This is a genomic window from Herbidospora sp. NBRC 101105 (genome assembly GCF_030269205.1).
GTDB classification, from domain to species: Bacteria; Actinomycetota; Actinomycetes; order Streptosporangiales; family Streptosporangiaceae; genus Herbidospora; species Herbidospora solisilvae.
Window position 1 is genome coordinate 55,192 of record NZ_BSSX01000004.1, and the last position, 57,671, is coordinate 112,862.

The window sequence follows — 57,671 nt, forward strand, 5'->3', positions numbered from 1 at the left end:
GGCCTGCCAGGGGGTGATGCCGACGATCCGGGCGTTGGCGAGCGCCTCGCGGATGCGCTCCAACGCCCAGTTGGAGCCGGGGGCGTTCACCTCGGCGCCGGTGCCGACGGAGACGGCCATCATGAGCGCCTCGGGCACCCCGCGCCCGCCGGCCAGATTCATGGCGACCAGGTCGAGGAACGCCCCGACGGCGTGCCGGAAGTCGCGGCGGCGAACGGCCGCGTCCTTGCCGATCTGGACGTCGGGCAGGAAGAAGAAGATCACGCTGACCAGCAGCGCCGACCAGAGCGGAATCTGGAACGACACCCCCCACCCCATGACCGCCAGCCATCCGACCAGCAGCGGGAAGGCGAGCAGCCCCGAGACGGCGAGCAGCACCTTGGTCGCGAGGAACCCCTCGAACGACTTGCCGAGCAGCGTGAGATCGGCCCGGATCGACCGCGCCTCCCACCCTCGGGCGGCATAGAACCTGGCGAGCCGCTGCCCGAGGGCCTGCCGCAACGCGCTGACCTCCTCGTCGGGCGCGACGAGCGGCGTCTTGGGCGCGTCCTCCCCGGTCCGCGCGACGTCGAGCGCCGCGAGACGCGTCGCCAGCCCGGGCCGTGGCGGGAACAGGGCCCGCAGAAGCAGCAGAATCCCCAGCCCGAGCACGCCCCCGGCGAAAGCGATGGCGATCACGCGATCACCTCCAGAGGAACGGCGCGGCCCTGATGCCACAGAGAGACGGCACGGCCCTGATGTCGCGGAGGAGCGGCGGGACCGCGATGCCACAGAGGAACGGCACGACCCTGATGCCGCGGAGGAACGGCAAGACCGCGATGCCGCAGAGAGACAGCGCGGCCCTGATGCCACAGAGGAACGGCACCACCCCGATACCGCAAAGAGACGGCGCCACCCCGATACCGCAGAGGGACGGCGCGGCCCTGATGCCGCAGAGCCACGCCAGGCCCCTGCACGAAGGACGCTCGCGGTCTGACACGGGAGGACCGCCGGGCCGCGTCATGCCGGATCGGTCTGGCAGCAGTCCGATCGCACCAGCAGGTGACCGGGCGCTTCCGCGCCCGAAATTTCGGCATATCCAGCCGGCTTTCGGCTCCCCACCTCGCCCACCCGGCAGCCCGTTCACGCCCGAGATCTCGGCCTATCGCCGTGCGACGGAGCCGGGGGAAAGAGCACGGGCCGATCGGCCCCGCGCATGCCTGGCTGCTCATGAGGTCACCGCCTCCGCCGGTTCCGGACGCCGGTAAGGGGCCAGGATTCGGCCCGGCTTGTCGAAGCGGGCCAGCCGGCGCATCCAGGCGAAGCCCGCCCCGAACAGCGCCGCCACGACCACGAGCACGGCCTGGCCCAGCAAGGAGTCGTATTCGGCCACGTAGTCGCGGTTGGCGATGACCAGGAACGCCGCGAAGGCCAGGGCCGTGCCGACCACGATCTGCACGCTTCTCCTCGTCGAGCGGCGTTCGGCCTCCACGCGGCGGCGCATGTCGAGTTCCTCGCGGGCCGACACGGCCAGGGCCGAGAGCACGTCGCGCAGGCCCGGCCCGCGCAGGCGGGAGTTGAGGATCAGCGCCGCCACCACGAGGTCGGCCGAGGGGTCGTCGAGTTCGTCGGCGAACATCCGGAGGGCGTCGCCGAGGGGCATGCGGGCGCGCAGGCGGTCGACCAGGGCGCGCAGGTGGGGCTGGAGCATGGGGGCGGCGGCCCGGATCGAGGCGGGGATGGCCTGTTCGAGGCCGGCCGCGCCCGCGATGGTGTCGCGCAGCGACTCGGCCCAGGCGGCGAGGCCTTCGAGGCGCTTCATCGCGGCCCGTTCCTCGGCCGCGCCGCCCGTGAAGCCCTTCCAGGCGATCACCAGGAGCACCGCGCCGACGGCGACGACCGGCCAGCCGGTCACCACCAGGGTCAGGCCGCCCGCGATGGCGGCGACGGCCCCCCGGGTGGTCAGGGACTGCAACCACCGGAGCCGCTCCGCGCCGGTGTCGGGTGAGGCCGGGCGCGGGCGCAGGCCGTACAGGGAGAGGAAGAGCAGGAAGAGGCCACCGCCGGCGGCGGCGCCGGCCAGGATCACGAGCGGATCGAACGGGATCATGACCAGCCACCCCCGGCCGACGGCACGTAGCCGTGGTGGACGAGTTCGTCGATGCAGGCGATGGGGGCGTGCGCCACCGCCACCCCGGCCTCGGAGGCGGTGAAGATCTCCGACGACAGGACCCGGCCGTCGCAGCCCGCGACCTCGCGGACGGAGGAGACGAAACGCTTCAGCGCCCCGCCCCGGTGGTAGTCGTTGCGCTTCTCGATGAACACCACGAAGTCGATCGCCCCGGCGATGAGCATGTGGGAGGCCTCGATCGGCAGCCGCTCCTCGGCCTGCAGGGCGTAGGTCGCGATGCGGTTGAAGACCTCCATCGACGAGTTCGCGTGGATCGTCGACAACGAGCCGTCGTTGCCCTGGGTCATCGCGTTGAGCATGGTCACGATCTCGTCGCCCAGGACCTCGCCGACGATCACCCGAGACGGGTTCATGCGCAGCGAGCGGCGCACCAGCTCGGCCATGGTGATCTCGCCCTGGCCCTCGGAGTTGGGCAGCCGCTGCTCGAAGGCGACCACGTTGGGGTGGAGCTCGGGGAACTGGTCGAGGCCCAGCTCAAGGGCGCGTTCGACGGTGATCAGGCGTTCGTGGACGGGGATCTCGTTGGCGATCGCGCGCAGCAGGGTCGTCTTCCCGGCGTTGGTCGACCCGGCGATCATGATGTTCTTGCGCGCCTGCACCGCCGCCGACAGGAAGCGGGCCAGGTCGGGCGTCAGCGTGCCGTTGCCGACCAGGTCGGTCAGGAACACCTTGCCCAGCCGGGCCCGGCGGATCGAGATCGCGGGCCGCACGGCGACGTCCATGACGGCCGACAACCGCGACCCGTCGGGAAGGCGCAGGTCGAGCTGGGGGTTGGCGGTGTCGAACGGGCGCGACGACAGGCCCGAGTAGGCCGCGAGGATCTGGATGAGCTCGATCAGCTCCTCGTCGGACTCGGCCACCGGCTCGTGGCTGACCTCCTGGCCGTCGGCGTAGCTGACGAAGACCCGGTCGCAGCCGTTGATGTCGATGTTCTCGACCTCGGGGTCGTCGAGGAGCGGCTGGAGGCGGCCGACGCCGAACAGGGCGGCGTGGATGCCGGCCGCGAGGGCCTCCTCCTCCTCGACCGTCGGCGGGGTGCGGCCCACGCCGATCTCGCCGCGCGCGAACTCTTCGAGGACCTGGGCGATCAGGGCGCGGGCGAACTGGCGTTCGTCCTCGCCGCTCATCGGCGGGATGCCGCCGGCCTGGTCGAGCCGCCGCTGGTGGGCCAGCCGGTCGCCGACCTCCTGGCGGAACCGTTTGACGAGCGTGTGGTCGATCACGGCGCCACCTTCTTCTGGAGGTGGCCGGCCAGCCGTCCGGCGAGCTCGCGGGCGGTCCGGATGAGCGGGCTGCGCTCCAGCCGGCCGCCCCATTCTCCGCGCAGCAGCTCGGCGCCCTTGGGGTCGTAGGCGATGCCGCCGACGAACGAGACGTCCCAGCCCGTGACGATGCGCCGCACCTCGTCGAGCGAGGGCCGGTAGTTGCGCGGGTCGGCGACCACGACCACGCCCACCCGCCGCTTCAGCAGGGTCAGCCGCTCCCGTAAGTGGGCGACGTGGTCGAGGCTGGCCCGGGTGAACAGGATGATCTGGTCGGCCTCGTCGACCAGCTCGTTCAGTGCGGGCTGTACGCCGAGACGCCCGCAGTCGGCCAGCACGTCGGCGTGGTCGAGCGCGGCGAACGAGCGCCCGAGCGGCCCCCAGAGCCAGGTCAGCCCGGCCGCCTGCTCGCCGTTGGTCAGCCCGGCCAGCACGTCGAGGCCGCCGACGAGCCGCTGGGTGTGTTCGTACACCTGGTCGGGGTGGAGGCCCCGACGGGCCACCGCGCCGAGGCTGAGCAGCCCGCGGGCCGGGTTGAGCACCCCGCCGTCGGCCGCCGGCAGCCGGTAGGCCAGGTCTCCCCCGGACGGGTCGCACTCGGCCAGCAGCACCGGGCGCGGCCACACGGCCCCCAGGGCGGTCGCCGCGGTGGTGACCCCGGGCGCCCCCTTGTCGGCGGCGAGCACGATCAGCGCCATCGGCTACCTGGCCCCCGGGAGCACCGCCAGGGCGATCTCCCCGGTCGAGGCGAACGCCGCGACCTGCGGCGAGAGCGACGCGTCGACGATCACGGTGACCAGCCCGGAGGCGCCCCGCTCCGACGACCCGACGCTGTGCACCCGCGCGGAGGGCACCAGCACCTTCTGCGGAACGGCTCCCGCCCGCGCGTTGCCCGGGACGTAGATGACCTGCACGACGTCGCCGGCGGTCAGGCCCGACGGATACTGCCCGGCCTTGAGCGAGAGCCCGACCCTGGCCCGGTTGGGGCCGACCTCCTCGCTGTCGTCGGTGACCATCGTCTCGGTCAGCAGCGTGCCGGGCAGCAGGGTCACGGCGGCGAAGGTCTTGGTCACCTGGTCGCGGTGCCGCCAGGGCACGTACGCGATCCCGGTGTCGGCGATCTGCACCTCGCGCAGCGCGGCGGCCGGGATCTGCTGCCCCGCGCCGATCTGCTCGGCGACGCCGACGGCCGAGACGCGGTCGCCGCTGCGCATGACGAGGAGGGTGCTGGTGAGGGCGCCGCCGACGATGAGGAGCACGGCGACGGCCGCGAGCGCGGGTTTGCGCTCCCGTGGTGGCACCGGCAGCTTGCGCGAGGCCGGTCCGGAAAGGGTGGGCCGATCGACGGGGGAGCCGTTGACGGGGCGGGGGACGTCCCGGACGGGCTTCTCGCTGGTCCTCATGGGCAGGGAACTCCCAGATCAAAAGCAATTTAGGATTCGCGACGAAATATCACGCCATTATGGACATCGCCGAACCCGCAGGTTCCGAAAAATGGCGAGCCATGCTTATCGGTTATAGGTCACGCCGTCAAAGAGAACGGCATCATCGCCCGTTTTCCCAGGTAGACAGGGCGAGAAGTCCCAGCGGTCACAGAAGCCACAATTACCCCAGCCTCTTTCGTATAACACTGGAGCCGGACACAACCGCAAGGGATATGGAATTTCGGTATAAGTCGCCCGAACATCCCGGACACCTGTGGACAACCCCACCCGTTTTCCACAGAAACGCGAGGTGAACGGGGCGGAAGAACCCGGCAAAAGGCCCACCTGGCAGCAGGGTGACCGCACGGGCGCTTCCGGAATACGGCCACGTTATCCACAGGGTTACCCACAGGGTCGCGCCCTTGTCCACACACCAACCGATTCGGTCATACCCCGCCGTGGTGACGCGCCGTCTCTGTACGGTGACCCCGCCACCGATCCCCTTGGAGTACCGCCGATGCGGATCACCCTCACCGTCGTCGGCGGCGCCGGTCACCGTGACGTGATCGTCGACGGCGACGAGTCGACCACGGCCACCGGCCTGGCCGCCGCCCTCGACACCCGCACCCTGGGCAACGTCGTCCGGCTCCCCCGGGCGCGGGCGCCCTACGGCATCGACCGGGAGGCGGTCCACGACGCGGCCGCCCACGACGGCGTGCTCTGGCTCGACGGCCGTCCGCTGCCCGCCGACGCGCGCGTGTTCGGCCTGCTGCGCGACGGCGACCGGGTGGCGCTCGACCCCGCCGGGGCGGCCGCCACCGTGGTCGAGGAGCCCGGCGGCACGGCCGAACTGAGGGTCGCCGGTGGCCCGGGAGCCGGGTCGGTCCACCGCCTGGGGCTCGGCGCACACGTGATCGGCCGCGATCCGGCGTGCGCCGTGGCGGTGGCCGACCCTCTGCTCCCGCCCGAGGCGGCGGTGGTCCGGCTGGGCCCGGCCGCGATCACGGTCGAGCCGGTCGGCACGGTGCCGCTGCGGCTGGCCGGGGAGCCGGTGACCGGGCCGGTCGACTGGCCCGAGAACGCCGTGCTGGGGATCGGCCATTCGGTCTTCACGGTCGGCCGCGTCGAACCCCCCGACGCCCACCTCGACGCGCTGCCCGACGGCGGGCTGGCGTACAACCGGCCGCCCCGGCTGGTGCCGCCCGAGCGGGTGGCCAAGATCGAGGTGCCGCAGGAGCCGCGGCGGCCCGAGGGCGCCCGGCTGCAACTGCTGGCGGCGTTCCTGCCCGCGGCGTTCGGGCTGGTCATGGCGTGGGCGTTCCAGAACTGGTACTTCCTGCTGATCGCGTTCATGACCCCGATGATCATGATCGGCCAGTGGGCGAGCGATCGGCGGCACGGCCGCAAGCAGCACCGCCAGGCCGTGAAAGACCACAAGGCGGCCATGGAGGCCTTCGACCGGGCGGTCGAGAAGGCCCGCGCGGCCGACGAGGCGGCCCGGCGGGCGGCCGCCCCCGACCCGGCCGAGCTGCTGCTGACCGCGACCGGCCCGAGGCGGCGGCTCTGGGAACGGCGCACCCACGACGCCGACGCGCTGCGGCTGCGGGTGGGCCTGGCCGACCTGCCCGCCGAGATCACCTTCGACCCGCCCGCCCCCGAGCTGGTGCCGCCGGCCCGCGACGTCCCGGTGGCGCTGGCGATGCGCCGCCTGGGCGTGGCCGGGGTGACCGGCCCCCGGCCGGGCGCCCTCGCGGTCGCGCGCTGGCTGGTGGCCCAGGCGGCCACCCTGCACAGCCCCCGTGACCTGGCGATCGTCGTGTTGTCGGCCAACCCCGACGGTGCGTCGCAGTGGGGCTGGGTGCGCTGGTTGCCCCACTGCGTCACCCACGCGACCGGCAGCCTGGCCTCCATCGGCGGCGACCCCGAGTCGGCCGCCCGGCGGGTGGCCGAACTGGCCGCCCTGATCACCGAGCGGCAGGGCGACGAGGGCGGCCCGCTGCTGAAGCCGGGCCGGTTGACGGGCGGCCCGTCGAGCTGGAACGACCTGGGCCGGGGCGCCCCCAAACAGGCCGAGCCGTCGTTCGGCACCTACGACGAGCGGCCCTACGACGTGCTGGTCGTGCTCGACGGCGCCCAGGCGATGCGGGCGCTGCCCGGCATGCCGCAGGTGCTGCGCCAGGGCCCGCCCGCCGGGGTCTACACGATCGCGCTGGACGAGGCCCAGTCGCTCCTGCCGGAGGAGTGCGCGACGGTCGTGGCCTGCGAGGACGACGGCACGATCCGGCTGCGCGGCGGCGGTCTCGACGCCCTGGGCACGATCCGGCCCGACCAGGTCTCCCCCGCGTGGGCCGACCGGCTGGCCCGCTCGCTGGCGCCCCTGCGCGACGTGAGCCGCGACGACCCGTCGGCCGCGCTGCCCGACTCGGCCCGGCTGCTCGACCTGATCGACGTACCCGACAACCCCGGCCGGTCGACCCGGGCGGTCCTGGGCGTGGGCCCCGACGGGCCGTTCTCGGTCGACCTGCGCCGTGACGGCCCCCACGCGCTGATCGCCGGCACCACCGGCGCGGGCAAGTCGGAGCTCCTGCAAACGCTGATCAGTTCCCTGGCGGCGGTGAACCGGCCCGACGAGATGACCTTCGTGCTGGTCGACTACAAGGGCGGCGCGGCGTTCAAGGAGTGCGTGCGGCTGCCCCACACAGTCGGCATGGTCAGCGACCTCGACGCCCACCTCACCCAGCGTGCCCTCGCCTCGCTGGCCGCCGAGATCCGCCGCCGGGAGCGGCTGCTGCTCGAGGCCGGGGCCAAGGACATCGACGACTACCTCGACGAGCGCGGCACGACCTGGATCATGGGCGCCACCGGCGTCCGGCAGGCCACCGCCCCGGGCATCTTCGGGCGGGCCGCCGTCCGGACGACGGGCGTCCGGGAGCCGATGCCGCGCCTGGTGCTGATCATCGACGAGTTCGCCGCCCTGGTCGCCGAGTTGCCCGAGTTCGTCGAGGGCCTGGTCGACATCGCCCGCCGGGGCCGCTCGCTCGGCATCCACCTGATCCTCGCCACCCAGCGCCCCGCCGGCGTGGTGACCGCCGACATCCAGGCCAACACGTCGCTCCGGATCGCGCTTCGGGTCACCGACGCCCGCGAGTCGGCCGACGTCATCGACGGGCCGGAGGCCGCCCACATCCCCAAGTCCACCCCCGGGCGTTGTTACGTCCGGTCGGGCGCGGGGCCGGCGGTGGCCGTCCAGGCCGCTCGCATCGGGGGGCGGGCGCCCGGCGGGGGCGGGTCGCCCGGGCAGGTACGGGTGACCGACCTGCCCTGGGAGGCTCTTGGGCGTCCGCCGGCGAGCACCCTCGTATCCGAGCTGGCAGGGACGACCGACCTGGCCCGCCTGGTCGACCGGGTGATCGAGGTGTCGCGCGGGGTGCCCAAGCAGCCGAGCCCCTGGTTGCCCCCGCTGACCGACCAGGTCGCCCTGCCCGAGGTCGACGGCGAGACGATCGCGTTCGGCGTGACCGACCTGCCGTGGGCGCAGCAACGGCGTCCCCTGGTGCTGGGCCCCGGCCATCTGCTGATCGCCGGCACCGCCCGCAGCGGCCGGTCGACGGCCCTGCGGACCATCGCCGGATCGCTGGCCCGCCAGGTCACCGCCGACGACCTCCACCTGCACGCCGTCGACTGCGGCTCGGGCGCGCTGCTGCCGCTGGTGGCCCTGCCCCACTGCGGCGCGGTCGTCACGCGCGACCAGCTCGACCGGGTCGAACGGCTGCTGGCGCGGCTGCGCGCCGAGATCGCGCGGCGGCAGCAGCTCCTCGCGGAGGCGGGGTTCGCGTCGCTGGCCGAGGCGCGGGCGGCGGGCCTGAAGGAACCGTGGCTGCTGCTGATGATCGACCGGTGGGAGGGCTTCGTCGCGGCCTTCGAGAACTACGACTACGGGCGGCTGGTCGACGGGGTGATGCAGATCCTCCGCGAGGGCCCCGCCGTGGGCCTGCGGGCGGTGGTGACCTCCGACCGGTCGGGCCTGATCGGCCAGATCTCGACGGTGTTCGACGACCGGCTGGTGCTGCGGCTGGCCGACCCGGCCGACTACGGCCTGGCCGGTCTCCCGGCGAAGAACGTGCCGTCGTCGATGCCCAACGGGCGGGCGTTGTCGATGAGCGAGCACGGCATCGTGGAGAGCCAGATCGCCCTGCTGGCCGACGATCCCTCGGGCCCCGCGCAGGTGGCGGCCCTCCAGTCGCTCGCCCGCACGGCCGCCCCGGCGACGGTCAACCGGCCGCTGCGGGTCGACGCGCTGCCCGCCCGCATCACCGCCGACCAGGCGCTCGGTCTCGTACGCGGCTTCCGGCCGCCCTCACGCCTGTGGGCCCTCCTGGGGGCGGGCGGCGACGCGCTGGCCCCGATGGGCGTCGACCTGCTGGGCCAGGGCCCGGCGGCGGTGATCGCCGGGCCGTCGCGGTCGGGGCGTTCCTCGACGTTGCTGACGGCGGCGCAGTCGCTGCTCGACCGCGACGTGCCGGTGCTGGTGATCGCGCCGCGCCGCAGCCCGCTGCGGGAGCTGCGGGGCGTGCTGGCCGTCCTCGACGGCAACGCGCGCAGCGTGCGGGAGGACGACCAGGCGGCGGCCGGCGGAGGCTTCGGAGGGCTGCCCGGGGCGCACGACCCGATGAAGCTCCTGGAGGGCCAGGAGAACTACGTGGTGATCGTGGACGACGCCGAGCTCATCTCCCCCGACTCGGCGCTCGGCACCGCCCTCGACGAGATCCTGCGGAAGGCCAGAGACGGCGACCACGGCCTGCTGATCGCGGGCACCACGGGCGACCTGGCCACGGCCTACCGGGGTTTCGTGGCCGAGGCGCGCAAGGCCCGCACGGGCCTGCTCCTGTCGGTCCAGAGCCCGGCGGACGGCGACCTGTTCAACGTCCGCCTCCCGAGAGGCGCGACGGGCGGCGGGCCGGTCGGGCGGGGCCTGCTGATCGTGTCGGGCACCGCCACGCCCATCCAGACCGCGGTGCCCTGAGGGGGGAGGCGTGGTTCCCGGCGTGGGGGAACCACGCCCACGGGTCAGCGGGTGGCGGACTCGATGTTGCCTCGGTAGGTGTTGATCGTCCGGGACGCCTCGTTCAGCTCCTCCGACATGCGCTGGAAGGCCGCGCGGTAGTTCTGCCAGGCGTCGCGGAACCGTTCGGCTCCGGGGCCGGTCCAGACCGAGCCGACCTTGGCGGCCTCGCGGTCGAGGGTGGCCATCGTCGCGCGGACCTGGTCGGCCTGCTGGGTGAACTGGGCGGCCATGGTCTGCATCTCCGCCGGGTCGCCGCCGAGCAAGCTCTGACTCATCTTTTTTCCCTTCACGGACACCGATATGGCGCCCTCACCGTAGACGCCGGACCGGTCCTGAGCACCGGTTATGCGCAGTCGCTATAAGCCGGGGCTGTTTTCGGGAGGTCAACGGTGAAAAACCGCCGCAAACCCGGGTCGGCAGTTGGCCGCCCGACGAGGATCCATACACTCCAGTCTCAGGTCGAGGGATAGGAGCTCCCGGTGCAGAAGGTGCTGATCGCCAATCGGGGCGAGATCGCCGTTCGGATCGCCCGCGCGTGCGCGGACGCGGGTCTGGCGAGCGTCGCCGTGTACGCCGACCAGGATCTCGACGCCCTGCACGTCCGGGTCGCCGACGAGGCGCACGCCCTGGGCGGCCAGAGCCCGGCCGAGACCTACCTCGACATCGAGAAGCTGCTGGCCGTGGCCCGCGTGACGGGGGCCGACGCGGTCCACCCCGGTTACGGGTTCCTCGCCGAGAACGCGGGCTTCGCCCAGGCCGTGATCGACGCGGGCCTGACCTGGATCGGCCCGCCCCCCTCGGCGATCATGGCGCTGGGCGACAAGGTGCAGGCCCGGCACATCGCCCAGCGGGTCGGCGCGCCCCTCGTGGCGGGCACCCCCGAACCCGTCTCCGGGGTGGAGGAGGTCGTCGCGTTCGCCGCCGAGAACGGGCTGCCGATCGCGATCAAGGCGGCCTTCGGCGGCGGCGGGCGCGGCCTCAAGGTGGCCCGCACGACGGAGGAGATCCCCGACCTGTACGAGTCCGCGGTGCGCGAGGCCGTCACCGCGTTCGGCCGGGGCGAGTGCTTCGTTGAGCGCTACCTCGACCGTCCCCGCCACGTCGAGACCCAGTGCCTGGCCGACACCCACGGCAACGTGGTCGTCGTCTCGACCCGCGACTGCTCGCTCCAGCGCCGCCACCAGAAGCTCGTCGAGGAGGCTCCGGCTCCGTTCCTGACGGAGGAGCAGATGGTCATCCTGTACGACAGCTCCAAGGCCATCCTCCGCGAGGCCGGCTACGTGGGGGCCGGCACCTGCGAGTTCCTCGTGGGCCAGGACGGCACGATCTCCTTCCTGGAGGTCAACACCCGCCTCCAGGTGGAGCACCCGGTGACCGAGGAGGTGTCCGGCATCGACCTGGTGCGGGAGATGTTCCGCATCGCCGACGGGGAGACCCTCGGCTACGGCGACCCGAAGCTGCGCGGGCACTCCTTCGAGTTCCGGATCAACGCCGAGGACGCCGGGCGCGGCTTCCTGCCCGCCCCCGGCACACTGACCGCGCTGCGCACCCCCTCGGGCCCCGGGGTCCGGCTCGACTCGGGTTACGAGGCCGGGATGACGGTCCCCCAGTCGTTCGACTCGCTGGTCGCGAAGCTGATCGTGACCGGGGCCACGCGTACGCAGGCGCTGGAGAGGGCCCGCCGGGCCCTCGCGGAGTTCGAGGTCGACGGCATGCCCACGGTCATCCCGTTCCACCGGAGGATCGTCTCCGACCCGGCGTTCGTCTCCGAGCCGTTCTCGGTGCACACCCGCTGGATCGAGACCGAGTTCGTGAACGACATCGCGCCCTACGACGGGCCCCAGGAGACGGCCGAACCGGCCGCCCGCGAGCGGATCACGGTGGAGGTCGGGGGCAAGCGGCTGGAGGTGGTCCTGCCGTCGGGGTTCTCCGGCGGGGGGACGGCGAAGAACGTACAGAAGGCTCCGAAGCGTTCGGGTGGTGCGGCCAAGAAGGCGGCGGCGTCCGGTGACTCGCTGGTCAGCCCCATGCAGGGCACGATCGTCAAGGTCGTGGCCGGAGACGGCGAGTCGGTGGCCCCCGGCGACACGATCGTGGTCCTGGAGGCCATGAAGATGGAGCAACCCCTCACCGCCCACAAGGCGGGCGTGATCACCGGCCTGGCGGCCGGGGTGGGCCAGACCGTCACGGCCGGATCGGTGATCTGCGAGATCAAGGACGCCTAGCGGGATCCCCTGTGCAGAGGGCTCATCCGCGCGCGTGGCGTGGTTCGCGGGCGGATACGGTGGAGTGCAGAGGAACCATCGCGCAACGCCGTTCGTCCTCATGGGCGAAGGAGGGCCGAATCGTGACAAAATCCCACCCACTAGGCCGCCTTGGGGCCGCCGTCGCGGCCCTGTTCATCGGCTTGTCCGCCTTTCTCCTGATGGGCTCCCCGGCGGGCGCCGCCGCCGCGCCTCCCGACGCGGCGACCGTGGTCGGTGCGTGGAAGCAGAGCCCGCTGTTCACGGTGAGCGGGTCCCCCCTCACGAACGCGCAGCAGTCGGAGATCACCCAGACGCTCGACGACTCGAAGTTCCCGGTCTACGCCGTCGCGCTGCCCGAGGGCACCGTGACCCGCGCGAACGTCGCCCAGTTCATCCCGGGCCTGCTCACCGAGCTCGACAAGAACGGCCGTTCCGCGGCGACCGTGGCGGTCATCGACGGCACGAGCCTGTTCGCCGGAAGCAGCGCCTTCCCCCAGAACGCGGCCGGCAAGATCGCCAACGAGTCGGCCTACGCCCACGTCGGCGACCCGGTGGCCGTGATGAAGGAGTTCACGAACCGGGTCGACATGCAGCTCTCGGGCAACCCCCGGGGAGCCCAGGGCCCCGGTGACACGATCAGCGGCAACACGGGCGTCTGGATCGGCCTCGGCGTCATCGCCGTGGTCGGCGGCGGCGGCATCTGGCTGATCTCCCGCCGGAACAAGCGCCGGCGCGAGGAGAAGGAGGCCGCCGAGCTCAAGGCCGTCAAGCAGACGGTCGAAGAAGACGTCACCAAGTTCGGCGAGGAGATCACCGCGCTCGACCTCGACGCGAAGATGCTCCCGGCGGCCGGCACCGACCACGACTGGCAGCACGCCCTCGACTCCTACGAGAAGGCGAAGGTCCAGCTCACCCAGGTGCGGCGGGCCGACGAACTGCGCGACGTCACCGCCACCCTCGAAGACGGCCGCTACGCGCTGGCCGTGGTGAAGGCCAAGGTCAACCAGCTCCCGCTGCCCGAGCGGCTGCCCCCGTGCTTCTTCAACCCCCAGCACGGCCCCTCGGTCCGCAACGTGCGCTGGGCCCCGCCCGGCGGCGCGCTCCGCGACGTCCCGGCCTGCGCCATGGACGCCAACGCGATCGAGCGCGGCTTCGACCCGCAGATGCGCGAAGTGGTCCTGCCCAACGGCCAGCGGGCGCCCTATTGGGCGGCCGGCCCGGCCTACCAGCCCTACGCCAACGGCTACTACGGCGGCTTCGACGGCCTGCTGACCGGCATGCTGGTCGGCACGATGCTCGGCAGCGCCTTCGGCGGCTTCGGCTACGGCGGATACGGCTACGACGCGGGCTACGCCGACGGCGTGGCGGCCGACGGCGGAGGCGACTTCGGCGGCGGTGGCGACTTCGGCGGCGGCGGCGACTGGGGCGGCTCCGATTTCGGCGGCGGCGACTTCGGCGGCGGCGACTGGTAGACCCACGGGTAGACCCACTGGGCCCCGCGAACCCACGAGGTTCCGCGGGGCCCTTTCATGTGTTCAAGGTGACTGCAAGCGGGGCGAAAGGGCGCGTGAGAAACTCGGAGCATCCCCTCAGGAGGCTGTTTCCCGTGCGTGCCCTCGTCGCGTTATCTTTCGCTCTGTCCCTGGTCCTCGTCCCGGCCACCGCCGCGAACGCCGCGGCGGCGCCCTGCAAGAAGGGCTCCGGCCCCAACCTTCGCGGCGCCGACTTCACCAACGGCCGCCAGCTCCCGAGCGACCTCCGCTGCGCCGACCTGACCGGCGCCAAGCTCGACGAGGTCGACTTCACCCAGAAGGACCTGACGGGCGCGGTCCTGCGCAACGCCTCCATGAAGGAGGCCGACTTCACCCAGGCCCATCTCGAGTACGCCGACCTCCGCGGCGCCGACCTGACCTCCGCCGACCTGGGGCAGCTCCGGGCCAAGCAGGCCGACCTGCGGGGCGCCACCCTCGTCGACGCCGAGGCCGGCCAGGCCGAGTTCCCCCACGCCGACCTCTCCGGCGCGGTCATGACCAGGGCCAACCTGACCCAGGTCACGCTGACCAACGCCAAGCTCGTCGGCGCCGACCTCAACGAGGCCGAACTCGGCCAGGTCAAGGGCCGGACGGCCGACTTCACCCGGGCGAAGATGAAGGAGGCCGAGTTCGGCCAGGCCCAGCTCCAGCACGCGGTCTTCAAGGAGACCGACCTGACCGAGGCCCAGTTCACCCAGGCCGAGCTCCAGGGCGCCGACTTCACCGGCGCGGTGGTCGAGAAGACGAGCTTCATCCAGGCCGACGACCTGAACCTCGTAGGCGCCCGGGGCAATCCGGCCGATCTGCCGACGGGCGTGTCGTTCGACCCTCCGGCGGAGGAGCCGGAGTTCGGCGACGAGCCGTCCTCCAAGCCGACCAGCCGCCAGCTGCCCGCGCGTGTCCTGGGCATGTCGCCCGCCCTGCTGATCGCCCTGGCCGGCGGCCTGGGCCTGAGCCTGACCCTGATCGTCTGGGGCCTGAGCCACCAGCGCACCCGCCGCAACGACGCCAACTTCACCATGGCCCGCCGCGTGGCCGAAGAGGACGTGACCCGCTTCGGCGAGGAGATCGACACCCTCGACTTCGACATGAAGGTCAATGCGGTCAGCGGCCCCAGCCACGACTGGCGAGCGGCCCTCGACGCCTACGAGGCGGCCAAGCAGGCCCTCTACCTGGCCCGCACGCCCGAGGAACTGCACGCGGCCGCCGCGGCGGTGCACCACGGAAGGCAGGCGCTGCACCGGGTGCGCGCGGTGCTCCCCCGCTGACCGGCTCGCGCCGGGCCCCGGACAGGGCGCGACCGGGCGGCCTAGATGTTCGCCGTCAACGGCGACATCAGCCGGCGGGCCGCCTCGGTGATCGACCCCGACAACGACGGGTAGACCGCGAACGTGTGGGCGAGCTGGTCGACCGTCAGGCGGTGCTGGACGGCCACCGACAGCGCCAGGATCAGCTCCGAGGCGCGCGGGGCCACGACGACCGCGCCGAGGATGATGCCGGTGTTGGGCCGGCAGAACATCTTGATGAACCCGTCGTGGAAGCCCTGCATCTTCGCCCGCGCGTTGGTCGCCAGCGGCAGCTTCACGACCTTGGCGTCGACTTCCTTGTTCTCGACCTGCTTCTGGGTCACCCCGACCGCCGCGATCTCGGGGTCGGTGAAGATGTTGGAGGCCACGGTCGCGAGCCGGATCGGCTGGACGGCCTCGCCCAGTGCGTGCCACACCGCGATGCGCCCCTGCATCGCGGCCACCGACGCGAGCATGAGGACGCCGGTGCAGTCGCCCGCGGCGTAGACGCCGGGGGCTGAGGTGCGGGAGACCTTGTCGACCTCGATGAAGCCGTTGCGGTCGAGCCGGACGCCGTTCTCCTCCAGGCCGATCCCGGAGGTGTTGGGCACCATGCCGACCGTCATCAGGCAGTGGGTGCCCTCGGCGGTGCGGCCGTCTTCGAGCGTCACCACGACACCGTCGGCGGTGCGCTTGACCGAGGAGGCGCGGGAGCGGCCCATCACGTTCATGCCGCGCCGCCGGTAGACCTCTTCGAGGACCTCGGCCGCGTCGGCGTCTTCGTTGGGCATCATGCGGTCGCGGGAGGAGACCAGGGTCACCTCGGAGCCCAGGGACATGTAGGCGCCGGCGAACTCGGCGCCGGTCACGCCCGACCCGACGACGATCAGCTTCTCGGGCAGCTCGTCGATGTCGTACATCTGCCGCCAGGTGAGGATGCGCTCCCCGTCGGGCTCGGCCCCGGGCAGCACCCGGGGGGTGGCGCCGGTGGCGACGATGACCACGTCGGCGCGGATGGTGCGGTCGCCGGCCCGGACGGTGCCGGGCTCGACCAGGCGGCCGCGGCCCCGGACGACCTCGACGTTCTCGGCGGCCAGGCGGGCCGCGATGTCGGCCGACTGGGCGCGGGCCAGTTCCTTGACACGCCGGTTCACGACCGGCATGTCGGCCACCGCGCCGCCGACGTCGCCGTCGGGGCCGCCGGTGAAGTGGACGCCCAGCGAGGTGCCGTCGACGAGGGCCTGTTTGCGGACCGAGGTCGCGATCATGGTCTTGGACGGGACGCAGTCGGTCAGCACGCACGCGCCGCCGGGCCCCTCTTCCTCGACCACGGTGACCCGGGCCCCGAGTTGGGCGGCGACCAGGGCCGCCTCGTATCCGCCGGGGCCGCCACCGATGATCACGATCCTTGTCACATGTCCCATTCTCCCGCACCCGAAGAGGTGTAACGGCACGACTACGTGGAACCGCCACGGCCGGTCCAGCGGGCGATCTTGGTTTAGGCTGATGCGGTGCCTGTATACGCCGCCTATGGCAGCAACATGGACCCGAAGCAGATGGCCGAGCGGGCGCCCCACTCGCCGATGAGGGGAACAGGCTGGCTGACCGGCTGGCGGCTGACCTTCGGCGGGGAGGACGTCGGCTGGGAGGGCCCGCTGGCGACCGTGGTCGAAGACGAGGGCTCGCAGGTGTTCGTCGTCCTCTACGACGTCCCCGAGTGGGACGAGCCGTCGCTCGACCGCTGGACCGGCCTCGACCTGGGCCTCTACACGAAGATCCGGCTGCGGGTGGCCACGCTCGACGGCGACGTGCTGGCCTGGTTCTACGTGGTCGACTCTTATGAGGGCGGGCTTCCCTCGGCGCGTTATCTCGGCATCATCGCCGACGCCGCCGAGAAGGCGGGCGCACCCGACGACTACGTCCACGAACTGCGCGCCCGTCCCTGTAAGTCCCTCGGTGACTGACTTGTACGCTCAGGAGCGTGAGTAACGCATTTTCCCTGGCCGCCGACGCGGCGTCCGCGCTGCGCGCGAAAACGGGAGTCGACGCGTTCGACGTGGCTCTCGTCATGGGCTCCGGCTGGGTGCCGGCGGCCGACGCCATCGGTGAGCCGTTCGCCGAGTTCCCCTCGACCGACCTGCCCGGTTTCGCGCCCCCGGCCGTCGAGGGCCACGCGGGCCGGATCCGGGCCGTCAAGGCGCCCAACGGGCAGAACGTCCTGATCTTCCTCGGCCGCACTCACCTCTACGAAGGGCTGGGCGTCGAGCCGGTCGTCCACGGGATCCGGACCGCCTGCGCGGCCGGGGTGCGGGTGGTCGTGCTGACCAACGCCGCCGGCGGGCTGCGGCCCGAGACCCAGAACGTGGGCGACCCGGTGCTGATCAGCGACCACATCAACATGACCGGGGCCAACCCGCTGACCGGCGCGACCTTCCTCGACCTCACCGAGGTCTACTCCAAGCGGCTGCGCGCGCTGGCGAAGGAGGCCGACCCGTCGCTGGCCGAGGGCGTGTACGTCGCCTTCCGCGGCCCGACTTATGAGACTCCGGCCGAGATTCGCATGCTCCGCACCCTCGGTGGGGATCTGATCGGCATGTCGACTGTGCTGGAGGCCATCGCGGCCCGGCAGTGCGGCGCCGAGGTGCTGGCGCTGTCGCTGGTCACCAACCCGGGCGCCGGGCTGGTCGGGGAGCCGCTGAACCACGAAGAGGTCCTCGAGGTCGGCCGGACCACCGCGCGGCGGATGGGCGGCCTGCTGAGCCAGGTCGTCGGCAAGCTCTGAGTTCGGGGACGGCGATGAACGATCTGACGACACGCGCGCGGGAGTGGCTCGGCCAGGACCCCGACCCGGCGACCCGGGCGGAACTGAAGTCGCTGCTGGATTCGGGCGACCACGACGGGCTGGCCGACCGGTTCGGCGCGAAGCTGGAGTTCGGCACGGCCGGCCTGCGGGGCGAGCTGGGCGCGGGCCCCAACCGGATGAACCGGGTGACCGTGATGCGCGCGGCGGCCGGGCTGGCCGCCGTGCTGGGCCCGGGGCGTCACGTGGTCGTCGGGTACGACGCGCGGCACAACTCCGACGTGTTCGCGCGCGACACCGCCGCCGTCCTCACCGGCGCGGGCCTCACCGTGAGCGTGATGGGCGGGCTGTTCCCCACTCCGGTGCTGGCTTTCGCGGTCCGCCATCTGAAGGCCGACGCCGGGGTCATGGTGACGGCCTCGCACAACCCGCCGCGCGACAACGGCTACAAGGTCTACTGGGGCGACGGCGCGCAGATCATCCCGCCGATCGACGCGGAGATCTCCACGGCGATCGACGCCGCCGGGCGGGTCGACGAGCTCCCGCTCGGCGAGGGGTGGGCGACCCTGTCGGCCCGCGACATCCTCACCCCCTACCTGGAGGCGGTGACCTCGCTGCCGCTGGGGGCGGCGCGCGACCTGCGGGTGGCGTACACGCCCCTGCACGGGGTCGGCGGGACCACGCTGGGGCAGGCGTTCATGCTGGCCGGTTTCACCTCGCCGATGAGCGTGGGGGCCCAATCGCGGCCCGATCCCGACTTCCCGACGGTGGCGTTCCCGAATCCGGAGGAGCCGGGGGCCATGGACCTGGCCCTCGAACTGGCCTCGGCCTCGGCCGTCAACGCCGATCTGGTGATCGCCAACGACCCCGACGCCGACCGCTGCGCCGTGGGCGCGCGGCAGGCCGACGGCGTGTTCCGGATGCTGACCGGCGACGAGGTCGGCGGCCTGCTGGCCGAGCACGTGCTGCGCTCCACGAGCGCGCCCGACCGCCTGGTGGCCACCACGATCGTCTCGTCGTCGCTCCTGGGGAAGATCGCCCAGGCCCACGGTGTACGGCACCGCGAGACCCTGACCGGCTTCAAGTGGATCATGAAGGCGGGCAGCGGGCTGGTCTTCGGCTACGAGGAGGCCCTGGGCTACAGCGTCGGCTCCGACGAGGGCCTGCCGGTCCACGACAAGGACGGCATCGGCGCGGCGCTGACCGTCGCGGCCATCGCCGCCGAGGCCAAGCAGCGCGGGCTGACCCTGATCGACCTGCTCGACGACCAGGCGGTCCGCTACGGCCTGCACGCAACCAGCCAGCTCTCCTTCCGCGTCGGCGACCTGTCGCAGATCACCGACGCGATGGCGCGGCTGCGGTCGAAGCCGCCGGCGAGCCTGGGCGGCCGGACCGTCGAGTCGATCGACGACCTGGCGGCGGGCTCCCCCGACCTGCCCCCGACCGACGGCCTGCGCTACCGGCTGTCGGGCGGCGGCCGGGTGGTGGTCCGGCCGAGCGGCACCGAACCGAAGCTGAAGTGCTACCTGGAACTGGTGCTCCCGGTGACGGAGATCGCCGAGACCCGGTCGGCCGCGGCCGACCAGATCGAGGCGCTCAAAACGGATCTGCGCGAGGTCCTCGCCCTTTAGACGACGAGGAACGCCGCGACCACCAGCACCAGGAACGCCGCCGTCGCCGCCAGCGAGTCGACCGCCCACGTGACGGTCGGCTCGCCGGTCGACTGGCCCTTGCGGGCCGTGGCGAGTTCCTTGATCTCGTCGGCCACCCAGTCGGCGTGGACGCGTCCGGCCATGGCCTCGCGGGCGGCCTGCTCGCCCTTCGACAGGGTCGGCTCGGTCGTCGGGTAACGGCCGCGCCTGACCTGGCGGTTCTGCTGCCGCAGGCTCTTGGCCCGTTCGCGCGCGGTCGGCATCGGGGTCCAGCAGCGGACGGTCAGGCCGCCACCGGTGATCGTGATCGCGCTGGTCACGGTGACGTCGTCGACGGCCGACCAGGGCAGGTAGGCGGTCCGGAAGGGGTTGCGGACCCGTACGCCGCCCTGCTCGGTGATCGTCGCCGGTCGCAGCGCGAGCAGGTAGGTCATCCACGTGACGAAGCCGAGGACGGCCCCCACGACCAGGGCCGACGGCAGGGTCCCCCGTACGACCAGGTCGACCGTGTTGACGGCGACGAACACCAGCCAGGCCCAGCCGAAGAACCAGGCCGTCTTCGAGCGGAAGGTCATGCGCGCCACTTCAACTGTGCGAACCCCGGCTTGATCACCCCGTTGATCAGCGCCAGGCGGTCTTCGAAGGGGATGAACGCCGACTTCATCGCGTTGACCGTGAACCACTGGAGGTCGTCCCAGTCGTAGCCGAAGGCGTCGACGAGCTGCGCGAACTCCTTGGTGACGCAGGTGCCGCTCATCAGCCGGTTGTCGGTGTTGACGGTGACCCGGAACTGGAGGCGGCGCAGCAGCCCGATCGGGTGGTCGGCGATCGAGTCGGCCGCCCCGGTCTGGATGTTGGACGTCGGGCACATCTCCAGCGGGATGCGCTTGTCGCGGACGTAGGCGGCCAGCCTGCCCAGCTTGGCGTCCTCGCCCGAGACGGAGATGTCGTCGATGATCCGGACGCCGTGGCCGAGCCGGTCGGCCCCGCACCACTGGATGGCCTGCCAGATCGACGGCAGCCCGAACCCCTCGCCGGCGTGGATGGTGAAGTGGGCGTTCTCGCGCTGGAGGTACTCGAAGGCGTCGATGTGCCGCGTGGGCGGGTAGCCGGCCTCGGCGCCCGCGATGTCGAAGCCGACGACCCCGACGTCGCGGTAGCGCACCGCCAGTTCGGCGATCTCCATCGACCTGGCCTGGTGCCGCATCGCCGTGAGCAGCGCGCCGACCCGGATGCCCCGTCCCTGCGACCCGATCCGGAAGCCCTCGTTGACCGCCTGGACGATCTCGTCGAGGGAGAGCCCCCGCTCGGTGTGCTGCTCGGGGGCGTAGCGGACCTCGGCGTAGACCACTCCGTCGTTCGCGAGATCCTCCGCGCACTCCGCGGCCACCCTGACGAGCGCCTCACGGGTCTGCATGACGCCCACGGTGTGGGCGAAGGTCTCCAGATAGCGCTCCAGCGACCCGGAGTCGGCCGACGCGCGGAACCACGCGTCGAGCTCGGCCGGGTCGGTGGAGGGCAGTTTGTCGTAGCCGGTCTCGCGGGCCAGCTCGATGATCGTTTCCGTGCGCAGGCCCCCGTCGAGGTGATCGTGAAGAAGCACCTTGGGGGCCTGGCGGATCTGCTCAAAAGTGGGCAGGCTCATTGCGGCATACTACCTTCACCTGCGCAAATATGATCTGCTACACGGTCTCCAGAACCTGCTCGGGAGCGGGCGCGCGCCGCCTCCTCCCGGCCACCACTCCGGCGATCGAGATCCCCAGCCCGATCAGCGCGAACACGGCCGAGATGACGATCGCGGCGCGCGTCGACCCCAGCGGGTCGCCGCCCCCGACGCCCGAGGTCAGCGTGGCCGTGACGATGGCCAGGACGACCGCGCCGCCGACCTGGCCGGAGGTGTTGATGAGCCCCGACGCGAGCCCCTGTTCCGCGTCGGCGACCCCGTTGGTGCCCTGGATGTTGAGTGAAGGGAAGGCCAGCGCGAAGGCGCCGCCGAGCAGCAGCATCCCCGGGATGACCAGCCAGAGCGACGGGTCCATGTCGATGTTCAGGAAGACCAGGTAGGCGAGCACCAGCGACACCGAGCCGGCCAGCACGATCTTCTGGGTGCCGAACCGGTCGGCCAGCGACCCGACCCGGGTCGAGAACAGCGCGACGAGCAGCCCGGCGGGCAGGAAGGCGAGCGAGGTGGCCAGCGCCGACCAGCCGAGCATGTTCTGGAAGTACTGCATGGCCACGAACTGGAAGCCGACGTACGAGCCGAAGAGGATGACGAGCCCGAGGTTGGCCCGGCGCAGCGGCGCCGACCGCAGGATGCCCAGCCGCACCAGCGGGTGCTCGGTGCGCAGCTCCCACCAGACGAACAGGCCCAGCAGCACCGCGGCGGCGAGGCCGGTCGCGACGGTCCGTCCGACGGCCACCTCCGGGGCCTCGACGACGGTGTAGACCAGCAGCAGCATGCCCGAGGTGATAGTGAGCGCCCCGAACAGGTCGTAGCCGCCCTCGCCGCGCTCCTCCGAGCGGGGCAGCAGGCGGGCCCCCGCGATCAGGGCCGCGATGGCGACCGGCACGGGCATCAGGAAGGTCCACCGCCAGCCGAGTTCGGTCAGCAGGCCCGACAGGATCAGGCCGAGGGAGAAGCCGCTGGCCGCGCAGGCGGTGAAGATGCTCAGGGCCCGGTTGCGCGCGGGCCCTTCGGCGAAGGTCGTGGTGATGATCGACAGAGCGGCCGGCGCGGTGAAGGCGGCCGACATGCCCTTGACGAACCGGGCCGCGATCAGCAGCGCGCCGTTGTCGACGATGCCGCCGAGCAGCGAGGCGAAGGCGAACACGGCCAGCGCGACGAGCAGGACCCGGCGTCGGCCCAGCAGATCGGCGGTCCGTCCGCCGAGGAGCAGCAGGCCGCCGTAACCGAGGACGTACCCGCTCACCACCCACTGGAGCGCCGAGGTCGACATGCCGAGTTCGGCCTGGATGGACGGCAGCGCGACGCCGACCATCGACACGTCGAGGCCGTCGAGGAAGACGACGGTGCAGAGCACGATGAGGACGCCCCATAGGGAGGCCCCCCAGCGGCCCTCACGAGTAGACATCATGAACGGCGACGTTACATGCACATGCATTCAATGCACAAGCATTTAATGCGTTTGCATATGCTTGTACGGGATGCTATGGTGCCGCGCAAGGAGATCAGGGGTGCACGATGACCGACAACGAGGTGGTGTCCACCTGGCGTGAGCTGTCCGCCAGGCACGCCGCGATCGTCTCCGACCTGGAACGCGAGCTGCAGGAGCGCCACGGGCTCGGCGTCAGCGAGTTCGAGGTGCTCGACCGCCTGGTCGACGGCGTCTGCCTCAGCTCCGACGGGAAGTTCCGCGTCCAGGAACTGGCGGCCGGGGTCCCGCTGAGCCAGAGCGCGTTGTCCCGGCTGATCGCCCGCCTGGAGAAGGCCGGGCTCGTGCTCCGCTCGATGTGCGCCGACGACCGCCGCGGGGTCTTCGTGACGCTGACCGACGCCGGCCGGATCCGCCACTCCGAGGCGCTGCCCACGCAGCGCCGGGTGCTGCGCGACCACCTGGCCGCCACCCCCGCAGGGTGAATTCGGCCCGCACATAAGGGAAAGTAACTTTCAAACGCACGCGAAGATGCACGTGCAGCGCAAAATGCCCACCTTGGGTAATTCGGTGCATTGCGCGACCGATCGTTGATCGGGCAAAATTCTTTTCGGTTTCGGCGCGCTTCTGAAGGTGCCGGTGGGGAGCCTGACAATCCCTATGGCGGAAAGGAGGCCCGGCCCCGTGCGCGGCTGGACGCCCCTGAATGATGATCGAACACCGGTGAGCCCCGCAGGACGGGTCCAACCCGGGCCCTTCCAGGACGACTTCGGCAACCCATTACATGGCCTTTACGCCGGACAGCGGGCGGAAAGCGAGTTCGGCTCCTGGACCCGGATACTCGCCGTCTGGCACGGATACCGGATCTGGGATTTCACCGGACCCGCCATGAATGGATTCAGAAGTTCTCTAGTGAGCCCGTGGAACGAGGTCCTTTCACAGGGGTTACTAAGAGATCTCGCCGACCCGTCGCCTTACGACGGAGCCGCCTGGAGTGAACGCTGGATAGCCGGCGCGCTGCTCTCCGGGCGCAAGCCGTTCGGCCGGTTCACCCTCCCCCTCGACGAGGCGCAGGCGTGGTGCATCCGCGCCCGGCGGGTGGGGCTGGAGTATCACCGCGAACGCGTCGACGGGAACGCCCTGCACATCACGGCGGGCCGCGAGGAGACGTACGGGGAGCTGTTCGAGCTCGACGCGCTCGTCGCCTACTACCGCGACGTGCTGCCCCCGGAGGCGGCCGAGACGGCCGCCTGGGGCCTGCTGTCGCACCGCAAGGAATCGCCCGCCAACCACACCTTCGCCGGCGTGGACGCCTTCGCCGAGCTGCCCAGGGCCGTGCGCGGCCTCACCCTCGGCTATCCGCCGCTGGCCACGGCCCGCCGGATCCTCCTGGAGAGCGGCGGCGAGAACGAGATCGAGTTCCCCGACGTCCCGCTCGACCCCGGACGGCCCGAACCGGCCCCGCTCGGCGACGTGCCCGTCTGCGACCACGACCACCCGGTGCCCCGCTTCGAGAACCACGACGACCTGGTCAAGGCGTGTGAGCCGCTCACCGACCTGGTCTCCTACTACTGGCAGCTCGACCGCGAGTTGTCGATGTTCGCGCCGCGCATCTCCGGCGTCTACCTGGCCGACTACCCCGAAGCCCTGATCGCCGCCTTCGAGGCGCACGCGCGTGCCGCCTCCACCGACCGCTATCCGCGCGCCGAGGCCGTCTTCGCGCACATGTGCTGCGTGCTGCGGCATCTGGGGCGCGAGCCCGACGACCTGCTGCGCGGGCTCAGACCGCCATCACTGCGAGCGCCCGGTCGAGGGCCGCTCGACCACCCTCGGGGTCGTCGCCCCGCATCCTGAGGTCGGCGACCCGCATCCACATCGTCGAGGCGCGTTCGCGGGAGCTCATCGTCTCCCAGCGCTCGGCGGCGGCCACGAGGGCCTGTTCGGCCTCCCAGGTCTCGCCGAGCCGCAGATGCGCCTCGGCGATGACCTCCGAGGCGTGGACGTGCAGCAGGGCGGCGGTCTCCCCGACCGCCTTGACGACCTCGTTGGCGCGGTCGATCGCCTGGTGCGGATCGCCTCTGACGATGTCGGCACGGGCCAGCGCGAGGGCGCAGAACCCCCGGTCGACGATCCCCGCCGCCGCCTCCGCCAGCTCGGTCTGGGCCCGGGTGAGGACCGGGAAGAGCTCCTCCACCGTCGCCGGATCGGCCCTGATGAGCTCCCCGGCCATGGTCGCCCGCAGCCGGGCCAGGCCCAGCGGGTCGTGGTAGCCGGCGCCGTACAGGGATAGGGCCTGCTCAAAAAGGCCCCGTGCGGTCGGCGCTAATCCGGACCTCGCCGCCGCGATTCCGTTCTGCCAAGCGACCGAAATACGTCCGCGGGGCTCGCCGAGCTCTATCGCGGCACTCGTCAGCTCGCTCAGCAGCAGATGCAATCGCAGATGCGAACCATGTCCGGCCTCTTCCGGATGGGAGTGCAGGTCGACCTGCTCTCCGTACGTGGCGATGAGGGCGCATCCGAGCTCGATCACGCTGGAGGTCCAGCCGGCCGCGCCGATCTCGCGGTCGAGCGCGCTCTCGCCCACGGCCACGCTGGCCGAAATGTCACCCGCTTCGAGGTGGCAGCGGCACAACACGGTCGCCAGCCGGACGCGGTAGTCGACGAACTGCGTCCAGTGGCCGCTCGACCGGGCCAGCGTCTCGGAGGACTCGTCGAGGTGGGAGTCGAGCAGTCGCGTCACGCGGCTGATCACCTGGGGCAGGTCGCCCTCGCGTTCGGCCGCCTGGGCCTGGCCGAGCTCGGCCTGCCGCCAGAGGTCGGGGACCATGCCCAGCGACGGCTGCCGGAGCAGCGCCGCGTAGCGGTCCCTCGCCTCGGGGAACCGGCCTTCGGCCAGCGCGCCGCCCGCCTTGGCCGCTTCGGCCCGCAGGCCCGCGATCGTGTGCGGGTCAAGTCCGTCGGTCAACCACAGAGGGGAGCACCGGAGTCCTCGCGCGATGATCCTGATCATTGCCGCGGTCGGTTCGAGGTCTCCGCTTTCAATCCGTTCGATCGAGTCGGCATCCAGTTCGGACGTCACTTGGAATGGCAACAACCCTCTCTGCAGGCGAGCGGCTCGAACGCGTTGAGCGATCTTCTCGGGCACTGTGCTCCTCGCCTAACACGGTGCGTAAATCGACGCCTCGATCAAGTGCGTCAAACGGAGCATAGACGTGACAGGGCAACTTGACCACCAGCAAACGTGTTCACGGGACTAATCAGTGCAGGTTTCTCAGCTCATGCCCGTCTTGCCTGGACCGAAAGCCCGGTTCCGGACGGTGAATACCCGCCTACCCCGGCACTGATCTGGGCAGCTCCCCGCGATGGGGCCTATTTGTGTCAGGTTTCCTGACAGAATTATCGAGACGAATGTTTGCATAGCTGCCGAATTCGTGTTATTTGGTCGCACGTGGATCATTACACTGTCATTGACAAAGATTTGACAAGCCGTCCGCATCGTATGCGGGATGTGGACGGACGGGCGTTCCTCGCGTCCCTGCGCACCACCGCCGTGACCCGCGTCGAGGCGGGCGAACGGGTCGCGCAGGTGAGCCGGAACATGGGCGTGTCTCGGTCGTCGGTCTACGAATGGCTCCGCCAGGCCCGCTCCGAGCCGCAGAAACTGCAGGCCAGCCCGTTGCAGGGGCGTCCGTCGGCGCTCTCCCCCGACGGATTGCACGATCTGGCGACCGCGCTGCTGGCCGGCCCGGAGTCAGCGGGCTTGACAGGACGGTTGTGGACGCGGGAACTCGTGAACGAGCTCGTCTCCCGCGACCACGGCGTCTCGCTGACGCTCACCAGCATCGGCCGTCTGCTGCGTTCACTCGGTTTATGGCCGCGGCACTCTCTCGTCACGTGGCCGGACGGTTCCGCCCGATTGTGGAAACAGCGTTACGCGTACATAAAAGAGAAAGCACGGGAACAGGACGCGCTTCTGATGCGCGGGGGACTGGTCGACGTCGGCGCGCTTCTCCCCCGTTCCTCCCTCCCCGCCGCGCCTTTCGGCTTTCACCTGGCCTATGCGCTGATCCCCGGCGGGCCGCTGCTGTTCCGCGCCTACTCCGGGCCGGCGAACGCGGCCACGTTCCTCGACTTCGCGACCGGGCTGGTGGCCGAGACCGGCCGGGCCACCTGCCTCATCACGGCGCCCCATCCCGTCTTCGACCTCGACGAGTGCGCGCGCGGCCTGGCCGGGCTGCCGCTGACCGTCTGGGTGCGCAGCGACGGCGACGCCCGCGCGCTCCGGCCCGCTCCCGCGCCCGCCACCGCCTCGGCCCCCGATCTGCGGCCGGCCGTGCTCGGCGGGCCGTCCACCGGCCTGTGGACGATGGACCGGCTCGCCGGGCATCTGAGCGCGCTTTTCGGTCATCCGGTCAGTACCGGCGAGGCCGAAGTGTTGCTCTCCGCGCAGAACCTCTGGCCCGAAGGGCCGCTGCCGCCCGTGCTGCCGCCGGGCTCGCCCGCCGTCGGCCGCTGGTGCCACGACGTGCTGCCGCTGTTCCAGGCCGAAGCGGGGCCCGGCGCGGCGGTGCGGTTCGTCCAGGAGGTCCCGCTGCCGGGCGGGCGCACGCTCCTGCTGGCCGTCTCCTCCGACCAGGAACGCCGCTTCGCCTGGTACGAGGAGGCCCGCTACCAGGGCCGCATGCGCGCCACGACGCTGGCCGACTTCACCCGGCGGCTCCGCCAGGACCTCGCCGAACCGCTGTGCCTGGTCGTCACCGACGACTCCGGCTGGCGCTCCCGCGATCTCGACGCCACCGCCACGACGGTCGGCGACGCCTTCTTCTGCACGTGGGCCGACGGTTGCGGCGAACGCGTCTGGCGCGTCCCCGACCGCGACCCCGTCCAGGCGTTGTGCCGCCGCCACTTCCACCAGGGACGCGGACCCGCGCCCGCCGGAACCGCCTCGCTGGAGATGGAACACCCGCCGCGCGGTCCCGTCGGCACGGCCGACCGCCAGGTCCGGATCGCCGCCGCCCGCGAACACGCCCGGCGGCAGCCCCTGTCGGCGGGAGGCCGGTTGCGCGAGCTCGTCCTGGCGGGCCCACCCGCCCTGCTGACCATGCGGACGCTCACCGCCCTGCTGAGCCGCGCCTACGGCAGGCCCGTGGACGCCGACCGGGCCGTCGCCGTGCTGCGCGACGAGGGACTGTGGCCCGAGGAGTTCCCGTCGGCCGAGCCCGGCCCGTGGGAGCACGAGACGCTGCCCCTCTACCTCGCCCACGCGGGCGCCGGCGCGGCCGTCCGGTTCGTCGCCGAGGCGCGGCTCGGGGGCGACCTCAGCCTCCTGGTGGCGCTCGACCGCGCCGGGGAGACCCGGTTCGCCTGGTATACGCAGGCCCGCTATCGGGGGCGGATGCGCGCGACCACGCTCGTCTCCTTCGCCGGACTGCTGCTCGACGACGCCAACGGGCCGCTCTGCCTGGTCGCCGCCGACGAGGCCGGCTGGAAGTCCAAGGAACTGGCCGCCGCGCTGGCCCGGCGGCCCGTCCTGGTCGTCGCGGCCGGGGTGCCCTACCTGTGCGCCTGGCCGACCGGGTGCGGCAACCGCGCCGTCATGGGCGACCAGTGCCGCACCCACGCGCGCCGGTCGCGGCGGCTGGCCGTCCACCGCGCCCGCTCCGGGCCGCTCCTGGACGCCGTGCGCGCCGCCTCGGCCGAACTCGCCGAGGCCCGCGCGGCCGGCGACGCGGCCCGGGAGGCGCTGCGGGCGGCGCTGGCCGACCTGCGCGCGGCCGGAGCCCGGGACGCCGCACTGGTCGCCGCCTGGACGGGGCTGCCGGAGAGCGAGATCCCCTTCGGGTCCGAGCCGGCCGACCGGGAGCTCGTGGAGGCGCTGCGGGTGTGCGTGCGGACCGGGGTGACGAGCCTGACCACCCTCATGCGGGTGAGCGGGCTGCCGGAGGGTCGGGTCCGGGCGCTGCGCCGGGAGGTGCGGCTGCGGGCGCGGGCCCAGGAGGCCGCGTTCCTGGCCCGGATCGCCGCCTCGTCCGCCGCCCTCCGCGATCGGCGGGCCGAACACGGCGACGCCGTCCGCCGCGCCTGGCGCGAGGGACACCGCACGGTGACCGCGATGTGCGAGGTGGCGCGGATCAGCCCGTACACGCTGGCCCGGATCCTGGAAGGGCTCGGCGCCGACCTGCTGCTGCCGCCGCGCGCCGCCGGCAGGGGCGCGCTGGCCGAGGTGGCCCGCGCCGCGGTCCTGCTGGGCGAGGCGCGGACGGCCCGCGACGACGAGGTCCGCGCGGCCCTGGCCGCCGGGGTCAACGTCGTCGGGCTGATCGCGCGGGCCGGCGGGATGACCCAGGCCCGGGTCCGGCGGCTGCGGCCCGCCCCGACCCGCGAGACGGCCCTGGCCGCCCTGGCGGCGAGCCGGGCCGAACTGGACCGGCGGACGGCGGGCCTGGCGCGGGCCTGCCGTCCGCTGCTGGACCGGGTGGCCGGGAGGCTGGCCGCCGTCGCCGACGCCGCGCACACCGAGGCGCTCGCCACCGTCGCCCGCGACGCGGCCGTGCGTGCGGCCTGGGCGGGGGGAGTCGGCGACCCGGCCGTGCTGGCCGTCTGCGCGGGCACCGACTCCCGCACGGTCACGGCGTTGGTCGGCGCGGCAGCGGCAGCGGACGCCCCGGATGCTTACGCGCGTACCACGACGTGAGCAGCTTCTCCACCGCGACCAGATGGAAGTTGAGCTGGTCGAACAGCTCGCGGACGTCGTCGTCGGAGGCCGTCAGGCGGAAGGAGTCGACCAGGGTGGTGATGGAGTCGGGGTCTGCGTAGGGACGACGGCCGGCGCGTTCGGATCGTTCGTCCTCGAACGGGCTGAAGATGGAGTGCGTCATGGTTCCCCCTAGGCGGCGAACATGCCGGTCTGAGCGATGAGCCGGAGCAGGGCCAGGTCGTCGACGTCCATGTCCTGCGCGTACGCGTCGAACAGTTCGCCGGCGCGCCTGCGGTTGACCTCGCGGGTGTGCCGGGCCGTCCAGCCGAGCGGCGGGCGCAGCAGCAGCGACCACAGCGGGAGCAGCCGCGCGCCGCGCCGCAGCTTCTCGGTGAACCCGCCGACGCCGAAGTCGATCTCCTGCAGGTGCCGGGCCAGGCCCATCCTGACCGGGGCGTGCGACTGCAGGACCGGCTGCTCGGCGAAGTGGCCGGTGCGGCGGGGGTCGAGCGTGATGCGGTGGGCGACCAGGCCGTCGCCGTGCTGGAAGACCAGCCGGTAGCCGATCGTGGCGCCGTTGTGCGTGCAGAGGATCACGTGGGCCGACCCGGCCAGCGGCGAGGCGAGGTAGCGGCGCAGCTCGCGCTCGGCCGCGGTGGCCTCCTTGGGCGTGGGGTGCAGCCGGGCCAGGTCGGGCAGCAGGGCCGCCGTCAGCGGCAGCACCTTGATCGCCCGCGCGCCGTCGGCGAACACCCGCTCCTCGCGCCGGGCCAGCGTCCGGCTCGACCGCTGGAGCGCGCCCAGGTGCTCCTCGAAGGTGCTGCCCTGGATCCGCATGACCGTCCGCGCGTGGGTCAGGATGAGCGGCGCGCGCGGGAAGTAGCGGGTCAGCCGCCCGGCCGTGGGCCCGTCGAGGTAGAGCACGGCGGCCGTGCCGTCGTCGGGCATGGCGTACTGCACGGCCCGCGCCCACAGGTGCTCGTCGTCCGGGTGGCAGACGGGCACCGTGCGGTATCCGGCCGTCGCACCGATGAGCGTGACCCGCCCCCAGGCCTCGGGGGTGCGCAACCGCCCGCCCCGCAACATGGAGCCGAACAGCCGGGCCGGGTCGAGCATCGGGCGGGCGGGGGCCCGGTCGTAGTGGCTGACCGGCACCACGGTCCGCAACGACGGCCGTCCTGTGCCGCCGACCCAGCCGAGGACCACGCCGTGCCAGGCCGCCGCGTCCGGGTCGGCGTGCGCCTGGTGCCAGGCCCGGCCGTTGAAGAACCCCGCGGCGGTACGGGGGGCGAGCTCGTCCCACCGCGCCGGGGCCGACCGGAGGGGCGCGGTGGTCAGCCGCACCTCCTCGACGCCCGGCCGCCTCGGCGCCTCCTCGTAGAAGGAGACCGCCGCCGTCGAACCCCCGGCCCTCATCGAACGGCCTTCGCCATGCTGGGCGGCATGACCGGCCGGCTGCCGGCCGCCGCCTTCTCGGGCGCGTCGTCGGGTTCGGCCTCCGGAGACGGGGCGGGCGGCGCCTGCGGGGGCAGCGGCGTGGAGTAGGGCGTCAACGCGGGCAACGGCTCCGACCGATCCTCCGCCGACGAGGACTCCCGGCCCCGCTCGGGCGGCTGGGAAAGCTCCCCGGCCCCCTCCGACGACTGCGAGAGCTCCCGGCCCCGCTCCGACGGCTGCGAGAGTTCCCCGCCCCGCTCGGGTGACTGCGAAAGCTCCCGGCCCCGCTCCGACGGCTGCGAGAGTTCCCCGCCCCGCTCGGGCGACTGCGAAAGCTCCCGGGCCCGCTCGGGCGACTGCGAAAGCCCCCGGCCCCGCTCCGACGGCTGCGAAAGCTCCCGGCCCCGCTCGGGCGACTGCGACGCGGAGGTCTCCGCTGCGGGCGGCTCCGGCCTGTCGTGCGACGCCGGGCGAAGCACGGCCTGCAGCGCGGCGCTCTCCACGGGCAAGGGAGTCGAGTGCGGCACCGCACCGCGCGGTGAGCCGGGCGGTTCCGGCGTGGATCGCGGCTTCTGGGCGGACGGCGGCAGGGGCCCGGAGGGCTGTACCGGGATCGGGTTCGGCATCGGGTTCGGCAGGGGGCCGGGCCGGGTGTGGGCGCCCGGGACCGACGGCAGCGGGGGGATGTACTGCGGCGCGGCGGTCTGCACCGGCAGCGGCGTCGAGTAGGGCATCGAGGCGGGCAGCGGCTCGGGCGTTGAGTTCGGCGCGGAGGCCGGCAGCGGCTGCGGCGTCGTGTGCATCGGCGCGGCGGGCCTCGGCTGCGGGACCGCGGTCCTGGCCGGCTGGGCGGTCGATTGGGGCACCGCCGTCTGCGCCGACTGAGCCACCGGCTGAGGGGCCTGCGACGGCTGCGGGGCATGGAACTGGGCTGGTATCTGGGCCGGCTGGGCCTGCGACGGCTGCGGGGCAGGGAACTGAGCTGGTATCTGGGCCGACTGGGCCTGCGACGGCTGTGGGGCAGGGAACTGGGCCGGGATCTCGGCCGGCTGGGCGTGCGGCGGCTGCGGGGCCGGGATCTGGGCCGGCTGGGGTGCCGGGGGAAGGGTCGGCTGGAGGTCGAAGGCCGGTTCCGGTTCGCGGATGCGCTGGATCGACGGGGGCAGGAAGGGCCACTCCGCCGGGATGTACAGGTGGGCGGCGCGCATGTGGGCGGCCCTCAGGTGGGCGGCGCGCAGGGCGCACTCGCGGGGGTTGCGGCCCGTGACGACGGCCCGGCCGCCCGGCTCGTAGCGTTCGAGCCAGCCCGCGTACGGCAGGTCGTCGTCGAGGTCGGCCAGGCGGGGGGCGCGGATGTCGACGGGGGTGACGATCGCGGCGCGGCGGTGGCGGTGCCGGGTGGCCTCCGGTTCGCGGCCGCAGCTGATGGCAGCGGCGGCGGCCGGGAGGTTGACCCCGGTGACCAGTTCGACGACGTGGCACAGCAGCGGGTCGGGCGGCCCGGCCCGCAGGCCCGTCACGATGGCGCTCTCGTCCGACAGCAGCAGGCCGACGCCGCAGTGCCCGTCCTGGACGCCCACGGCCGACACCGCGGTGGCGATGACGGCCGCCACGTCGGCGTCCTCCAGAAGCGGGTCGGCGGCGTCGACGATGTCGTACTCGCCGAACCGGCGGATCACCGCGACGCCGATCGGCGCGCCCGAACGGACCCAGCACTCCACCGTGACCGGTGCGCCCACCGGAACCTCCTCGACGAGAACGGCGCCGCTGTCACCCGTCGCGGCCTGGGCGCCGGCGAATCCGGCGGGGATGCCGGCGAGATCGTCCACGCGGCGCCGGGACAGGTTCCCTCCAGGGGTCCGGGCGACGAACAGGACGGGGCAGCCGATGAGCTGGGCGGCCCGGTTCGCCTCTTCGGGTGAGACGGCGAGGATCGACCGCGGGGTGCGCATGCCCCCGGCGGCGAGCAGGACCTGGGTGCTGACGGGGTCGGCGCTGCCGATGGCGGCGGTCTCCCCGAAGGAGGGCAGCCCCAGCCGCACGGCAGCGGCGGCCGCGACCTCCTGGTAACGCGGCTCCCAGCAGATGACGCCGTCGACGCGGCGGGAGAAGCCCTCGACGGCGGCGGCGACCGCGGACGGGGTCATGGCCGGAACCCGCAACCGGTCGGTGTGGCCGGACCGGCCGGCCGAGACGTCGTCGGTGTCGACGAGCACGACGTCGAAGCCGCCCTGGCGGACCTGGGCCAGCAGCGACGCGGCGTCCTCGGAGCCGCCGGAGCCCACCAGGGCCACGGTGCCGCGGTGGGGGGTGGGGATGCGCGCGCCGCCGCGGTGCGGCCACGGAACCCGGCGGGCGAGCGCCCGGCCGTTCACGACGCGACGCCTGGTCAGTCCGTCCCTTTCGCCGTTCATAACGAACAGGTATTGCACGTTCACTTGACTGCCGCCTTTACGAAGGAGGGTTCGCGCGGACTTGATGCAAATGATGTTGGAAGTATTGACAGGCCGATGTCAAGAAGAATTGTGACGGAGGGGGAAATGCATATCTGTCGTGATCCTTTTACGCGACACAACACCCCAAACCAGGACAATCAGGACTCTCGCCACACATGTCACTCGCATTTCTGTAAAGGAATTTGACAAGAAGTCTTACAGCCTGGCCGATACCCCCACCTGCAGTGACGACGTGCTGGAACGCGACAGTGCAAGAGTGACCGAAATCCGACCCTATTGCGAAAGTGGAGAAAGTAATTAAGATCTCAACTTGTGTCAGATAGTTTGTCAGAACGGGAAAGGAGGGTCATATGAGCATCCCGGCCGACGCCGTGACCCGAATGGTCCTCACCAACGACGGATCAACGACGCAATTGCTTTCCGCGTTACTCGGTGTACCGCTGCGCGTCCGTGTGCTCGACCAGCGGGGGCTGCCGTCCTCGCAAGTACGCCCCCGCGCGGCCGTCAAGGCACTCGTGGCCGGTGAGGGCGACGAACCGCTCGTCGTCCGCAAATCGCAACTCGTCCGCCCGGACGGCAGGGCCATCTCGGTCAACACGGTGATCATGACGTCGAGTCATCTGGTCGCCCGCAGCATCGTCGACGGCGGGGGCACCCCCCTCGGCCAGGTGCTGCAGGGGGCCGTCGAACAGCGTCGCGTGATCACCGAGACCGGCTGCCGGATGAGCGAATGGGGCGGTGTCGGCCGGCCCAGCGTCTACCGCTCGTATCTCGTCTTCGCTGGAGGCAGGCCATTCCTCCACGTCGAAGAGCAGTTCCACCCCGCGATCGTGACGCCCATCCGGGACCTCCCCCTTCTGGAGGAGGACCCCCGGCAGTGGCCCGCGAAGAAACGTCCAGCGCACCCCCGCCGAGGACCCGCGATGCAGACGTACATCAGCGACACCCTGGTCTCCCTCCCCCAACCCGCCGCATCCTCCCGCAAGCCGGCCGAATGAGCGTTCTCACACAGCGGCGCGGTGACGACGGTCTTCCCCCGTTGCTCACCGACCCGACCCGCCGCCTCCAGGGGCGCGGACGACCGGCGCCCAGCTCCCACAAGCGCAAGACCACCTACCTACCCGTCATCGTGTGCGCCGGCATCATGGGCATCACCATGGCCGACACGCTCGCCGCCACCCTCGGCGTGCCGCAACTCGCCGAGAGCGGCTTCGGCCCCAAGTCACCGATCGACGTCCAGTGGCTGCTGACCGCCTTCGCCCTCCCGTACGCGGCGCTGCTGCCCGTCGGGGGACGGCTCGCCGACGTGTTCGGCCCGCGGCGGCTGCTCACCATCGGACTGTCCCTGTTCTCCCTCGCGGCGTTCTGCACGGTCGTCACACCGATGTGGAGCCTGCTGCTCGCCGCCCGCGCCGCGCAGGGGCTCGGCGCCGCCCTCATGGTCCCCGCCTCGCTGGCGATGCTGCTGGCGACGGTGCCCACCACCCGCAGAGCCGCCGCCATCGGCGTCTGGAGCGCGTCGACCGGCGTCGCCGGCACGCTCATGTACGCCCTCGGCGGCTGGTTCAGCCAGAACATGGAGATCGGCTGGCGCGTGCTGTTCGTGCCCAGCGCGTTCCTCACCCTGCTCCTGCTCACGCTGTCGATGACGCTGCCCCGGCCGCCCCACACCCGCGGCGCGGTGCCCGACATCATCGGCTGCCTCCTGCTGGGCGCCGCCCTGGCGATGCTCACCTGGGCGATCGTCCAGTTCCCCCGGCGGGGCTGGGACCCGTACGTCATCGGCGCGGTGTCCGGGGGGACGCTGATGCTGCTGGCGACGATGGCCCGCTCGGCCTACCACAAGGCCCCCGCCATCGACCTCGGTCTGTGGCGCAAGGGCCGCTTCGCCCTGGCCGGAACCCTCTCGGCCCTGTACGGCCTGGTCTCCCTCCCGATCCTGGTGATCATGCCGCTGTTCCTCGGCCAGGCCATGTTCCGGTCGCCGGAGCTGATCGGCGCCGCCATCGCGCCCAACGCGGCCGGTGTCCTCGTCGGCAGCGTCGCCGCCGGCGGCCTGATCAAACGCCGGGGCCCGCGGGTGGTCATCTACCTGGGCGCAGTGGTGATCGCCGGCAGCTGCATCGGCCTGCTGCAACTGGTCATCGGCACCGGCCGGCCGCTCGACGTCCTGCAGGTGTGGTTGCCGCTGAACGCCGCGCTGGGCCTGGGCTTCGGCCTGCTCAACGCGGGCTCGTCGGCCGCCGCCGCGTTGACCGCCGGCCCGGAGCGCTACGCCACCGCGGTCGGCGCGACCATGTCCGTCCGCCAGGTGGGCGGCACGATCGGCATCGCCGTCACGGTGGTCCTGCTCGAACGCCCCTTGGTGGAGGCGCCGATGCCCGGCTACACGAGCGTCATCCTGGGGTCACTGGCCCTCGCGGTCTTCGCGGGCTGCCTGGGCCTGTTCTTCGGCGCCACGAAGCCCCCGGCCCCGGCCCGCTCTGCCAAACGCACCCCGAACCGCCCCGAAGCCCGCCCGGCCCCACGTCCCGAACCGCGCCAGACCGCCCGTCCGGCGCCACGCCCCGACCGTCCGGTCGCCCGCACGCCCGTCCACCCGCCGATCCCCCTGCCGCGCCGCGCCGTCCCCATGTCGACCCCCAAGTCGACCCCCATGTCGGTCCCCATGTCGGCCCCCGTGGAAGACGAGGTCGCCGCCGAGATGTTGCGCACCCTCAAGGAGACCACCAACCGCATCAACCTCATCGCCGACGTCCTGCTGGACCAGCAGCGACCGACGCGGTGACCCGCGAAACCAGCCTGCCCGGTGACCCGCTGCTCGCGTCACCGGGCAGGCTCTCGTGTCGGGTCAGGCGGTGATGCGCTCCACGACCAGGGGCAGCAGGCCCGGGTCGGTGTTCTCGGTCACCTCGTAGGCGCCCTCCAGCGACTCCAGTGCCCGCTCGAAGCGTGAGGTCTCGTCGGCGTGCAGGGTCATCAGCGGCTGGCCCTGCCGCACGATGTCGCCCGGCTTGGCGTGCAGGACGATCCCCGCGCCGAACGACACCGGATCCTCCTTGCGGGCCCGGCCCGCGCCCAGACGCCAGGCCGCGACGCCGACGCCCAGGGCGTCGAGGGTGGTCAGCACGCCCGAGGCGGGGGCGGTGATCTCCATCGTCTCGGCGGCGCGTGGCAGCAGGGCGTCGGGGTCGCCGCCCTGGGCGGTGATCATGCAACGCCAGGCGTCCATCGCCGAGCCGTCCTTGAGGGCGGTCTCGGGGTCCTTGCCGGAGACGCCGGCCGCCTCCAGCATCTCGCGGGCCAGGGTCAGCGTCAGTTCGACCACGTCGGCGGGGCCGCCGCCGGACAGGACCTCGACCGACTCCTCCACCTCCAGGGCGTTGCCGATCTTCAGGCCGAGGGGGCGGTCCATGGCCGTGAGGAGGGCCACCGTGCGCACTCCGGCGTCGGTGCCCAGTTCGACCATCGTGCGAGCCAGTTCGCGGGCGTCGGCCACGTTCTTCATGAACGCGCCGGAGCCGACCTTGACGTCCAGGACCAGCGAGCCCGTGCCTTCGGCGATCTTCTTGGACATGATCGAGGAGGCGATCAGGGGGATCGACTCCACCGTTCCGGTCACGTCGCGGAGGGCGTACAACTTCTTGTCGGCGGGGGCCAGGCCCGAGCCGGCCGCGCAGACGACCGCGCCCGCCGAGCGGATGACGGCGAGCATCTCCTCGTTCGAGAGCGAGGCCTTCCAGCCGGGGATCGACTCCAGCTTGTCGAGCGTGCCGCCGGTGTGGCCGAGGCCGCGGCCGGACAACTGCGGGACGTAGGCGCCGCACGCCGCCACCAGCGGCGCCAGCGGCAGGGTGATCTTGTCGCCGACGCCGCCGGTCGAGTGCTTGTCGGCGGTCGGGCCGTCGAGCATCGACCAGTCCATGCGCTCGCCCGAGCGGATCATCGCGGCGGTCCAGTCGGCGATCTCGCGGCGGTTCATCCCGTTGAGGAGGATCGCCATCGCCAGGGACGACATCTGCTCGTCGGCGATCACGCCGGACGTGTAGGCGTCGATCACCCAGTCGATCTGGGCGGCCGAAAGCTCGCCCCTGTCACGTTTGGTGACGATGATGTCGATCGCGTCGAATGCCATTACTTCCCCGAAAGATCGTCAGGCCCGAAGGCGAACGGCAGGAACCTCGCCATCGGCCACGGCCCCTCCGGCGTCTCCACCAGCAGGTCGGGGCCGCCGTGCTCGAACAGCAGCTGGCGGCAGCGCCCACACGGCATCAGCAGCTCCTCGTGCCCGTCCACGCAGGTGAACGCCACCAGCCGACCGCCGCCCGAGGCGTGCAGGGCCGACACCAGACCGCACTCGGCGCACAGGCCGATGCCGTAGGAGGCGTTCTCCACGTTGCAGCCGGTCACGATCCGGCCGTCGTCCACCAGCGCCGCGGCGCCCACGGGGAAGTGGCTGTACGGCGCGTACGCGTGCCGCATGGCCTCCCCCGCCGCGGCCCGCAAGGCGTCCCAGTCGATCGGCGTCATTTCGCCTGTCCCCTCCGATAAGGCAACCCGTCGGCGGCCGGCATCCGCAGCCGTTGCGAGGCCAGCGACAGCACCAGCAGCGTCGTCAGGTGCGGCGTGAACGACGTGAACTGCTCGGGGATCGTGTCGGTGACCGCGAAGACGACCAGCACCGCGATGGCCGCGATCCCGGTCAGCAGGGCGGCCCTGGACCGCTGCTGCTTCACGAACTGCCAGATCGCCACCGCCACCAGCAGCAGCGCCACGACCAGCAGCAGCGCGTGCACCGAGGTGCCGCCCTGCCGGAGCTGGAGCGCGTCGGTGTAGCCGAACAGGCCCGCGCCGGCCGCCAGGCCGCCCGGACGCCAGTTGCCGAAGATGACCGTCGCCAGGCCGATGAAGCCGCGTCCACCGGTCTGACCCTCACGGTAGGTGCCCGCCGCCACGATCGCCAGGAACGCCCCGCCGAGGCCGGCGAAGGCGCCGGAGGCCAGGACCGCCACGTACTTGTAGAAGTAGACGTTGACGCCGAGCGACTCGGCCGCGACCGGCCGCTCGCCGACCGACCGCAGGCGCAGTCCGAAGGCGGTGCGCCACAACAACCAGAAGGTCAGCGGTACGAGCAGCACGCCCAGCAGCGTGAACAGCGACACGTTCTGGGTGAGGCCGCGCAGCACCCCGGCCAGGTCGGAGATGAAGAACCAGCGCTGGGATTCCAGGTCTTGGAGCGGGCCGCCGATGCCGGGGATGGAGACGGTCTGCATCGCGGGGATGCGCGGCGACTGCGTGTCGCCGCCGCCCGACATCTCGGCGAAGACCAGCGTCGACAGGTACTTCGTCACGCCCAGGCCGAGGATGTTCAGCGCGACGCCGGACACCACGTGGTCGACGCCGAAGGTGACGGTCGCGACGGCGTGCAGGGCCGCGCCCAGCACACCTCCGACCAGGCCCGCGAGCACGCCCACCCAGGCGTTGCCGGTGACGATGGCGCCCCAGGCCCCGAACCAGGTGCCGAGGATCATGATGCCCTCAAGGCCGATGTTGACCACACCGGCCCGCTCCGACCACAGGCCGCCCAGGCCCGCCAGGCCGATCGGGACGGCCGCCATCAGGGCCGCGCCGATCGCGCCGCCCGAGGTGATGTCGTTGGCCCCGGTGACGACCCGGGCGACCGAGAGCAGGAACAGCAGCGCGAGCAGGCCCAGGAGGAGGATCTGCCAGGTCAGCTTGAACTTCCGCGTGGGGGGCGCGGCGGCCGGGGCGGCGGTCGTGGTGGTGGTCATGCCGTCGCACCTTCCTTCTGCGGGGTGGACGCGGCACCGGCCAGCTCCCGGCTGACGCGCCTCTGCTCGGCGGTGACGCGATAGCGGTGCGCGAGCTCGTACGCGACGACCACCGAGAGCACGATCACACCTTGCATGATCGTCACGATCTCCGGTGAGACGTCGTGGAGGTCGAGGATGTTGGCCGAGACGTCCAGGAAGGCCCAGAGCAGCGCGGCGAACACGATGCCGACGGGGTTGTTGCGGCCCAGCAGCGCGATGGCGATGCCGGTGAAGCCGAGACCCGCCTGGAAGTTCAGGTTGTAGGTGTACGACTCACCGAGCAACTGGGGCATCCCGATCAGGCCGGCCATGGCGCCGGAGATCAGCATCGCGTACACGATCATGCGTTTGACGTTGACCCCGCTGGCCACCGCCGCCGGCTCCGACTGGCCGGTGGCGCGCAGGTCGAACCCGAAGCGCATCTTGTTCAACAGCACGTGGAAGCCGAAGCCCACGACGACGGCCAGGATGAACAGGCCGTACACCTTCAGGGGCGTGTCGGGGATCAGCCCGAGGCCCGGCACCTGGCCGGCGGCCGGGATCGGCTTGGTGCCGATGTCGTTGCCCTGCCGGACGCCCCACACCTCCAGCAGCAGGTAGGCGCCGATCCCGGTGGCGATGGTGTTCAGCATGATCGTCGAGATGACCTCGCTGACGCCCCGGGTCGCCTTGAGCACACCCGCGATGCCCGCCCACGCCGCGCCGACGATCATCGCCACCAGGATGATCACGATCGGCAGGAACGGCGCGGGCAGTGTGACCGTGCCGCCGACCGCCGCCGCGACCAGCCCGGCGAGGCGGTACTGACCGTCGACGCCGATGTTGAACAGGTTCATCCGGAACCCGATGGCCACCGCGATGGCCGACAGGTAGTAGGTCGTCGCGTAGTTGACGATCTGCGCGAGCGAGCGGGGCTGCGAGCCGTACTCGACCATCGTGACGAGGGTGTCCAGCACCGGGTTGCCGGTGATGACCAGCACGATCGAGGTGATGAGCGCGGCGAACAGGATGGCCACGAGCGGCGCGGTCAGCGGCACCCACGCGCTCGGCTTCACCCGCCCGAGCAGGCGGTCGGTGAATGTCGAGCTCATGCTTCCTCCCCGGCGCCCGTCATCGCGGAACCGAGTTGTTCGGGGGTGACGGTCGCCGGGTCGAACTCGGCGACGAGGGTCCCGCGGTGGATGACCTTGAGCCAGTCGGACAGGCCGATCAGCTCGTCGAGGTCGGCCGAGATGAGCAGCACCGCGAGCCCCGCCGCGCGGGCGGTCCGCAGGTGGTCCCAGATGGCCGCCTGGGCGCCGACGTCGACACCCCGGGTCGGGTGGGCGGCGATGAGCAGCTTCGGCTCACCGCTCATCTCCCGGCCCACGATGAGCTTCTGCTGGTTGCCGCCGGACAGGGCGGAGGCCAGGACGTCGATCCCGGGGGTGCGCACGTCGTACTGCTCGACGATGCGCTGGGTGTCGGCGCGGGCGCCCCTGCGGTTGATCCACCAGCCCCGGACGTTGACCTTCTCCTTCATGTGGCCGAGGATCCGGTTCTCCCAGAGGGGGGCCTCCAGGAGCAGCCCGTGGCGGTGGCGGTCTTCGGGGATGTAACCGATCCCGGCCTCGCGGCGGCGCAGCGTCGTCCAGGACGTGATCTCCTCGCCGGCCAGCGTGATCGTGCCGGTGGAGGGCCGGATGCCCATGATCGCCTCGACCAGCTCGGCCTGGCCGTTGCCCTCGACCCCGGCGATGCCCAGGACCTCGCCCTTGTGGATGGTGAGGGTCACGTCGTCGAGCACCTTGCGCTCGCCCTCGGCGCCGATCGTCAGACCGGTCACCTGGAGCGCGACCACGTCGGTGACGGTCGACTCGCGGGTCTCGGGGCTCGGCAACTCGCTGCCGACCATCAGCTCGGCGAGCTGGCGGGCGGTCACGCTCGCGGGGTCGACCTCGGCGACGGTGGTGCCGCGCCGGATGACCGTGATCGCGTCGGCGACCTTCAGCACCTCGTCGAGGTGGTGGGAGATGAAGATGATGGTGATGCCCTCGCGGACCAGGCCGTGGAGGTTCTCGAAGAGCTCGTCGACCTCGTGGGGCACGAGCACGGCGGTCGGCTCGTCGAGGATCAGGATGCGGGCGCCCCGGTAGAGCACCTTGAGGATCTCCACCCGCTGGCGGGTGCCGACGCCGATGTCCTCGACCAGGACGTCGGGGTCGATGCCCAGGCCGTAGGCGTCGGAGATCTCCTTGATCCTCGTGCGGGCGGCGGCGAAGTCGAGGGCCAGTCCGCCCTTCCTCGGCTCGCTGCCGAGGATCACGTTCTCCAGCACCGTGAGGTTGTCGGCCAGCATGAAGTGCTGGTGCACCATGCCGATTCCGGCGGAGATCGCGTCACCCGGGGTGTGGAAGGTCACCGGCGAACCGTTGACGCGGATCTCGCCCTCGTCGGGGCGTTGCATGCCGTAGAGGATCTTCATGAGGGTCGACTTGCCGGCGCCGTTCTCCCCCACGATGGCGTGGATGTGCCCCTTCTGGACCGTCAGGCTGATGTCGCGGTTGGCGACGACGCCGGGGAACCGCTTGGTGATCCCCTCAAGCTGGACGGCGACCTCGGAGACGGTGGTCTCGGTGCTGATGCTGGCCTCCTGCGTAAGCGTGCCGAGAGGCCCGGTGGTGATCACCGGGCCTCTCAACGGTCACGTCGCCGTGTCATTCCTTGGGAACGGTGATCTCACCGCTCGAGATCTTCGCCTTGTACTCGTCGAGCTGCGTCTTGATGTCGTCGACCTTGCCGCCGGTCGTCGAGTAGTCGACGCCGCCCGCCTTGAGGTCGTACACCTTGGAGCCGGCCACCACGGAGTTGGTGGTGAAGCTCTTGATGAAGTCGAACACCGCGACGTCGACCTTCTTCAGCATCGAGGTGATGATGACGTCGGCGACGGTCGGGTCGGCGGTCTTGGCCTGGTCGGAGTCGACGCCGATCGCCATGCCGCCCGCGGCCTTGGCGGCCTCGAAGACGCCCGCGCCCGAACCGCCCGCGGCCTGGTAGACCACGTCGGCGCCGGCGTCGAACATGCCCTCGGCGGCGGTCTTGCCCTTGGCCGGGTCGCCGAAGCCGGAGAAGTCCGGCGGCTGGGTCAGGTACTTGGCCTGGATCTTGATGTCCGGCTTGACGGCCTTGGCGCCCGCCTCGAAACCGGCCTGGAACTTCTTGATCAGGGGGACCTCGACGCCGCCGACGAAGCCGACGTTGCCCTTGGTCGACTTCAGCGCCGCCGCCGCGCCGACCAGGAACGAACCCTGCTCCTCGGCGAAGACCAGGTTGGAGACGTTGGGGAGCTTGTTGGCCTCGTCGTCGACGATGGCGAACTTGGTGTCGGGGAACTCGGCCGCGACCTTGGCGACCGACGCGGAGTAGGCGAAGCCGACCGCGATGACCGGGTTGAAGCCGCCCGAGGCGAGCAGCCGCAGGCGCTCCTCCTTGGCCGACTCGGCCTCGCCGTTGCCGGCCTCCAGCTCGTTGATCTCGACGCCCAGCTCGGCCACGGCCTTGTCGAGGCCGGCCGCGGCGGAGTCGTTGAAGGACTGGTCGCCACGGCCGCCGATGTCGTACGCGAGCCCGACCTTGACGCCCGAGGCCGCGGGGGCCGACGACGCGCCGTCGGCCGGCGCGGCGCTGGGGGCGCCCTCGGTGGTGTCGCCGCCACCACAGGCGGCGGCGGCAAGCAGCATCGCACCGGCGGCGGCACCGGCGACGACCTTGCCAAAACGATTGCGGAGCAAGGTGGGACTCCCCTTCCGTGACGTTCACTTCCGTCGCACGCGCGAACAGAACGCACGGCAACCTGCACGGAAGATAGTTGTTCCGGAAGGATGCTCAAAACGCCAGCACAGCTCCGCAATCAGCCTGTTATGCAGCTCACGCCACCTTGTGACCGATCAGGCGATCGATCAGGCGAGCAGCGCCTCCGACTCCGAGCCCCGGCGGACCGTCGTGCGCTGGCCGTCCCACAGGGCGGTCAGGGCCGTCGCGGCCAGCACCCGCACGCCGACGCCCACGCAGCGCTCGTCGACGTCGAAGGTCGCCTGGTGGATGTCGAAGTCGCGCTTGTCGCCCGGGGTGCGCACGCCCAGGCGGGCCAGCGCGCCGGGGATCGACTCCAGGTACCAGGCGAAGTCCTCGCCGCCGAGCGACTGGGAGGTCGGGGCGGGCGCGTCGGGCCCGAGGACCTGGATCGCGGCGTCGCGGAACATCTGCACGCTCCCGGCGTCGTTGACCGTCGGGGGCACACCGCGCCGGTAGTCGAGCTCGGCCTCCACGCCGTAGGCGCCCGCGACCCCGTCGAGCAGTGCCTTGATCAGGTCGGGGGCGGCGTGCCAGGCCTCGTCCTCCAGGCACCGGACGGTGCCCTCGATCACCCCGTCCTCGGGGATCACGTTGCCGACCGACCCGGCCTGCACGCGGCCCCAGACCAGGGACAACGACGAGCGCGGGTCGACCCGGCGGCTGAGGGCCGCGGGGAGTTCGGTGACGATCTTCGCGAGGGCGTACACGAGGTCGGCGGTCAGGTGGGGACGGGCCGTGTGGCCGCCCGGCCCGCGCAGGCGGACGGTGAGCCGGTCGCACGCCGCGGTGATGCCGCCGGAGCGCAGACCGAGCTGGCCGACCTCCAGGCGCGGGTCGCAGTGCAGCGCGAACACCCGGTCGAGGCCGCTGATGCCGCCGGCCGCCATCACTTCGAGGGCGCCCTCGACGATCTCCTCGGCCGGCTGGAAGATCAGCCGGACCCGGCCCGGCAGCAGCCCGGCGGCGGCCTGGCGGGCCAGGAAGACGCCGGTGCCCGCGAGGATCGCGGTGTGCACGTCGTGGCCGCAGGCGTGGCAGCGGCCGGGCTGGAGGGACCGGTAGGGCACGTCCTTCTCGTCGGGCATGGCGAGGGCGTCCATGTCGGCGCGCAGGCCGATCGTGGGCCCGCCGCCGGTGCCGATGTCGCACAGGATGCCGGTACCCCGGGGCAGGATCTGGGGCTCCAGGCCTGCCCCCTTCAGCAGGTCGACGACCTTGCCGGTGGTGCGGTGCTCGTTGAACGCGAGCTCGGGGTGCATGTGAAGGTCGCGGCGCAGCGCGACGAGCTCACTCTCGTGAGCGGCGAGGAAGGCGTCGAGCTCCCCCGTCAGACCATGTCCCTCGGGAGACTCCGTCTCCTGATCATGTCCCTGCATGATCTGCTCCATCTGCCTTCCTCGCGGTGACGAACCGGTCTTGGGCCAGCTCGGTAACGGTCGCGTCGACAACGTCTTCAAGAGTTCCACCGGCGGCGATGATTCCCCGCTGCCGCTCGCACGAGCTGCCCTGGTCGAGCACGTCGCCCAGGACGGCCAGCTCATCGGCGCAGCCGAGCCGCTCGGCCACCGGTTCGAGTTCTCGCTGGAGTTCGTACAGCATGTCGCGCAGCGGGGCGGTCGAGCCCTTGTCGTCGGTGACGACGACGGCGTCCAGCCCGTAGCGGGTGGCCCGCCACTTGTTGTCGCGCACGACCCATGCCGCCGGGCTCGGAAGCTTGTAGCCCCGGTCGAGCTGCTGGTCGAACTGTGTCACGAGGCACTGGGACAGGGCGGTCACCATGCCGACCTCGCGGAGGGTCGGGATGCCGTCGAACATGCGGATCTCGATCGTGCCGAAGTCGGGGTGGGGCCGGATGTCCCACCAGACCTCTTTGATGCTCTTGATCGTGCCGGCACGAATCAGGGTCTCCATGTAGTCCTCGAACTCCGACCAGTCCGCCAGTAAATGCGGCGGCCCGGCCGTGGGCAGTGCCCCAAAAACGATTGCCCGGCTGGAGGCGAGCCCGGTGTCTTGGCCGCCCCAGAACGGGCTGGAGGTCGTCAACGCCAGGAAATGAGGCAGGTAGGCCGCAAGTGCGTTGACTATAGGAATGACTTTATCTCGTTCCCGTACCCCGACGTGAACATGTACGCCGAATGTTTGGATGCGCCATGCCAGCCACTGCATCTCCTCGACGAGTTCGAGGTAACGCTGGTTGGGCGAGTACTCCGCGTCCCGCCAGTCGCTGATCGCATGGGTTCCGGTGCAGGCCAGCGCGATGCCGCGCGGCTCGGCGACCTCCCGGAGCCGGTTCAGGCTCCGCTCCAGGTCCTGGACGGCCTCCGCCGCGGTGTGGCAGATGTCCGTCACGATCTCGATCTGCGACTGCATGAGTTCGTGCATGGCCTTGGGCCGGGCGTTCTCGCTCAGATCGGGCACCGCGGCGAGGATCTCGCGCGCGTCCTGCCGGAGTCTGCGCGTGTGCGTGTCGATGAGCTGTAGCTCCCACTCGACGCCCAGAGTCGCACCGCGGGACGGATTGAACTCGATCGGCACAACAACCTCCATAGTCCATCGTCTCAGGCACTCTCACCCGACGTGGCGTTAATCGGCCAAACCGAAAGCCCACATCTGATCAAGGCCCCTTGTGCATCGTGACCTCTCATCCCGAATCGGCCAACTGCCCCCAAACGGTCTTTCAACCAGTAGGGTCCAATGCGTACGCCTGCGATCTTTGGGGGATCTTTCGCGACATGCGTAGATGTACGAGTGCCCTCAGTCTCGCCGTGCTCACGGCCGGACTGGTGGCGGGCACCCAGCCGGCGGCGCTGGCGGCCGACGTGATCGGCGGGCCGCAGCTGGCCGGCACCGGGATCATCGTCCCGGCGGGGGTGCAGGCTCCGCCCAAGACCAAGGCGAGCTCGTACGTGATCGCCGACGCCGACACCGGCGAGGTGCTGGCGGCCAAGAACCCCCACGGCAGGTTCCTGCCGGCCAGCACGCTGAAGGCGCTGACGGCCCTCACGCTGATCCCGCTGCTCGACAAGAACAAGACGGTCAAGCCGAGCCAGGCCGCCGTCAACGAGGAGGGCAGCGCGGTCGGCCTCGTGCCCAAGCCGATCTACAAGGTGCACGACCTGCTCAGGGCGCTGATGATGGTCAGCGGCAACGACTGCGCCAACGCCCTGGCCGAGGCCAACGGCGGCATCCCCGCCACCCTCGCCGACATGAACGAGGTCGCGAGGAAGCTCCAGGCCAACGACACGGTCGCCAAGACCCCCAGCGGCCTCGACAAGCCGGGGCAGAGCAGTTCGGCGTACGACCTGGCGCTGATCGCCCGCGCGGGCCTGAAGCTGAAGGACTTCCGCGAGTACATCTCCACCAAGACCGCCAAGTTCCCGGCGCCGAAGGGCCACTACGAGATCGGCAACCACAACAAGATGTTGTGGACCTACGACGGCATGCTCGGCGTCAAGAACGGCTGGACGTCCAAGGCCTTCGGCAGCTTCGTCGGCGCGGCCAAGCGCGACGGCCACACGATCATCGTGTCGGTCATGCGCCACGAGGAGTCGTTCTGGAAGGACGTCGAGGAGCTGATGAACTGGGGCTTCGCCAACCGCGGCAAGAGCGCCGCCGTGGGCGCCCTGGTCGAGCCGCTGCCCGACCGGCCCTCCCCGGCGCCCTCGGCCCTGGCCGCCGAGAGGGCCCCGGTGCCCGAGGGCAACGCCGCCGTGTCGGCGCCCGACGCCCGGGAGAGCGGCTCGGGCATGATGGCCACGATCGTCCTGGGCGGCGGCCTGGTCGCCGGGGTGGGGCTGCTCGGCTGGGGCATCCGCCGCAAGCGGCGTCAGTCGCCGACGGCCTCGTCGTAGCCGTCGTGGGTGGCCGGGGCCGGTGACGGCTCCGGCGGCGGGCCCAGGGTGGCGGTGGCCGTCCAGGCCGCGGAGTAGAAGATCACCCGGGCCGACAGGTTGATCCACAACAACAGCCCGACCATGACGGTGAACGTGCCGTAGAGCGTGTTGTTCGACAGGGTGTGCGACAGCAGCAGCGTCGCGAACTGCTTGAGCACGCCGAACAGCACCGCGCCGACCACCGCCCCGCGCAGGATCACCTTGAACGGCTGGGCGGGCCGGGCCAGCCAGCCGAACATCACCAGGAAGACGAGGGTGTCGGCGGCCAGCGAGGCCGCGATGCCGGCGACGGCCAGCCCGGCCGTGCCCAGCCACGACTCCCCCATCCCGAACCAGTCGGCCACCGTGCCGGCCGCGCCGCCCGCCACGCCGCCGACGACGGTCGAGAGGATGGCCGCCAGGCCTATGAGGATCAGCGCGACGAGGTCGTAGAGCCTCGCGAGGAGGAAGTTGACCGGGGGCTCGCGGCTCATCCAGATGTCGCGCAGGGCGGTGCGCAGCGTGTCGACCGCGCCCAGGCCGGAGTAGAGCAGGCCGACGAGGCCGATGACCGTGGCGGCGCTGCGGGCCTCGGCCAGGTAGCTCAGGTCGAGCTTGTCGGCCAGGCCCGGGAGCTGCTCGTTGATCGCCTGGTTCAGGGTCGCCAGCGCGTCGGGCCGGAAGGTGACGACGTAGCCGAACACCGCGAAGGCCAGGGCGATGATCGGGAAGAACGACAGGAACGCGAAGTAGGTCACCGCGCCGGCGAGCCGGTCGCCGTGCATGATCTGGTAGCGGTGGACCGTCCGGATGAGGTGGTCGACCCACCGCCAGCGGATGCGGGCGCGCTCGGTTCTGTCGCGCGTCCACGCCTTGGCGGACTCGACCCACCTCATCAACGAACTGATCACGCCGGGGACCTACCCCGGGTGCGCTCAGTGAGTCGGCAGGAAGCCCATCGCGTCGCGGGCCTTCTCCATGGTCTGCTGGGCCACCGCGCGGGCCTTGGCGGCGCCGATCGCCAGCATGCGGTCGAGCTCGGCCTCGTTGGCGAGCAGCTTCTCGGCCCGCTCGCGGATCGGGGAGAAGGTCTCGATGACGGCCTCGGCGACGTCCTTCTTGAAGGTGCCGTAGCCCTGGCCGGCGTAGCGCGCCTCCAGGTCGGGGATCGGCGTGGCGGTCAGCGCCGACAGGATGCGCAGCAGGTTGGTGACGCCCGGCTTGTTCTCGTCGTCGGCGACGATGTCGGTGCCGGTGTCGGTGACCGCGCGCATGACCTTCTTGCGCAGCGTGCCCGGCTCCTCCAGCACGTCGAGGATGCCCTGGGGGCTCGACGACGACTTCGACATCTTCGCGGTCGGGTCCTGGAGGTCGGTGATCTTCTCGACCTCCTTCACGATGTACGGGTTGGGCAGCGTGAAGGTCTTCGCCCCGTAACGCGTGTTGAAGCGCTGCGCGAGGTCGCGGGTCAGCTCGATGTGCTGCTTCTGGTCGGCGCCCACCGGGACCTGGTCGGTCTGGTAGAGCAGGATGTCGGCGGCCTGCAGGATCGGGTAGGTGAACAGGCCCACCGAGGCCGAGCCCTCGCCGTATTTGGCCGACTTGTCCTTGAACTGGGTCATCCGGCCGGCCTCGCCCATGCCGGTCAGGCAGATGAGCATCCAGGCCAGCTCGGCGTGCTCCCTCACGTGGCTCTGCACGAAGACCGCCGACCGCTCGGGGTCGAGGCCGCAGGCGAAGAGCTGGGCGGCGGCGACGCGGGTGCGGGTGCGCAGCTCGGCGGCGGTCGGCGCGACCGTGATCGCGTGGAGGTCGACGACCATGTAGAACGCGTCGTGGGTCTCCTGCAGCGGGACCCACTGGCGGACCGCGCCCAGGTAGTTGCCGAGGTGGAACGAGTCCGACGTGGGCTGGATGCCGGAAAGAACACGAGGGCGAGCCATGACGTCATTCTTCCAGCAACCCCGGCCTGGTCGCGACGATTTACGCCTCCGGGGTGGCGGGGGTGACCCTGACCCGGGAGACCCGCCGTCCGTCCATCTCCGTCACCGTCAGGCGGGCTCCGGGCACCTCCACGGTCTCGCCCACCACGGGCAGGTGGCCCAGCCTCGCCATCAGGAAACCGCCGATGGTCTCGTAGGGGCCCTCGGGGAGCCCGATGCCGATCTCGGAGTGGGCGTCGACCAGGCGGAGCAGTCCCTCGACCTCGACGTCGCCCGCGATGCGGCGGATGCCGGGCTCCTCGTGGTCGTACTCGTCGCGGATGTCGCCGATCAGCTCCTCGACCAGGTCCTCCAGAGTGACGATGCCGGCGGTGCCGCCGTACTCGTCGACCACGATGGCCAGGTGGTGGCCCTCGTCGCGCATCTCCGACAGGGTGGCCAGCACCCGTTTGGTGCCCGGCACCTGCTTGACCGGGCGGATCGGCACCACCTCGGAGATCGGGTCGATCCGGCCGGTGAGCACCGGGTCGAGCAGGTCGCGCACGTGCACGAACCCGACGACCTCGTCGTAGGAGTTGCGGTAGACGGGGAACCGCGAGTGCGGCAGCGAGGCGACCAGCACCGCCGCCTCGGCCAGCGTGGTGTCGGCCGCCATGAACTCCACCTCGGTACGCGGCAGCATCACCTCCCGCAACTGCCGCTTGCCGGCCGCGAAGACCTCGGCGATCAGGTGCCGCTCGTCGGCGGTCAGCTCGGCGTGCCCGGCCACCATGTCGCGCAGTTCCTCTATCGTCATCGCCTCGCGGTCGGCCTTGGGATTGCCGCCGAGCAGCCGCACCACGCCGTCGGTCGACTTCGACAACGCCCAGATGACCGGCCGCGACAAGGCCGCGATCCGGTCGACGAAGGGGGCGACCACCAGCGCCAGGCCCTCGGCCCGCTGAAGCGCCAGGCGCTTGGGCACCAGCTCGCCGAGCACGAGGGAGACGTACGAGATCGCGAGGGTCACCACGAGCAGCGAGACGAGCGGCGCGGCCGACGCGGGCAGGCCCCAGCCCTCCAGGGCGGGGCTCAGCTCGCCCGCGAGCTTGTCGGCGCCGAAGGCGGCCGAGAGCATGCTCGCCACGGTGACCCCGATCTGGACCGCCGACAGGAACCTGTTGGGATCGCGGGCGAGCTTGGCCACCCGGGCGCCGCGGCGGCCGAGCTTCTCCAGCCGCCGCACCTGGCTCTCCCGCAGCGAGACCAGGGCCATCTCGGCTGCCGCGAAGTAGCCTCCGATCAGGATGAACACCAAGACGAGGGCGATGTTGGCCGCGAGACTGTTCACTGGAATGTTTCCGCCCTGGCGACTTCCGATGACGAGAGACCTGAAAGCGTACTCAGTGCGCGGCTAGGCTGGGGGTCGTACAAAAACGAACATAGTCGAACGGAATCCAACGTGAAGCTACTGGTTACCGGAGGCGCGGGCTACATCGGCAGCGTGACCGCGGCGCAGCTCGTCGAGGCGGGACACGAGGTCACCGTGCTCGACGACCTCTCGACCGGCCACGCCGACGCGGTGCCCGACGGCGCGCGGTTCGTCGAGGGTTCCTTCATGGAGCCGGGCGACCTGTCCGGGTTCGACGCGGTGCTCCACTTCGCGGCCAAGAGCCTGGTCGGCGAGTCCGTCGAGAAACCCGCACTCTACTGGTCGCACAACCTGGGCGGCACGCTCCGCCTCCTGGAGGCCATGCGCAAGGGCGGCGTCGGCCACATCGTCTTCTCCTCGACCGCCGCGACCTACGGCGAGCCCGAGAACACGCCGATCAGGGAGACCGACCCGACCCGGCCCACCAACCCCTACGGGGCCTCGAAGCTGGCCGTCGACACCACCCTGACCGCCTTCGCCGCCATGTACGGCATCGGCGCGGTCAGCCTGCGCTACTTCAACGTGGCCGGCGCCTACGGCCGCTTCCGCGAGCGCCACGTGATCGAGACCCACCTGATCCCCAACGTGCTCAAGGTCGCGCTCGGCGAGCGCGAGTCGATCAGTCTGTTCGGCGGCGACTACCCCACGCCCGACGGCACATGCGTGCGCGACTACGTGCACGTCTCCGACGTCGCCAACGCCCACCTGCTGGCGCTGGCGGCCTGTGAGAGGGGCGTCCACAAGATCTTCAACCTCGGCAACGGGGCGGGCTTCTCCAACCAGCAGGTCGTGGACGTCTGCCGCGAGGTCACCGGCCATCCGATCCCCTCGGCCATCGCGCCCCGGCGGGCGGGCGACCCGGCGGTGCTGGTCGCGTCGTCGGAGCTGATCCAGAAGGAGCTGGGCTGGCAGCCCGAGCACAGCGGGCTGACCTCGATCGTCGAAGACGCATGGCGAGCAGTTCGGTAATTGTCCGGATTCGCAGCGTGAAAATGTGATTGGGTCTCGGCTATGAGGCGAGTGCTGGCATATGCGGGAATCACGCTGCTCGTCCTGCTGGGCAGCCTCGCCTCCGCCGCGGGGGTGGTGTTCGCCACCGGCGGCGGCGCTTACATGGTCAACGGGTCGCCGCCCTGCCCCTGACCTTCAACGACGCCTGGTTGTTGCGGGGATGGCGGTCGCCGCGCCCCTGGGAGCGCACGATCGCCGTCACCGCGGTCGTGCCGCGCCGCACCGCCAGCCGGAACCAGGCCGTGCCTCCGGGCCGGATCGTCGGCACCACGCAGCCGGTCCGGCCGCCGCAGCGGGCCCCGTCGACGAAGACCATGGCGTCGCGCACCACCCGCGGCCCCCTGTTCCGCACGGCCGCGTGCACGGTCGTCCGGTGGCCGCTGCGCCGCGCGGCCGACAGCCGCACGGTCAGGTCGGCGCCCTCGTCGACCTTGGTGAACGACTCGGCCTGGTTGTCGGTCTCGCGGCCGTCGAGGACCTCGGAGACCAGCCGGGCCTGGGCGTGCAGCGGGCCCAGAGCGTCGGGGCGCACCAGGCCGGTGATCACCACCCCGCCCGACTTGCCGGCCGCCACGTCCTTGGACGACGGGCACACGACCTCCGAAAGGCCCCGGCCGGGCCGGCACTCGGCGACGTCCACGGCGACGATCGTGAAGTCGTCCGGGACGCGGACCGTCAGCGTGGGCAGCACCGCGTCGCCCGGCCCGCCGTTCTTCACCTGGACGCTGTAGGTCAGCGGCTGCCCCGGCTGGGCGACCTTGGGGTGGGCCTCGATCGACACCGACAGGTCGGCTCCGCCCCACTGGCCCCCGTGCCCGCCGGGCCCGGACGCGAGCGCGGGACCGGCGAGGACCCCCGAGACGAGGAACGCGACCCCCGCGACCAACCATCGACGCATGGACCAATTGAACGTGCGGGGCGTCGAGATGATCGTTCGGACACGCTACCGTCGACCTCATGGAAGGGACACGGGACGGCAAAGTCCGCGCCCTGCTCTACGACGTCACCACGGTCCTGCTGCTGACCTTCGGCGGCCTGCTGTTCGTCGTCGGCTGGCTGGCGGGCGCCTACCTGCTGCTGGCCTCCCGGCGCTGGCGTCCGTGGGAGAAGGCGCTCGGCCTGCTGGTGTGGCCGCTGGGCGTGTTGTGGGTGTACGTCGTCCCGCTGGTCCTGTTCAGCTGCGAGACCGTCGTGCTCGACGGCACGCCGTTCCGGACCACCTGCCCCGCCCACGCCGACTGGCTGACCCCGACGGTGATGGGGGCGGCGTTCGGCCTGGAGATCCTGGTGATGGTCGTCCTGCTGCTGCGGCCCCGGCGGCGGGATTAGCGGCAGGGCACCTTGACGGGGATGCTGCGGTCGGGGGTGAAGACCGCGTTGCCGAAGAACTTGGTCAGCAGGCCGCGGGCCGTGCCCGAGTCGAAGAGCTTCACGACGGCGTGCCGGACCGCCTCACACGTCTCGACGTCGCCCTTCGGCAGCCCCACCGAATAGCGCGCCGAGCCGACGCCGAGACCGAGCACCCGGTATTTCACCGGCTCGCGGTTGGCGAACCCGGCGAGCATGATGTCGTCGCCGGGGAAGGCGTCGACCAGACCGGTCCGCAGCATGTCCATGCACACTCCCGCGTCGGCGCCCTCGACCGGGTCCATGGCGATCCCCTGGCCGGCGAGCCACTTCTGGATCTCGCCGGCGTTGGTGCCGGGCCGCACGCACAGCCGCTTGCCCCGCAGGTCGGCGGCCGACCTGATGTCGGAGTCGTCGGCCACCAGCACGTCGTTGCGCGCCTGGTAGTAGGGCCCGGCGAAGGTGACCGGGTCGTTCCTGGACGCCTCCCAGGCGTAGGTCGCCACCACCAGGTCGACCGCGCCGCTGGTCAGCGCCTGCACCCGGTTGAACGCCGTCACCTCCCGGACCTCCACGCTCTTCGCGCCGAGCTCCTTGGCGAGCCAGCGGCCGACCTCGACCTCGAACCCCGTCGGCGGCTCGTCGCCGGGGCCGAAGCCGACGCCGGGCAGGTCGCCCTTGACCCCGATCGTGAGCTTCCCCGTACGTTTGGCCTTGTCCAGCACCGAGGCGTAGGGACCCGAACGGCTCGGCGCGGGGCTCTCCTTCGGGGCGACGTCGGGCGAGTTGACCATCAGGGTCACCACGACCGCGACCCCGCCGAGCACCATGGCGGCGGCCGCCGCCATCGACGCCGGGAGCCACCACTTCGTCCGCTTCGACGGCGACGGCGGCTTCTGCGGCGGCGCCGGCACCCGGAACTCCCGGGTCTGCTCGTCGACGTCCTTGGCCGTGAGGTCCTTCACCACGGGGAACGGGCCGGTCTCGGGATTGGCCACCAGGGCGCCCTGGGTCATCACCACGGTCGAGGCGTCGCCGGTCTCGGGGTGGCCGAGCAGCCGCAGCAGGATCTGCCCCGCCGTCGGCCGGTCGGCCGGCCGCTTGCTCACGCTGTCGGCCACCACGCCGCGCAGCGGCTCGGGGAGCGGGGTCAGGTCGATGTCGTGGTTGAGGATCCGGTTCAGCACCGCCGCGATCGACTTCGCCCCGAACGCGGCCTGCCCGGTGGCGGCGTAGGCGATCGTCGCACCCCACGCGAACACGTCGGTGAAGGGTCCGACGTCGTCGCCGGAGACCTGTTCCGGCGCCATGTACGCCGGCGTGCCGATCGCCCGGCTGGTGATGGTGCCCGTGGAGTCGAGCACGCGGGAGATGCCGAAGTCGACCACCCGGGGCCCGTCGGTGGCCAGCAGCACGTTGTCGGGCTTGAAGTCGCGGTGGATGATGCCCGCCTGGTGGATGGCGGTCAGCGCGGTCGCCGTGCCGACGGCGAGCCGTTCGAGGTCGTCGCCGCTCATCGGGCCCGACCGGTCGATCTGCTCGCGCAGCGACGGGCCGTCGATGTACTCGCTGGCGATGTAGGGGGTGTCGCCTTCGAGGTCGGCGGCGATCACGCGGGCCGTGCAGAAGCTGGCGACCCGCTCGGCGGCCCGCAGCTCCCGCGCGAACCGGGACCGGGCCATGGCGTCGCCGGTGAACTTGACGTGCAGCAGTTTCACCGCGGCCCGCTCACCCGACGGATCGGTGCCGAGGTAGACGGTCCCCTGGCCGCCCTCGCCGATCCGACCGGACAGGGTGAAGGGACCGAGCTGTTTCGGGTCCCCCGACCCGAGCGGCTCGATCATGAATGAATCCCACCGTTTTCGTCATCAATTGGCGACCCTGACTTTACGGCAAACACAAGAGCCGCCCACCGGGGAAAGGCGAGCGGCTCCAGGGGAAGCGAGACGCGGGCTGTGGCGCGCGTCGTGAATCTGCCCTAAGGACAGGTCAGGCCATCTTCTTCTGCAGGTTCTCGTCGAGCGTGGCCAGGAAGTCCTGGGTGGTCAGCCACTCGGCGTCGCCGCCGACCAGCAGGGCCAGGTCCTTGGTCATCTTGCCGCTCTCGACGGTCTCGATGCAGACCTGCTCCAGCTTGGACGCGAAGTCGACGACCTCGGGCTGGTTGTCGAGCTTGCCGCGGTGCTGCAGGCCACGGGTCCAGGCGAAGATCGACGCGATCGGGTTGGTCGACGTCGGCTTGCCCTGCTGGTGCTGCCGGAAGTGGCGGGTCACCGTGCCGTGGGCGGCCTCGGCCTCGACGGTCTGGCCGTCGGGGGTCATCAGCACCGAGGTCATCAGGCCGAGCGAGCCGAAGCCCTGCGCCACCGTGTCGGACTGGACGTCACCGTCGTAGTTCTTGCACGCCCAGACGTAGCCGCCCTCCCACTTGAGGGACGCCGCCACCATGTCGTCGATCAGCCGGTGCTCGTAGGTGATCCCGGCCGCCTCGAAGTCGGCCTTGAACTCACTCTCGAACACCTCGGCGAAGATGTCCTTGAACCGGCCGTCGTAGGCCTTCATGATCGTGTTCTTCGTCGACAGGTAGACCGGGTAGTTGCGCGACAGGCCGTAGCGCATCGACGAGCGGGCGAAGTCACGGATCGACTCGTCGAGGTTGTACATGGCCATGGCGACGCCGCCGCCGGGGAAGTCGAAGACGTTGAGCTCGATCGGCTCGCTGCCGTCCTTCGGGGTGAAGGTCAGGGTCAGCGTGCCCTCGCCGGGGACCTTGAGGTCGGTGGCGCGGTACTGGTCGCCGAACGCGTGACGGCCGACGATGATCGGCTTGGTCCAGCCGGGCACCAGGCGCGGCACGTTCGACATGATGATCGGCTCACGGAAGATGACGCCGCCGAGGATGTTGCGGATCGTCCCGTTGGGGGACTTCCACATCTTCTTCAGGCCGAACTCCTCGACACGGGCCTCGTCGGGGGTGATCGTCGCGCACTTGACGCCGACGCCGTACTGCTTGATCGCGTTCGCGGCGTCGATGGTGACCTGGTCGTCGGTCGCGTCGCGGTGCTCGATGCCGAGGTCGAAGTACTTGAGGTCGACGTCGAGGTAGGGCAGGATCAGCTGGTCCTTGATGAACTGCCAGATGATCCGGGTCATCTCGTCGCCGTCAAGCTCGACGACCGGACCCGCTACCTTGATCTTGGGCATTCGTGGGGTTCCCCTTCTGAACGAACATTTGCCCCGAAGTCGGGCATGGCCTGCGTCCTTTTTGAGGTCACTGGCCGACGAGGCTATCGGACGGCCGTGCCTGGTCGACGATGAGGTCGGAGGGATGGAGGTCGACCTCCAGCAGGACCCCGGCCGCCACCATCAGCAGCCCGAAAACGGTGAGGGTGAGGGTGTCGGTGAGACGCGACCGGACCGACAGGCCGCCGGAGTGACGCCGGGGCAGCAGCAGTCGCAGCACCGCGCCCGCGAGAAAGGCGGCGCCGAGCACGACGCCGCCCAACCAGGGTTCGGGGAGCTCGGAGATGAGGATCAGCCCGGTGGCCGCACCCGCGGCCACCATGACGTAGGCCCCCCAGGCCATGCGCCTCGCGTTGGTGTTGATGGTCGGTTCCGTCTCTTCTGCGTGAGCGGTCGTCACCGCTCGTCGATGTGGATCCACTTCTGGTCGCGCGCGCCGATGTACTCGCTGTCCGGGCGGATCAGCCGGTTGTCGGCGTGCTGCTCGATGACGTGGGCGGTCCACCCCGCCATCCGGCTGACCGAGAACACCGGGGTGAACAGGTCGGTCGGGATGCCGAGGAAGTGGTAGACCGTCGCGGCGTAGAAGTCGACGTTGGGGTAGAGGCCCTTCTCGGCGAAGACGACCTCCTCCATCTCCTTCGACATCCGATAGTAGGTGTCGTCGCCGGACGCTTCGCCCAGCTCCTCCGACATGCGGCGCAGATGGGTGGCCCGCGGGTCCTCGGTCTTGTAGACCCGGTGGCCGAAGCCCATGATCTTCTCGCCGCCGGCGAGCTTCGCCCGCACCGCCTCGGCGACGCCGCTCGGGTCGATCGTCTCCAGCGTGCGCATCACCTGCTCGTTGGCGCCGCCGTGCAGCGGGCCCTTGAGGGTGCCGATGGCGGCGACCACGGCCGAGTGCATGTCCGACAGGGTGGCCGCGCAGACCCGGGCGGCGAACGTCGAGGCGTTCATCGTGTGGTCGGCGTGCAGCACCAGGCACTCGTCGAAGATCTCGACTTCCCGGGGCGTCGGCTCCTTGCCGGTGACCTGGCGCAGGAAGTTGGCCGCGATCGACTGGTCGGGATCGGGCTCGGGGACCTCCACGCCCCGGCGGGCCGCGTGGAAGCGGGCCACCAGGATCGGCTGCAGCGCCGTCAGCCGGGCCGCCTTGCGCAGGTTCGCGTCGGCGGCGTTGGAGTCCTTGTCGGGATCGTCGGCGCTGGTCAGCGAGAGCAGCGTGCGCAGGGCCTCCATGGGCTCCTGCTTCTCGGCGATCTCCACGACGTTCTGCTCGACGAGACTGCCGAGCGTGCGCCCCCGCACGAGTTCCGCGCCGTATTCGGCGAGCTGGTTGCGGTTCGGGAGGGTGCCGTGCTGGAGAAGGTGGGCGGTTTCCTCGAATGTGGTACGGCCGGCCAGGTCGTGGATGTCGTATCCGCGGTAGAACAACAGACCGGCCTTGCCGTCGATGTCGCTGAGCGCTGTTGACGCGGCGACGACATCGGCGAGACCTTTGGTGGGCTTGTCTGCCATGAGTGTTTCCTCCGCTTATCTACCGCGAAAGTCTACCCGTGAGCTGGTAAAGCACCCTTTCCTTCGGGCAAGTTCCAAACGGGAGCCACGGCGGGCCTTCGGCCGTCCGCATCTCGCGTAGAGGTCCAGACCAATTGGGTGCCGATTCTGGTCAGGGCAAAGGCGATTCCCGATCCCCACGTTTGGGTAAGCCGCAGCTGATGTGAAAGTAACGGCGGGCTACCTGGGGAGGAACTGCCGTGGAGGGGCCGTTCATACGCATTGAGGACACCGGCGAGGTGGTGCCCTTGCGCCCCGAGATCACCACGATCGGCCGGGGCCGAGGTGCCGACATCCGGCTGACAGACCCGAGCGTGTCGCGTTTACACGCCGAGTTCGTCAGGCGGGGACCTTACCTGTACGTCGTTGACCTGGGCTTGTCCCGCAACGGCACACGGGTGAACGGCAGGCCGATCGCCCGGAGGGTCCTCGACGACGGCGACGTCGTCTCGTTCGGCGCCGCCCGCGCGCGCGTCGGC

At 71.3% G+C, this 57,671-nt stretch carries 48 protein-coding genes (2 of these 48 only partly in view); 17 read left to right on the top strand and 31 right to left on the bottom strand.

What is annotated here, in order from left to right:
- From QSK34_RS17510 to QSK34_RS17535, 6 genes are all read right to left on the bottom strand, one after another.
- Positions 1 to 678, bottom strand: the 5' portion of a protein-coding gene (locus tag QSK34_RS17510; protein ID WP_285585361.1) for a type II secretion system F family protein. 261 nt of this gene lie to the left of the window's left edge; the window shows 678 of its 939 coding nt (coding positions 1-678); its start codon is at positions 676 to 678; its stop codon lies beyond the left edge, outside the window.
- A gap of 4 nt (positions 679 to 682) precedes the next feature.
- Positions 683 to 868 carry a hypothetical protein gene (locus tag QSK34_RS17515; protein WP_285585362.1) on the bottom strand — a complete coding sequence of 62 codons (186 nt, stop codon included), beginning with the start codon at positions 866 to 868 and terminating at the stop codon, positions 683 to 685.
- A 339-nt stretch (positions 869 to 1,207) separates the two neighbouring features.
- A complete protein-coding gene (locus QSK34_RS17520; RefSeq protein ID WP_161481686.1) occupies positions 1,208 to 2,089 on the bottom strand; it encodes a type II secretion system F family protein in 882 nt (293 codons plus the stop codon).
- Entirely contained in the window at positions 2,086 to 3,393 is a 1,308-nt protein-coding gene (locus tag QSK34_RS17525; RefSeq protein ID WP_285585363.1) for a TadA family conjugal transfer-associated ATPase, read from the bottom strand. The genes QSK34_RS17520 and QSK34_RS17525 overlap by 4 nt, the downstream gene beginning before the upstream one ends.
- On the bottom strand, positions 3,390 to 4,130 hold the full coding sequence (locus QSK34_RS17530; protein WP_161481688.1) for a CpaE/TadZ family protein: 741 nt from the start codon (positions 4,128 to 4,130) through the stop codon (positions 3,390 to 3,392). Before QSK34_RS17530 ends, QSK34_RS17525 begins: the two co-directional genes overlap by 4 nt.
- A 3-nt stretch (positions 4,131 to 4,133) precedes the next feature.
- Complete coding sequence (locus QSK34_RS17535) at positions 4,134 to 4,835, bottom strand: hypothetical protein (RefSeq protein ID WP_202610353.1); 702 nt, start codon at positions 4,833 to 4,835, stop codon at positions 4,134 to 4,136.
- A 538-nt stretch (positions 4,836 to 5,373) separates the two neighbouring features.
- On the opposite strand from QSK34_RS17535, the gene QSK34_RS17540 reads away from it, so the two are divergent.
- On the top strand, positions 5,374 to 9,879 hold the full coding sequence (locus tag QSK34_RS17540) for a type VII secretion EssC family protein (protein ID WP_285585366.1): 4,506 nt from the start codon (positions 5,374 to 5,376) through the stop codon (positions 9,877 to 9,879).
- Between the two features lie 44 nt (positions 9,880 to 9,923).
- Here the strand turns inward: QSK34_RS17540 and QSK34_RS17545 are convergent, their stop codons facing one another.
- Positions 9,924 to 10,196, bottom strand: a complete 273-nt coding sequence (locus QSK34_RS17545; protein WP_030451352.1) for a WXG100 family type VII secretion target — start codon at positions 10,194 to 10,196, stop codon at positions 9,924 to 9,926.
- Positions 10,197 to 10,400: 204 nt separating this feature from the next.
- Between QSK34_RS17545 and QSK34_RS17550 the strand changes: the two genes are divergently transcribed.
- From QSK34_RS17550 to QSK34_RS17560, 3 genes are all read left to right on the top strand, one after another.
- The gene (locus tag QSK34_RS17550) at positions 10,401 to 12,146 is read left to right on the top strand and encodes an acetyl/propionyl/methylcrotonyl-CoA carboxylase subunit alpha (protein WP_285585370.1); all 1,746 of its coding nucleotides are present in this window, start codon (positions 10,401 to 10,403) and stop codon (positions 12,144 to 12,146) included.
- A 182-nt stretch (positions 12,147 to 12,328) separates the two neighbouring features.
- Positions 12,329 to 13,639, top strand: coding sequence for a hypothetical protein (locus tag QSK34_RS17555; protein ID WP_285585372.1), 1,311 nt, complete (start codon positions 12,329 to 12,331; stop codon positions 13,637 to 13,639).
- A 134-nt stretch (positions 13,640 to 13,773) separates the two neighbouring features.
- A complete protein-coding gene (locus QSK34_RS17560) occupies positions 13,774 to 14,967 on the top strand; it encodes a pentapeptide repeat-containing protein (protein ID WP_285585373.1) in 1,194 nt (397 codons plus the stop codon).
- Positions 14,968 to 15,008: 41 nt separating this feature from the next.
- Here QSK34_RS17560 and QSK34_RS17565 read toward each other — a convergent pair whose 3' ends face one another.
- Positions 15,009 to 16,400, bottom strand: coding sequence for an NAD(P)H-quinone dehydrogenase (locus QSK34_RS17565; RefSeq protein ID WP_161481695.1), 1,392 nt, complete (start codon positions 16,398 to 16,400; stop codon positions 15,009 to 15,011).
- A 96-nt stretch (positions 16,401 to 16,496) separates the two neighbouring features.
- On the opposite strand from QSK34_RS17565, the gene QSK34_RS17570 reads away from it, so the two are divergent.
- From QSK34_RS17570 to QSK34_RS17580, 3 genes are read left to right on the top strand one after another with little or no spacing between them, the layout of a single operon-like run.
- Positions 16,497 to 16,949, top strand: a complete 453-nt coding sequence (locus tag QSK34_RS17570; protein WP_083949454.1) for a gamma-glutamylcyclotransferase family protein — start codon at positions 16,497 to 16,499, stop codon at positions 16,947 to 16,949.
- A 17-nt stretch (positions 16,950 to 16,966) separates the two neighbouring features.
- Positions 16,967 to 17,767: a purine-nucleoside phosphorylase gene (locus tag QSK34_RS17575; RefSeq protein WP_285585374.1), complete on the top strand. Its 801-nt coding sequence runs from the start codon at positions 16,967 to 16,969 to the stop codon at positions 17,765 to 17,767.
- Between the two features lie 14 nt (positions 17,768 to 17,781).
- The gene (locus QSK34_RS17580) at positions 17,782 to 19,416 is read left to right on the top strand and encodes a phospho-sugar mutase (RefSeq protein WP_285585375.1); all 1,635 of its coding nucleotides are present in this window, start codon (positions 17,782 to 17,784) and stop codon (positions 19,414 to 19,416) included.
- Here QSK34_RS17580 and QSK34_RS17585 read toward each other — a convergent pair.
- From QSK34_RS17585 to QSK34_RS17595, 3 genes are read right to left on the bottom strand one after another with little or no spacing between them, the layout of a single operon-like run.
- The gene (locus tag QSK34_RS17585; protein WP_285585376.1) at positions 19,413 to 20,012 is read right to left on the bottom strand and encodes a PH domain-containing protein; all 600 of its coding nucleotides are present in this window, start codon (positions 20,010 to 20,012) and stop codon (positions 19,413 to 19,415) included. The two genes, QSK34_RS17580 and QSK34_RS17585, sit on opposite strands and share 4 nt — an antisense overlap.
- Positions 20,009 to 21,082 carry an adenosine deaminase gene (locus QSK34_RS17590; protein ID WP_285585377.1) on the bottom strand — a complete coding sequence of 358 codons (1,074 nt, stop codon included), beginning with the start codon at positions 21,080 to 21,082 and terminating at the stop codon, positions 20,009 to 20,011. Before QSK34_RS17590 ends, QSK34_RS17585 begins: the two co-directional genes overlap by 4 nt.
- A 37-nt stretch (positions 21,083 to 21,119) precedes the next feature.
- A complete protein-coding gene (locus QSK34_RS17595) occupies positions 21,120 to 22,532 on the bottom strand; it encodes an MFS transporter (RefSeq protein ID WP_235967026.1) in 1,413 nt (470 codons plus the stop codon).
- A 107-nt stretch (positions 22,533 to 22,639) separates the two neighbouring features.
- Between QSK34_RS17595 and QSK34_RS17600 the strand changes: the two genes are divergently transcribed.
- Both QSK34_RS17600 and QSK34_RS17605 read left to right on the top strand, forming a co-directional pair.
- Entirely contained in the window at positions 22,640 to 23,035 is a 396-nt protein-coding gene (locus QSK34_RS17600; RefSeq protein WP_285585378.1) for a MarR family winged helix-turn-helix transcriptional regulator, read from the top strand.
- 427 nt (positions 23,036 to 23,462) lie between these two features.
- Entirely contained in the window at positions 23,463 to 24,404 is a 942-nt protein-coding gene (locus tag QSK34_RS17605; protein ID WP_161481702.1) for a hypothetical protein, read from the top strand.
- On the opposite strand, the gene QSK34_RS17610 is transcribed toward QSK34_RS17605, so the two are convergent.
- Entirely contained in the window at positions 24,331 to 25,515 is a 1,185-nt protein-coding gene (locus QSK34_RS17610; protein WP_161481703.1) for a hypothetical protein, read from the bottom strand. The genes QSK34_RS17605 and QSK34_RS17610 overlap by 74 nt on opposite strands.
- A gap of 543 nt (positions 25,516 to 26,058) precedes the next feature.
- On the opposite strand from QSK34_RS17610, the gene QSK34_RS17615 reads away from it, so the two are divergent.
- Positions 26,059 to 29,244, top strand: coding sequence for a transposase (locus QSK34_RS17615; protein ID WP_285585379.1), 3,186 nt, complete (start codon positions 26,059 to 26,061; stop codon positions 29,242 to 29,244).
- On the opposite strand, the gene QSK34_RS17620 is transcribed toward QSK34_RS17615, so the two are convergent.
- From QSK34_RS17620 to QSK34_RS17630, 3 genes are read right to left on the bottom strand one after another with little or no spacing between them, the layout of a single operon-like run.
- Positions 29,177 to 29,428 (bottom strand): hypothetical protein, encoded by a 252-nt coding sequence (locus QSK34_RS17620; protein ID WP_030451368.1) that lies wholly within the window; start codon positions 29,426 to 29,428, stop codon positions 29,177 to 29,179. The genes QSK34_RS17615 and QSK34_RS17620 overlap by 68 nt on opposite strands.
- Before the next feature lie 8 nt (positions 29,429 to 29,436).
- The gene (locus QSK34_RS17625) at positions 29,437 to 30,663 is read right to left on the bottom strand and encodes a GNAT family N-acetyltransferase (RefSeq protein WP_161482646.1); all 1,227 of its coding nucleotides are present in this window, start codon (positions 30,661 to 30,663) and stop codon (positions 29,437 to 29,439) included.
- A complete protein-coding gene (locus QSK34_RS17630; RefSeq protein WP_285585380.1) occupies positions 30,660 to 33,098 on the bottom strand; it encodes a hypothetical protein in 2,439 nt (812 codons plus the stop codon). Before QSK34_RS17630 ends, QSK34_RS17625 begins: the two co-directional genes overlap by 4 nt.
- 392 nt (positions 33,099 to 33,490) lie before the next feature.
- Here QSK34_RS17630 and QSK34_RS17635 point away from each other — a divergent pair, with 392 nt between their 5' ends.
- Both QSK34_RS17635 and QSK34_RS17640 read left to right on the top strand, forming a co-directional pair.
- Positions 33,491 to 34,138, top strand: a complete 648-nt coding sequence (locus QSK34_RS17635) for a chorismate pyruvate-lyase family protein (protein ID WP_161482644.1) — start codon at positions 33,491 to 33,493, stop codon at positions 34,136 to 34,138.
- Positions 34,135 to 35,928 carry an MFS transporter gene (locus QSK34_RS17640; protein WP_285585381.1) on the top strand — a complete coding sequence of 598 codons (1,794 nt, stop codon included), beginning with the start codon at positions 34,135 to 34,137 and terminating at the stop codon, positions 35,926 to 35,928. The genes QSK34_RS17635 and QSK34_RS17640 overlap by 4 nt, the downstream gene beginning before the upstream one ends.
- Positions 35,929 to 35,991: 63 nt before the next feature.
- Here QSK34_RS17640 and QSK34_RS17645 read toward each other — a convergent pair whose 3' ends face one another.
- From QSK34_RS17645 to QSK34_RS17680, 8 genes are all read right to left on the bottom strand, one after another.
- Positions 35,992 to 37,275 (bottom strand): thymidine phosphorylase, encoded by a 1,284-nt coding sequence (locus QSK34_RS17645; protein WP_285585382.1) that lies wholly within the window; start codon positions 37,273 to 37,275, stop codon positions 35,992 to 35,994.
- A complete protein-coding gene (locus tag QSK34_RS17650) occupies positions 37,275 to 37,670 on the bottom strand; it encodes a cytidine deaminase (protein ID WP_285585383.1) in 396 nt (131 codons plus the stop codon). The genes QSK34_RS17645 and QSK34_RS17650 overlap by 1 nt, the downstream gene beginning before the upstream one ends.
- Entirely contained in the window at positions 37,667 to 38,932 is a 1,266-nt protein-coding gene (locus QSK34_RS17655) for an ABC transporter permease (protein ID WP_285585384.1), read from the bottom strand. Before QSK34_RS17655 ends, QSK34_RS17650 begins: the two co-directional genes overlap by 4 nt.
- On the bottom strand, positions 38,929 to 40,065 hold the full coding sequence (locus tag QSK34_RS17660; RefSeq protein ID WP_285585385.1) for an ABC transporter permease: 1,137 nt from the start codon (positions 40,063 to 40,065) through the stop codon (positions 38,929 to 38,931). Before QSK34_RS17660 ends, QSK34_RS17655 begins: the two co-directional genes overlap by 4 nt.
- On the bottom strand, positions 40,062 to 41,597 hold the full coding sequence (locus tag QSK34_RS17665) for an ABC transporter ATP-binding protein (RefSeq protein WP_285585845.1): 1,536 nt from the start codon (positions 41,595 to 41,597) through the stop codon (positions 40,062 to 40,064). Before QSK34_RS17665 ends, QSK34_RS17660 begins: the two co-directional genes overlap by 4 nt.
- 73 nt (positions 41,598 to 41,670) lie before the next feature.
- Positions 41,671 to 42,744, bottom strand: a complete 1,074-nt coding sequence (locus QSK34_RS17670) for a BMP family lipoprotein (protein WP_285585386.1) — start codon at positions 42,742 to 42,744, stop codon at positions 41,671 to 41,673.
- A 168-nt stretch (positions 42,745 to 42,912) separates the two neighbouring features.
- A complete protein-coding gene (locus QSK34_RS17675; RefSeq protein ID WP_285585387.1) occupies positions 42,913 to 44,184 on the bottom strand; it encodes an amidohydrolase in 1,272 nt (423 codons plus the stop codon).
- Positions 44,171 to 45,343: a glutamate--cysteine ligase gene (locus tag QSK34_RS17680; protein ID WP_161482638.1), complete on the bottom strand. Its 1,173-nt coding sequence runs from the start codon at positions 45,341 to 45,343 to the stop codon at positions 44,171 to 44,173. Before QSK34_RS17680 ends, QSK34_RS17675 begins: the two co-directional genes overlap by 14 nt.
- 197 nt (positions 45,344 to 45,540) lie before the next feature.
- Between QSK34_RS17680 and QSK34_RS17685 the strand changes: the two genes are divergently transcribed.
- Positions 45,541 to 46,659, top strand: coding sequence for a D-alanyl-D-alanine carboxypeptidase family protein (locus QSK34_RS17685; protein WP_161482637.1), 1,119 nt, complete (start codon positions 45,541 to 45,543; stop codon positions 46,657 to 46,659).
- On the opposite strand, the gene QSK34_RS17690 is transcribed toward QSK34_RS17685, so the two are convergent.
- The 3 genes from QSK34_RS17690 to QSK34_RS17700 are packed head-to-tail and all read right to left on the bottom strand — an operon-like array spanning position 46,635 to position 49,953.
- Positions 46,635 to 47,576: a YihY/virulence factor BrkB family protein gene (locus tag QSK34_RS17690; RefSeq protein WP_285585388.1), complete on the bottom strand. Its 942-nt coding sequence runs from the start codon at positions 47,574 to 47,576 to the stop codon at positions 46,635 to 46,637. The two genes, QSK34_RS17685 and QSK34_RS17690, sit on opposite strands and share 25 nt — an antisense overlap.
- Positions 47,577 to 47,615: 39 nt before the next feature.
- Entirely contained in the window at positions 47,616 to 48,623 is a 1,008-nt protein-coding gene (gene trpS / locus QSK34_RS17695; RefSeq protein ID WP_285585389.1) for a tryptophan--tRNA ligase, read from the bottom strand.
- 40 nt (positions 48,624 to 48,663) lie between these two features.
- Positions 48,664 to 49,953 (bottom strand): hemolysin family protein, encoded by a 1,290-nt coding sequence (locus tag QSK34_RS17700; RefSeq protein ID WP_285585390.1) that lies wholly within the window; start codon positions 49,951 to 49,953, stop codon positions 48,664 to 48,666.
- Between the two features lie 111 nt (positions 49,954 to 50,064).
- Here QSK34_RS17700 and galE point away from each other — a divergent pair, with 111 nt between their 5' ends.
- Both galE and QSK34_RS17710 read left to right on the top strand, forming a co-directional pair.
- Complete coding sequence (galE, locus tag QSK34_RS17705) at positions 50,065 to 51,003, top strand: UDP-glucose 4-epimerase GalE (RefSeq protein ID WP_285585391.1); 939 nt, start codon at positions 50,065 to 50,067, stop codon at positions 51,001 to 51,003.
- Positions 51,004 to 51,045: 42 nt separating this feature from the next.
- Positions 51,046 to 51,177, top strand: a complete 132-nt coding sequence (locus QSK34_RS17710) for a hypothetical protein (RefSeq protein WP_285585392.1) — start codon at positions 51,046 to 51,048, stop codon at positions 51,175 to 51,177.
- Here QSK34_RS17710 and QSK34_RS17715 read toward each other — a convergent pair.
- Entirely contained in the window at positions 51,152 to 51,943 is a 792-nt protein-coding gene (locus QSK34_RS17715) for a COG1361 family protein (RefSeq protein ID WP_285585393.1), read from the bottom strand. The two genes, QSK34_RS17710 and QSK34_RS17715, sit on opposite strands and share 26 nt — an antisense overlap.
- 59 nt (positions 51,944 to 52,002) lie before the next feature.
- Here QSK34_RS17715 and QSK34_RS17720 point away from each other — a divergent pair, with 59 nt between their 5' ends.
- A complete protein-coding gene (locus QSK34_RS17720; RefSeq protein ID WP_285585394.1) occupies positions 52,003 to 52,374 on the top strand; it encodes a hypothetical protein in 372 nt (123 codons plus the stop codon).
- On the opposite strand, the gene QSK34_RS17725 is transcribed toward QSK34_RS17720, so the two are convergent.
- The 4 genes from QSK34_RS17725 to QSK34_RS17740 form a co-directional block, all read right to left on the bottom strand.
- Complete coding sequence (locus QSK34_RS17725; protein ID WP_285585395.1) at positions 52,371 to 54,236, bottom strand: serine/threonine-protein kinase; 1,866 nt, start codon at positions 54,234 to 54,236, stop codon at positions 52,371 to 52,373. The two genes, QSK34_RS17720 and QSK34_RS17725, sit on opposite strands and share 4 nt — an antisense overlap.
- Positions 54,237 to 54,381: 145 nt before the next feature.
- On the bottom strand, positions 54,382 to 55,596 hold the full coding sequence (locus QSK34_RS17730) for an NADP-dependent isocitrate dehydrogenase (RefSeq protein WP_161482629.1): 1,215 nt from the start codon (positions 55,594 to 55,596) through the stop codon (positions 54,382 to 54,384).
- A 67-nt stretch (positions 55,597 to 55,663) separates the two neighbouring features.
- Positions 55,664 to 56,035 (bottom strand): DUF3017 domain-containing protein, encoded by a 372-nt coding sequence (locus QSK34_RS17735; RefSeq protein WP_161482628.1) that lies wholly within the window; start codon positions 56,033 to 56,035, stop codon positions 55,664 to 55,666.
- A complete protein-coding gene (locus QSK34_RS17740; protein ID WP_285585396.1) occupies positions 56,032 to 57,153 on the bottom strand; it encodes a citrate/2-methylcitrate synthase in 1,122 nt (373 codons plus the stop codon). The genes QSK34_RS17735 and QSK34_RS17740 overlap by 4 nt, the downstream gene beginning before the upstream one ends.
- Positions 57,154 to 57,392: 239 nt before the next feature.
- On the opposite strand from QSK34_RS17740, the gene QSK34_RS17745 reads away from it, so the two are divergent.
- On the top strand, positions 57,393 to 57,671 hold the beginning of the coding sequence (locus QSK34_RS17745) for an FHA domain-containing protein (protein ID WP_062431487.1). It continues 384 nt past the right edge of the window; only the first 279 of its 663 coding nucleotides appear in the window; its start codon is at positions 57,393 to 57,395; the stop codon falls past the right edge of the window.

Bases quoted from the DNA above. Each gene is read 5' to 3' on its own strand.
- QSK34_RS17645 (WP_285585382.1), bottom strand. From the start codon at position 37,275: ATGGCATTCGACGCGATCGACATCATCGTCACCAAACGTGACAGGGGC.
- QSK34_RS17620 (WP_030451368.1), bottom strand. From the start codon at position 29,428: ATGACGCACTCCATCTTCAGCCCGTTCGAGGACGAACGATCCGAACGC.
- QSK34_RS17690 (WP_285585388.1), bottom strand. From the start codon at position 47,576: ATGAGGTGGGTCGAGTCCGCCAAGGCGTGGACGCGCGACAGAACCGAG.
- QSK34_RS17535 (WP_202610353.1), bottom strand. From the start codon at position 4,835: ATGAGGACCAGCGAGAAGCCCGTCCGGGACGTCCCCCGCCCCGTCAAC.
- QSK34_RS17650 (WP_285585383.1), bottom strand. From the start codon at position 37,670: ATGACGCCGATCGACTGGGACGCCTTGCGGGCCGCGGCGGGGGAGGCC.
- QSK34_RS17720 (WP_285585394.1), top strand. From the start codon at position 52,003: ATGGAAGGGACACGGGACGGCAAAGTCCGCGCCCTGCTCTACGACGTC.
- QSK34_RS17640 (WP_285585381.1), top strand. From the start codon at position 34,135: ATGAGCGTTCTCACACAGCGGCGCGGTGACGACGGTCTTCCCCCGTTG.
- QSK34_RS17685 (WP_161482637.1), top strand. From the start codon at position 45,541: ATGCGTAGATGTACGAGTGCCCTCAGTCTCGCCGTGCTCACGGCCGGA.
- QSK34_RS17635 (WP_161482644.1), top strand. From the start codon at position 33,491: ATGAGCATCCCGGCCGACGCCGTGACCCGAATGGTCCTCACCAACGAC.
- trpS (WP_285585389.1), bottom strand. From the start codon at position 48,623: ATGGCTCGCCCTCGTGTTCTTTCCGGCATCCAGCCCACGTCGGACTCG.
- QSK34_RS17625 (WP_161482646.1), bottom strand. From the start codon at position 30,663: ATGAGGGCCGGGGGTTCGACGGCGGCGGTCTCCTTCTACGAGGAGGCG.
- QSK34_RS17630 (WP_285585380.1), bottom strand. From the start codon at position 33,098: ATGAACGGCGAAAGGGACGGACTGACCAGGCGTCGCGTCGTGAACGGC.
- QSK34_RS17655 (WP_285585384.1), bottom strand. From the start codon at position 38,932: ATGACCACCACCACGACCGCCGCCCCGGCCGCCGCGCCCCCCACGCGG.
- QSK34_RS17730 (WP_161482629.1), bottom strand. From the start codon at position 55,596: ATGCCCAAGATCAAGGTAGCGGGTCCGGTCGTCGAGCTTGACGGCGAC.
- QSK34_RS17710 (WP_285585392.1), top strand. From the start codon at position 51,046: ATGAGGCGAGTGCTGGCATATGCGGGAATCACGCTGCTCGTCCTGCTG.
- QSK34_RS17675 (WP_285585387.1), bottom strand. From the start codon at position 44,184: ATGCAGGGACATGATCAGGAGACGGAGTCTCCCGAGGGACATGGTCTG.
- QSK34_RS17595 (WP_235967026.1), bottom strand. From the start codon at position 22,532: ATGATGTCTACTCGTGAGGGCCGCTGGGGGGCCTCCCTATGGGGCGTC.
- QSK34_RS17585 (WP_285585376.1), bottom strand. From the start codon at position 20,012: ATGACCTTCCGCTCGAAGACGGCCTGGTTCTTCGGCTGGGCCTGGCTG.
- QSK34_RS17600 (WP_285585378.1), top strand. From the start codon at position 22,640: ATGACCGACAACGAGGTGGTGTCCACCTGGCGTGAGCTGTCCGCCAGG.
- QSK34_RS17590 (WP_285585377.1), bottom strand. From the start codon at position 21,082: ATGAGCCTGCCCACTTTTGAGCAGATCCGCCAGGCCCCCAAGGTGCTT.
- QSK34_RS17715 (WP_285585393.1), bottom strand. From the start codon at position 51,943: ATGCGTCGATGGTTGGTCGCGGGGGTCGCGTTCCTCGTCTCGGGGGTC.
- QSK34_RS17545 (WP_030451352.1), bottom strand. From the start codon at position 10,196: ATGAGTCAGAGCTTGCTCGGCGGCGACCCGGCGGAGATGCAGACCATG.
- QSK34_RS17520 (WP_161481686.1), bottom strand. From the start codon at position 2,089: ATGATCCCGTTCGATCCGCTCGTGATCCTGGCCGGCGCCGCCGCCGGC.
- QSK34_RS17660 (WP_285585385.1), bottom strand. From the start codon at position 40,065: ATGAGCTCGACATTCACCGACCGCCTGCTCGGGCGGGTGAAGCCGAGC.
- QSK34_RS17580 (WP_285585375.1), top strand. From the start codon at position 17,782: ATGAACGATCTGACGACACGCGCGCGGGAGTGGCTCGGCCAGGACCCC.
- QSK34_RS17540 (WP_285585366.1), top strand. From the start codon at position 5,374: ATGCGGATCACCCTCACCGTCGTCGGCGGCGCCGGTCACCGTGACGTG.
- QSK34_RS17725 (WP_285585395.1), bottom strand. From the start codon at position 54,236: ATGATCGAGCCGCTCGGGTCGGGGGACCCGAAACAGCTCGGTCCCTTC.
- QSK34_RS17530 (WP_161481688.1), bottom strand. From the start codon at position 4,130: ATGGCGCTGATCGTGCTCGCCGCCGACAAGGGGGCGCCCGGGGTCACC.
- QSK34_RS17740 (WP_285585396.1), bottom strand. From the start codon at position 57,153: ATGGCAGACAAGCCCACCAAAGGTCTCGCCGATGTCGTCGCCGCGTCA.